Origin of the sequence: Rhizobium indicum (genome assembly GCF_005862305.2) — a bacterium.
GTDB classification, from domain to species: Bacteria; Pseudomonadota; Alphaproteobacteria; order Rhizobiales; family Rhizobiaceae; genus Rhizobium; species Rhizobium indicum.
The window spans coordinates 344,838-399,479 of record NZ_CP054023.1; the positions used below are offsets into that span (position 1 = coordinate 344,838).

Annotated in this window: 57 protein-coding genes and 2 pseudogenes (2 of these 59 running past the window's edge); 35 read left to right on the forward strand and 24 right to left on the reverse strand. The window is 61.8% G+C overall.

The annotated features are described in order from the left end of the window. Positions 1-327 carry the 5' portion of a bifunctional sugar phosphate isomerase/epimerase/4-hydroxyphenylpyruvate dioxygenase family protein gene (locus FFM53_RS31285; protein WP_138389776.1) on the reverse strand. The gene continues 1,569 nt to the left of window position 1, outside the view, so only the first 327 of its 1,896 coding nucleotides appear in the window; the start codon lies at positions 325-327; the stop codon falls past the left edge of the window. Between the two features lie 247 nt (positions 328-574). Here FFM53_RS31285 and FFM53_RS31290 point away from each other — a divergent pair, with 247 nt between their 5' ends. From FFM53_RS31290 to FFM53_RS31320, 7 genes are all read left to right on the forward strand, one after another. Continuing rightward, entirely contained in the window at positions 575-1,405 is an 831-nt protein-coding gene (locus tag FFM53_RS31290) for a transporter substrate-binding domain-containing protein (RefSeq protein ID WP_138389775.1), read from the forward strand. Positions 1,406-1,636: 231 nt separating this feature from the next. Next, positions 1,637-2,080, forward strand: coding sequence for a type II 3-dehydroquinate dehydratase (locus FFM53_RS31295; protein ID WP_138331593.1), 444 nt, complete (start codon positions 1,637-1,639; stop codon positions 2,078-2,080). 31 nt (positions 2,081-2,111) lie between these two features. Then, positions 2,112-2,780 (forward strand): amino acid ABC transporter permease, encoded by a 669-nt coding sequence (locus FFM53_RS31300; protein ID WP_017991876.1) that lies wholly within the window; start codon positions 2,112-2,114, stop codon positions 2,778-2,780. A 10-nt stretch (positions 2,781-2,790) separates the two neighbouring features. Beyond that, a complete protein-coding gene (locus FFM53_RS31305; RefSeq protein ID WP_011654831.1) occupies positions 2,791-3,432 on the forward strand; it encodes an amino acid ABC transporter permease in 642 nt (213 codons plus the stop codon). A gap of 53 nt (positions 3,433-3,485) precedes the next feature. After that, entirely contained in the window at positions 3,486-4,250 is a 765-nt protein-coding gene (locus FFM53_RS31310) for an amino acid ABC transporter ATP-binding protein (RefSeq protein WP_138389774.1), read from the forward strand. A 43-nt stretch (positions 4,251-4,293) separates the two neighbouring features. Beyond that, a complete protein-coding gene (locus FFM53_RS31315) occupies positions 4,294-5,361 on the forward strand; it encodes a Gfo/Idh/MocA family protein (RefSeq protein ID WP_138389773.1) in 1,068 nt (355 codons plus the stop codon). Between the two features lie 4 nt (positions 5,362-5,365). Beyond that, on the forward strand, positions 5,366-6,196 hold the full coding sequence (locus FFM53_RS31320; RefSeq protein WP_138389772.1) for a shikimate dehydrogenase family protein: 831 nt from the start codon (positions 5,366-5,368) through the stop codon (positions 6,194-6,196). Between the two features lie 120 nt (positions 6,197-6,316). On the opposite strand, the gene FFM53_RS31325 is transcribed toward FFM53_RS31320, so the two are convergent. The 6 genes from FFM53_RS31325 to pcaD form a co-directional block, all read right to left on the reverse strand. After that, positions 6,317-7,084 carry an SDR family oxidoreductase gene (locus FFM53_RS31325; protein ID WP_062940602.1) on the reverse strand — a complete coding sequence of 256 codons (768 nt, stop codon included), beginning with the start codon at positions 7,082-7,084 and terminating at the stop codon, positions 6,317-6,319. Between the two features lie 67 nt (positions 7,085-7,151). Next, positions 7,152-8,198 carry a 3-carboxy-cis,cis-muconate cycloisomerase gene (locus FFM53_RS31330; protein WP_138389771.1) on the reverse strand — a complete coding sequence of 349 codons (1,047 nt, stop codon included), beginning with the start codon at positions 8,196-8,198 and terminating at the stop codon, positions 7,152-7,154. Positions 8,199-8,371: 173 nt separating this feature from the next. Further along, positions 8,372-8,983 (reverse strand): protocatechuate 3,4-dioxygenase subunit alpha, encoded by a 612-nt coding sequence (gene pcaG, locus FFM53_RS31335; protein WP_138389770.1) that lies wholly within the window; start codon positions 8,981-8,983, stop codon positions 8,372-8,374. Between the two features lie 2 nt (positions 8,984-8,985). Next, complete coding sequence (gene pcaH, locus FFM53_RS31340) at positions 8,986-9,735, reverse strand: protocatechuate 3,4-dioxygenase subunit beta (protein ID WP_027687734.1); 750 nt, start codon at positions 9,733-9,735, stop codon at positions 8,986-8,988. Positions 9,736-9,744: 9 nt separating this feature from the next. Continuing rightward, positions 9,745-10,149 (reverse strand): 4-carboxymuconolactone decarboxylase, encoded by a 405-nt coding sequence (pcaC, locus tag FFM53_RS31345; protein WP_017991866.1) that lies wholly within the window; start codon positions 10,147-10,149, stop codon positions 9,745-9,747. Then, on the reverse strand, positions 10,146-10,955 hold the full coding sequence (gene pcaD / locus FFM53_RS31350) for a 3-oxoadipate enol-lactonase (RefSeq protein ID WP_138389769.1): 810 nt from the start codon (positions 10,953-10,955) through the stop codon (positions 10,146-10,148). The genes pcaC and pcaD overlap by 4 nt, the downstream gene beginning before the upstream one ends. Positions 10,956-11,050: 95 nt before the next feature. On the opposite strand from pcaD, the gene pcaQ reads away from it, so the two are divergent. The 3 genes from pcaQ to FFM53_RS31365 are packed head-to-tail and all read left to right on the forward strand — an operon-like array spanning position 11,051 to position 13,218. Then, the gene (gene pcaQ, locus FFM53_RS31355; RefSeq protein ID WP_138389768.1) at positions 11,051-11,971 is read left to right on the forward strand and encodes a pca operon transcription factor PcaQ; all 921 of its coding nucleotides are present in this window, start codon (positions 11,051-11,053) and stop codon (positions 11,969-11,971) included. A gap of 57 nt (positions 11,972-12,028) precedes the next feature. Next, positions 12,029-12,550, forward strand: coding sequence for an MbcA/ParS/Xre antitoxin family protein (locus FFM53_RS31360; protein WP_138389767.1), 522 nt, complete (start codon positions 12,029-12,031; stop codon positions 12,548-12,550). Then, on the forward strand, positions 12,547-13,218 hold the full coding sequence (locus tag FFM53_RS31365) for an RES family NAD+ phosphorylase (RefSeq protein ID WP_138389766.1): 672 nt from the start codon (positions 12,547-12,549) through the stop codon (positions 13,216-13,218). Before FFM53_RS31360 ends, FFM53_RS31365 begins: the two co-directional genes overlap by 4 nt. Positions 13,219-13,259: 41 nt before the next feature. Here the strand turns inward: FFM53_RS31365 and FFM53_RS31370 are convergent, their stop codons facing one another. Continuing rightward, on the reverse strand, positions 13,260-13,901 hold the full coding sequence (locus FFM53_RS31370; protein ID WP_138389765.1) for an alpha/beta hydrolase family protein: 642 nt from the start codon (positions 13,899-13,901) through the stop codon (positions 13,260-13,262). Positions 13,902-13,971: 70 nt separating this feature from the next. On the opposite strand from FFM53_RS31370, the gene FFM53_RS31375 reads away from it, so the two are divergent. The 6 genes and pseudogenes from FFM53_RS31375 to FFM53_RS31400 all read left to right on the forward strand — a co-directional run bounded on the left by FFM53_RS31375 (position 13,972) and on the right by FFM53_RS31400 (position 17,709). After that, positions 13,972-14,154, forward strand: a complete 183-nt coding sequence (locus FFM53_RS31375) for a hypothetical protein (RefSeq protein ID WP_138389764.1) — start codon at positions 13,972-13,974, stop codon at positions 14,152-14,154. 749 nt (positions 14,155-14,903) lie between these two features. After that, positions 14,904-15,218 carry an EamA family transporter gene (locus FFM53_RS31380; protein ID WP_033183755.1) on the forward strand — a complete coding sequence of 105 codons (315 nt, stop codon included), beginning with the start codon at positions 14,904-14,906 and terminating at the stop codon, positions 15,216-15,218. Between the two features lie 148 nt (positions 15,219-15,366). Next, complete coding sequence (locus FFM53_RS31385; protein ID WP_138389763.1) at positions 15,367-16,116, forward strand: sulfite exporter TauE/SafE family protein; 750 nt, start codon at positions 15,367-15,369, stop codon at positions 16,114-16,116. A gap of 355 nt (positions 16,117-16,471) precedes the next feature. Further along, positions 16,472-16,732, forward strand: coding sequence for a DUF982 domain-containing protein (locus tag FFM53_RS31390; RefSeq protein ID WP_017968256.1), 261 nt, complete (start codon positions 16,472-16,474; stop codon positions 16,730-16,732). 48 nt (positions 16,733-16,780) lie between these two features. Then, positions 16,781-16,876, forward strand: a pseudogene (locus FFM53_RS37110) (nucleotidyl transferase AbiEii/AbiGii toxin family protein); the annotation flags it as partial. A 131-nt stretch (positions 16,877-17,007) separates the two neighbouring features. Then, a complete protein-coding gene (locus tag FFM53_RS31400; RefSeq protein WP_138389762.1) occupies positions 17,008-17,709 on the forward strand; it encodes a DUF899 family protein in 702 nt (233 codons plus the stop codon). An 18-nt stretch (positions 17,710-17,727) separates the two neighbouring features. Here FFM53_RS31400 and FFM53_RS31405 read toward each other — a convergent pair whose 3' ends face one another. From FFM53_RS31405 to hutI, 6 genes are all read right to left on the reverse strand, one after another. After that, positions 17,728-18,357, reverse strand: coding sequence for a J domain-containing protein (locus FFM53_RS31405; protein WP_138389761.1), 630 nt, complete (start codon positions 18,355-18,357; stop codon positions 17,728-17,730). A gap of 174 nt (positions 18,358-18,531) precedes the next feature. Next, on the reverse strand, positions 18,532-19,107 hold the full coding sequence (locus FFM53_RS31410) for a HutD/Ves family protein (RefSeq protein WP_138389760.1): 576 nt from the start codon (positions 19,105-19,107) through the stop codon (positions 18,532-18,534). Between the two features lie 5 nt (positions 19,108-19,112). Beyond that, the gene (gene hutU / locus FFM53_RS31415) at positions 19,113-20,786 is read right to left on the reverse strand and encodes a urocanate hydratase (RefSeq protein ID WP_017992264.1); all 1,674 of its coding nucleotides are present in this window, start codon (positions 20,784-20,786) and stop codon (positions 19,113-19,115) included. A gap of 24 nt (positions 20,787-20,810) precedes the next feature. Continuing rightward, positions 20,811-21,614, reverse strand: coding sequence for an N-formylglutamate deformylase (hutG, locus tag FFM53_RS31420; RefSeq protein WP_138389759.1), 804 nt, complete (start codon positions 21,612-21,614; stop codon positions 20,811-20,813). Positions 21,615-21,816: 202 nt separating this feature from the next. Beyond that, entirely contained in the window at positions 21,817-23,352 is a 1,536-nt protein-coding gene (hutH, locus tag FFM53_RS31425; protein WP_138389758.1) for a histidine ammonia-lyase, read from the reverse strand. Beyond that, positions 23,349-24,611: an imidazolonepropionase gene (gene hutI, locus FFM53_RS31430; RefSeq protein WP_138389757.1), complete on the reverse strand. Its 1,263-nt coding sequence runs from the start codon at positions 24,609-24,611 to the stop codon at positions 23,349-23,351. The genes hutH and hutI overlap by 4 nt, the downstream gene beginning before the upstream one ends. Positions 24,612-24,733: 122 nt before the next feature. Between hutI and FFM53_RS31435 the strand changes: the two genes are divergently transcribed. Then, positions 24,734-26,077 carry a formimidoylglutamate deiminase gene (locus FFM53_RS31435; RefSeq protein WP_138389756.1) on the forward strand — a complete coding sequence of 448 codons (1,344 nt, stop codon included), beginning with the start codon at positions 24,734-24,736 and terminating at the stop codon, positions 26,075-26,077. Between the two features lie 162 nt (positions 26,078-26,239). Further along, positions 26,240-26,959 (forward strand): histidine utilization transcriptional repressor HutC, encoded by a 720-nt coding sequence (hutC, locus tag FFM53_RS31440; protein ID WP_138389755.1) that lies wholly within the window; start codon positions 26,240-26,242, stop codon positions 26,957-26,959. Between the two features lie 38 nt (positions 26,960-26,997). Here hutC (FFM53_RS31440) and hutC (FFM53_RS31445) read toward each other — a convergent pair whose 3' ends face one another. Next, positions 26,998-27,753, reverse strand: a complete 756-nt coding sequence (hutC, locus tag FFM53_RS31445; protein ID WP_011654961.1) for a histidine utilization transcriptional repressor HutC — start codon at positions 27,751-27,753, stop codon at positions 26,998-27,000. A gap of 196 nt (positions 27,754-27,949) precedes the next feature. Here hutC (FFM53_RS31445) and FFM53_RS31450 point away from each other — a divergent pair, with 196 nt between their 5' ends. The 5 genes from FFM53_RS31450 to FFM53_RS31470 all read left to right on the forward strand — a co-directional run bounded on the left by FFM53_RS31450 (position 27,950) and on the right by FFM53_RS31470 (position 32,739). Continuing rightward, on the forward strand, positions 27,950-28,792 hold the full coding sequence (locus FFM53_RS31450) for a transporter substrate-binding domain-containing protein (protein WP_003548669.1): 843 nt from the start codon (positions 27,950-27,952) through the stop codon (positions 28,790-28,792). 219 nt (positions 28,793-29,011) lie between these two features. Next, positions 29,012-29,737, forward strand: a complete 726-nt coding sequence (locus tag FFM53_RS31455) for an ABC transporter permease (RefSeq protein ID WP_138389754.1) — start codon at positions 29,012-29,014, stop codon at positions 29,735-29,737. A gap of 10 nt (positions 29,738-29,747) precedes the next feature. After that, positions 29,748-30,452, forward strand: coding sequence for an ABC transporter permease (locus tag FFM53_RS31460; protein ID WP_138389753.1), 705 nt, complete (start codon positions 29,748-29,750; stop codon positions 30,450-30,452). Between the two features lie 26 nt (positions 30,453-30,478). Beyond that, entirely contained in the window at positions 30,479-31,255 is a 777-nt protein-coding gene (locus tag FFM53_RS31465) for an ABC transporter ATP-binding protein (protein WP_003548676.1), read from the forward strand. Beyond that, positions 31,252-32,739 carry an HAL/PAL/TAL family ammonia-lyase gene (locus FFM53_RS31470; RefSeq protein WP_138389752.1) on the forward strand — a complete coding sequence of 496 codons (1,488 nt, stop codon included), beginning with the start codon at positions 31,252-31,254 and terminating at the stop codon, positions 32,737-32,739. The genes FFM53_RS31465 and FFM53_RS31470 overlap by 4 nt, the downstream gene beginning before the upstream one ends. A gap of 6 nt (positions 32,740-32,745) precedes the next feature. Here FFM53_RS31470 and FFM53_RS31475 read toward each other — a convergent pair whose 3' ends face one another. Next, positions 32,746-33,288 carry a hypothetical protein gene (locus FFM53_RS31475; RefSeq protein ID WP_138389751.1) on the reverse strand — a complete coding sequence of 181 codons (543 nt, stop codon included), beginning with the start codon at positions 33,286-33,288 and terminating at the stop codon, positions 32,746-32,748. 192 nt (positions 33,289-33,480) lie between these two features. Here FFM53_RS31475 and FFM53_RS31480 point away from each other — a divergent pair, with 192 nt between their 5' ends. Continuing rightward, positions 33,481-34,218, forward strand: coding sequence for a phosphatase PAP2 family protein (locus FFM53_RS31480; RefSeq protein WP_138389881.1), 738 nt, complete (start codon positions 33,481-33,483; stop codon positions 34,216-34,218). Positions 34,219-34,229: 11 nt separating this feature from the next. Here FFM53_RS31480 and FFM53_RS31485 read toward each other — a convergent pair whose 3' ends face one another. The 6 genes and pseudogenes from FFM53_RS31485 to FFM53_RS31510 form a co-directional block, all read right to left on the reverse strand. Beyond that, positions 34,230-35,750, reverse strand: coding sequence for a mechanosensitive ion channel family protein (locus FFM53_RS31485; protein ID WP_138389750.1), 1,521 nt, complete (start codon positions 35,748-35,750; stop codon positions 34,230-34,232). Positions 35,751-36,130: 380 nt separating this feature from the next. After that, a complete protein-coding gene (locus tag FFM53_RS31490) occupies positions 36,131-38,692 on the reverse strand; it encodes a GcvT family protein (RefSeq protein ID WP_138389749.1) in 2,562 nt (853 codons plus the stop codon). Positions 38,693-38,795: 103 nt separating this feature from the next. Continuing rightward, positions 38,796-38,936: pseudogene (locus tag FFM53_RS36645) on the reverse strand (bifunctional methylenetetrahydrofolate dehydrogenase/methenyltetrahydrofolate cyclohydrolase); the annotation flags it as partial. Positions 38,937-38,970: 34 nt separating this feature from the next. Then, positions 38,971-39,210 carry a hypothetical protein gene (locus FFM53_RS31500; RefSeq protein WP_072641856.1) on the reverse strand — a complete coding sequence of 80 codons (240 nt, stop codon included), beginning with the start codon at positions 39,208-39,210 and terminating at the stop codon, positions 38,971-38,973. A 9-nt stretch (positions 39,211-39,219) separates the two neighbouring features. After that, a complete protein-coding gene (locus FFM53_RS31505; protein ID WP_025397793.1) occupies positions 39,220-39,480 on the reverse strand; it encodes a hypothetical protein in 261 nt (86 codons plus the stop codon). A gap of 3 nt (positions 39,481-39,483) precedes the next feature. After that, on the reverse strand, positions 39,484-39,804 hold the full coding sequence (locus tag FFM53_RS31510) for a helix-turn-helix domain-containing protein (RefSeq protein WP_105009339.1): 321 nt from the start codon (positions 39,802-39,804) through the stop codon (positions 39,484-39,486). A 246-nt stretch (positions 39,805-40,050) separates the two neighbouring features. Here FFM53_RS31510 and FFM53_RS31515 point away from each other — a divergent pair, with 246 nt between their 5' ends. Next, the gene (locus tag FFM53_RS31515; RefSeq protein ID WP_138389747.1) at positions 40,051-41,112 is read left to right on the forward strand and encodes a class I SAM-dependent methyltransferase; all 1,062 of its coding nucleotides are present in this window, start codon (positions 40,051-40,053) and stop codon (positions 41,110-41,112) included. Positions 41,113-41,137: 25 nt separating this feature from the next. Here FFM53_RS31515 and FFM53_RS31520 read toward each other — a convergent pair whose 3' ends face one another. Next, a complete protein-coding gene (locus tag FFM53_RS31520) occupies positions 41,138-42,163 on the reverse strand; it encodes an AraC family transcriptional regulator (protein ID WP_173883703.1) in 1,026 nt (341 codons plus the stop codon). A 60-nt stretch (positions 42,164-42,223) separates the two neighbouring features. Between FFM53_RS31520 and melA (FFM53_RS31525) the strand changes: the two genes are divergently transcribed. The 9 genes from melA (FFM53_RS31525) (at position 42,224) to FFM53_RS31565 (ending at position 52,596) form a co-directional block, all read left to right on the forward strand. Continuing rightward, positions 42,224-43,690, forward strand: coding sequence for an alpha-glucosidase/alpha-galactosidase (gene melA / locus FFM53_RS31525; protein WP_138389746.1), 1,467 nt, complete (start codon positions 42,224-42,226; stop codon positions 43,688-43,690). Between the two features lie 124 nt (positions 43,691-43,814). Continuing rightward, positions 43,815-45,902: an ABC transporter substrate-binding protein gene (locus FFM53_RS31530; protein ID WP_138389745.1), complete on the forward strand. Its 2,088-nt coding sequence runs from the start codon at positions 43,815-43,817 to the stop codon at positions 45,900-45,902. Positions 45,903-46,079: 177 nt separating this feature from the next. Continuing rightward, a complete protein-coding gene (locus tag FFM53_RS31535) occupies positions 46,080-47,087 on the forward strand; it encodes an ABC transporter permease (protein ID WP_026188757.1) in 1,008 nt (335 codons plus the stop codon). Between the two features lies 1 nt (position 47,088). Next, positions 47,089-48,225: an ABC transporter permease gene (locus FFM53_RS31540; protein WP_138389744.1), complete on the forward strand. Its 1,137-nt coding sequence runs from the start codon at positions 47,089-47,091 to the stop codon at positions 48,223-48,225. A gap of 10 nt (positions 48,226-48,235) precedes the next feature. Next, positions 48,236-49,903, forward strand: coding sequence for an ABC transporter ATP-binding protein (locus FFM53_RS31545; protein WP_064655319.1), 1,668 nt, complete (start codon positions 48,236-48,238; stop codon positions 49,901-49,903). Between the two features lie 22 nt (positions 49,904-49,925). After that, the gene (gene melA, locus FFM53_RS31550; RefSeq protein ID WP_138389743.1) at positions 49,926-51,296 is read left to right on the forward strand and encodes an alpha-glucosidase/alpha-galactosidase; all 1,371 of its coding nucleotides are present in this window, start codon (positions 49,926-49,928) and stop codon (positions 51,294-51,296) included. Between the two features lie 357 nt (positions 51,297-51,653). Then, positions 51,654-51,893: a DUF982 domain-containing protein gene (locus FFM53_RS31555; protein WP_138389742.1), complete on the forward strand. Its 240-nt coding sequence runs from the start codon at positions 51,654-51,656 to the stop codon at positions 51,891-51,893. A gap of 64 nt (positions 51,894-51,957) precedes the next feature. Next, positions 51,958-52,164 (forward strand): hypothetical protein, encoded by a 207-nt coding sequence (locus FFM53_RS31560; protein WP_138389741.1) that lies wholly within the window; start codon positions 51,958-51,960, stop codon positions 52,162-52,164. A gap of 210 nt (positions 52,165-52,374) precedes the next feature. Next, positions 52,375-52,596 (forward strand): hypothetical protein, encoded by a 222-nt coding sequence (locus tag FFM53_RS31565; protein WP_129419412.1) that lies wholly within the window; start codon positions 52,375-52,377, stop codon positions 52,594-52,596. Between the two features lie 756 nt (positions 52,597-53,352). Here the strand turns inward: FFM53_RS31565 and FFM53_RS31570 are convergent. Then, positions 53,353-53,787, reverse strand: coding sequence for a hypothetical protein (locus tag FFM53_RS31570; RefSeq protein ID WP_138389740.1), 435 nt, complete (start codon positions 53,785-53,787; stop codon positions 53,353-53,355). Positions 53,788-53,991: 204 nt separating this feature from the next. Between FFM53_RS31570 and FFM53_RS31575 the strand changes: the two genes are divergently transcribed. Continuing rightward, positions 53,992-54,642: the 5' portion of a GGDEF domain-containing protein gene (locus FFM53_RS31575; protein ID WP_138389739.1), read on the forward strand. Its footprint extends 246 nt past the window's final position; only the first 651 of its 897 coding nucleotides appear in the window; the start codon lies at positions 53,992-53,994; its stop codon lies off the right edge, out of view.

Genomic DNA, 54,642 nt, shown 5'->3' on the forward strand with positions numbered 1-54,642 from the left:
GCCGCCGATAGCGGCCGGCGAGACGTTGGAGCAGACAAGCACCAGATCCGTTCCGAGCTGCTGCATCACGTCGAACTTCCGTTCCGCGCGGTCAAACGTACGGCTTCGCAAGGGCTCCGGCATGCCCTCGAAATCACGAAATGGCTGAAACAGGGTGATCTCCAGGCCATGGTCGCGGACGAGTTTTCCGACATCGGCCGGGCTTCCGTCGAAGGCGAGGAAGTCATTTTCGAAGATCTCGACGCCGTCGAAGCCCGCCCGGGCGATCGCCTCGAGCTTCTCCGGAAGTTCGCCGCTGATCGTTACAGTCGCAATCGAGGTCCTCATGTCAAACCCTTCCGATATCCGTGCGAGATTAAACGAGCGCCGAACACCACGATGCGTCACGGAAAATCGCTCGCTACTATTATGGCAAATGTCGTGAGGAATTCAAATAGCGTGTCTTATTATAAATTCTCATATGATTTTGAAAAACTCTGTTGATTTGACCGCTCGTCTCTGGCAATCATTGCTCACACAGTCAAAAGGTGAGGTGGCTGTCCGGTCGAGTGACCGCCAAAGGAGGAGGAATCACATGTTCAAATCTATGCTGACGCGCCGAAACGCGATGCTCGGAGCCGCGGCCCTGGTGGCTGCCGTCACCCTAGCGCAACCGGCCGCCGCCATCACGCCTGATGAAATCAAGGCTCGCGGCAAGATCATCGTCGGAATTCAGGGTGACAACCCGCCTTGGGGCTTCGTGACCAGCGGCGGCAAACAGGACGGCCTCGATGCCGACATCGCGACGCTGTTTGCCAAGGAACTGGGTGTTGCCGTCGAGTTCGTGCCGCTTGAAGTCAACAACCGCATTCCCGCACTGACGGCCGGCCGCGTCGACGTTCTGTTCGCGACGATGGCGATGCTGCCGGATCGCGCAAAGGCCGTGCAGTTCAGCAAGCCCTATGTTGCTAATGCCATCGTTCTGATTGGTCCGAAATCGGCTGAGATCAAGAAGAATGACGACATGGCCAAGTTCACGGTCGGCGTCGCCAAGGGTGCAGCCCAGGACACGCAGGTCACCAAGAACGCGCCGCCGAGCACGACCATCCGGCGCTATGATGGAGACGCCGCGAGCGTCCAGGCCCTGGTGTCCGGCCAGGTCGAGACGCTTGGTGGCAACATTTTCTACATGGACCGGGTGGAGAAGGCCCGTCCGGGCGAATTCGAAAACAAGCTTGAATTCCAGAAGCTCTACAACGGTGCTTGCACGCGTCTCGGCGAAAAGGAAATCAATGCGGCGCTCAACACCTTCATCGACAAGATCAAGGCAAACGGCGAACTCAAGGCAGTCTACGACAAGTGGATGAAGGTTCCGGTCCCGGAATTCCCGGAAACGCTGGAAGGCATTCCGTTCGCGGCGAACTGAGCGAACCGCAAAGGCGGACGAGGCCCGGCCTTCCGGCTGATGACAGGGTCTGCCAACCGCTCGCCGTCATGCTCGGGCTCGTGTCCCGAGCATCTACGGCGGCAGATCCCCGGCACAGGCCGAGGATGACGTCCAGAAAGAGGCAGTCTCTCACCAAGCAAGGCCGGGCATGCCAATGCCCGGCAACGCAACCGCCATGCTTAAGGCTCTGCCCCGTTTGAGGTGCGCGACATGACCAAAACCATCTTTGTGCTCAACGGACCGAACCTGAACCTGCTGGGCCAGCGCGAACCGGCGATCTATGGAACCACGACGCTGGCCGACATCAGGAAACGGTGCGTGACCAAGGCAAAGTCCTTGGGATTCGACGTCGAGTTCCGGCAGACCAATTTCGAGGGCGAACTGGTCGAGAGCGTGCACCAGGCCCGGACCGACGCCTGTGGCATCATCATCAATCCCGCCGGCTATACCTTCACATCGATCGCTCTTCTCGATGCGTTGAAAATGTTCGACCCGCCGAAGATCGAGCTGCATATTTCGAATGTTCATGCGCGCGAAAGCATCTACCACAATTCGCTGATCTCGCGCGTTGCCACGGCCATCATGATCGGCTTTGGAGCGGATGGCTACGAGCTGGCTATCCAGGCGATGGCTGGAATGGTCAAGCAGGACTGAACTTTCAGGAAGACGGACCAGAAGGATCGCCATGAATTATAAGTTGGATTTCACCCCGGTCATAGATGGCCTGCCGAGCCTTCTGCTCGGCTGCCTCGGGACATTCTTGCTTGCCATTTGTGGGATGCTGCTGGCGATCATCATCGGAATTGGCGGCGTCGCCTTGCGCGACTCCGCCCTGAAGCCGGCGCGATGGCTGGTCATCGCCTTCGTCGAGTTGATCCGTAACACGCCGTTTCTGGTGCAGATCTTTTTCATCTACTTCGCGCTTCCGCTGACAGGCATCAGGCTGGATCCGACACCGACGGCGATTATCGCGCTCGGCATTAACGGTGGTGCCTACGCAATTGAGATCATTCGCGGCGGCGTCCAGTCGATCCCGAAGGGACAGATGGAAGCGGGTCTGGCGCTTGGTCTGCACAAGGCTCAGGTCTTCCGGCTGATCATCCTCAAGCCGGCATTACGGGCGATCTATCCGTCCTTGACCAGCCAGTTCGTCCTGTTGACGCTGACCACCAGCATCGCATCGGCGATTTCCGCCTACGAGCTAACGTCCGTTTCGCAGCGCATCGAGTCGGAGAGCTTCCGCAGCTTCGAGGTCTACTTCACCGTCACGGTTTTCTACTTCGTGATCTCCTGGCTGATGATGCGCATCTTCGCGCTGTTTTCGGCGCGTTACTTCAAATATCCGGTCAAGTAGGAGGAATTCCATGGGTCACGAAGAATTCGTCTTCCTCCTGATCGGCCTGAAATGGACAGTGCTCCTGTCCGCCGTCGGTTTTGTCTGCGGCGGCATCGCGGGGCTCGGCGTCGCCCTTGCCCGTGCCTCGGGCATACCGCTGCTGGAACGCGTCACGGCCGGCTATATCGCCGTCTTCCAGGGAACCCCGCTGCTGATGCAGCTGTTCGTCGTCTATTACGGCTTGGCGCTGGTGGGGCTGATGCTCGATTCCTGGGTGGCCGTCGCCATCGGCCTGACGCTGCATGCGAGCGCCTATCTCGGCGAGATCTGGCGCGGATCGATCGAAGCGGTTCCGCGCGGCCAGACGGAAGCGGCAAAGGCTCTCAGCCTCAGATACATCTCGCGCATGAAGGATGTCATCCTGCCGCAGGCGCTGCGCATTTCGCTGCCCGCCACGATCGGTTTCCTCGTCCAGTTGATCAAGGGCACCTCGCTTGCGTCGATCGTCGGCTTCACCGAGCTGACGCGGGCCGGCAACATCATCTCCAACCAGATTTTCCAACCGCTGACGGTCTTCGGCATCGTCGGCATTCTCTATTTCCTGATGTGCTGCCCACTGACGATTCTTGGCGCTCGCCTCGAACGAAAGTTCGCCGCCTCCGCGCGCTGATCCGCATCCCTCGTCTTCGATGCGGTCCAGCCCGCCAATATGGAGTTCTACCGATGACCATTCCCAGTCCTGCTCAAGGCGCGGAAACCATGATCACCATGGAGCGGGTGGAGAAGTGGTATGGCGCTTTTCAAGCCCTGCACGACATCAACATATCGGTTCGCAGCGGCGAGAGGATCGTCTTGTGCGGGCCTTCCGGCAGCGGCAAGTCGACGCTCATTCGCTGCATCAACCATCTCGAGACCTATGAAAAAGGTGAAATCCGCGTCGGCGGGATTCTTCTCGGCAATCAGGCCAAGACCATCGATGCGATCCGTCGCGAGGTCGGCATGGTCTTCCAGCAGTTCAACCTGTTTCCGCATCTGACCGTGCTGCAGAACTGCATGCTGGCGCCGATGAAGGCAGCCGGCGTTGGCAGGGCGGAGGCCGAGGAACGGGCACGCGGGCTGCTCGAGCGGGTCAAGATCCTGGAGCAGGCCGACAAATATCCGGTGCAGCTTTCTGGTGGCCAGCAGCAGCGCGTGGCCATTGCCCGCGCGCTTTGCATGCGGCCGAAAGTCATGCTGTTCGATGAGCCGACCTCGGCGCTTGATCCGGAGATGGTCAAGGAGGTGCTGGATACGATGATCGCGCTTGCTGATGAGGGCATGACGATGATCTGCGTCACGCACGAGATGGGCTTTGCCCGCCAGGTCGCCGATCGCGTGATCTTCATGGCCAGCGGCGCGATCGTCGAGGAAGCCCCGCCCGCCGAGTTCTTCACGAACCCACAGCATGAGCGAACCAGGAAATTCCTCGGAGAAATCCTGCGGAAGTAGGGGTCTCAAGGTCGATGCGTCTGGCAAATTATGGGAGCCGGCAATGAAGCCGCTGGAGATTGCAGTCATGGGAGCCGGCCTGATCGGCAGGCGCCACGTCGAGCGTGTCATGTCCGAGCCCGGAACCGTTCTCTCGGCGGTGATCGATCCTTCCGCCGCCGGTCGCGACTTTGCCGAGACTGTCGGCGCCCGATGGTATCGGAGCTTTTCGGACATTCGCGTCGAGGATAGGCCTGACGGCGTCATCGTGGCGACGCCGAACCAGCTTCACGTCGAGAACGGAATGGAGATCGTCGCCGCCGGCATCCCCGTTCTGATCGAGAAACCGATCGCCGACGATGTCGATGCCGCCGCGGCGCTGGTCGCCGCCGGCGAGAAGGCGGGCATACCGCTGCTGGTCGGCCATCACAGGCGCCACAATCCGATGATCCAGGCGGTAAAGCAGATCGTCGACGGCGGAAGGCTTGGCCGGATCATCGCGGTGCACGGCACGTTCTGGGTCGCCAAGCCCGACAACTATTTCGATATCCCCTGGCGGCGCGAAGCGGGCGCCGGCCCGGTCTTCGTCAACCTGATCCACGATGTCGATCTCTTCCGATATCTCTTCGGCGAGGTCGAAGCCGTCCATGCGCTGGAATCGCACGCCGTGCGGAACCATGCCGTCGAGGATACGGCCGTCGTCACGCTGCGTTTTGCAAGCGGGGTGCTTGCCACCCTCAACGGCAGTGATGCCGTGGCCGCGCCCTGGAGCTGGGAGACGACCACCGGTGAGAACCCCGCTTTTCCCCATTACGATCAATTCTGCTACCAGATCGGCGGCACCAGGGGTTCGCTCGGAATTCCCGATTTGACGCTTTGGACGAGCCCTTCGAGGCCCGATTGGCTGGAGCGGCTCGACCAGGAGCGGGTGCCCTACGCGGCAGCCGATCCCCTTCGCGTTCAGCTCGGACATTTTTGCGACGTCATTCGTGGCGATGCCACGCCTCTGGTGAGTGGCCGGGAGGGCCTCGCCACGCTCAGGGTCGTCGAGGCGATCAAGAGATCGGCGCGCTCGGGACGGATGATCCACCTCGCTGACGCCCGCGCCTCTTCCGATCCCCAGAAAGTCTGACCACATGATCACCGGGACGACCAAACTCATCGCTCACCTCGGCTATCCGACGGAGTCCTTCAAGGCCCCGCTGATCTACAATCCGTATTTCGAGAAGAACGGAATTGATGCCGTCGTCGTGCCGATGGGCTGCAGGCCGGAGGACTATTCGGTATTTCTGAAGCTTCTGTTCCGGCTATCCAATATCCACGGCGCTCTGATCACGATGCCGCACAAGATTTCGACGATGGCGCTGCTCGACGAAACGTCGACCAACGCGAAAGTCGCAGGCTCGTGCAATGCAGTGCGCCTCGGTTCGGACGGCAGGCTGATCGGTGACATGTTCGATGGCGAGGGCTTCGTTCGCGGCGTGTTGCGCAAGGGTAAAAAGGTTGAAGGCGCCCATGCGCTCATTGCGGGTGCCGGCGGCGTCGGCTCGGCGATCGCGGCGTCGTTGGCACAGGCGGGCGTGGACCATCTCGCCATCTTCGACGCCAACGAGACGACCGCGACCGCGCTGCTGGACAGGCTGAAGAAATATTATCCACAGCTTGAAGTGACGGTCGGTTCCGCCGATCCGGCAGGTTTCGACATTGTCGTCAATGCGACACCTCTCGGAATGCGACGGGGTGACCCGCTGCCAATCGATATCGACCGCATTTCTCCATCGACCTTCGTCGGCGAAGTCGTGCTGACCAAGGAGATAACCCCTTTTCTCGAGGCCGTGCGGGCGCGCGGCTGTGCATTTCAGGTTGGGACGGACATGTTGTTCGAACAGATCCCCGCCTATCTCGAATTCTTCGAATTTCCGACGACGACGGCCGACAATCTGCGGGCAATCGCCAAACTCGGATGATGCGAATTTAGAGCAATTCCAGCAAAAGTGTGCAGCGGTTTTGCTTTCGGAATTGCGTAAAAACAAAGAGATAGAACATGATGCCGAAAAGTGTGCGCGGTTTTCGGACGACATCCTGTTCTAGAGCGAGACGGTGATGCCGCCGTCTACGGTCAGCATATGGCCGTTGACGAAGGAGGAGGCATCCGAGGCGAGGAAGACGGCGGCGCCGACGAGCTCCTTGACCTCGCCCCAGCGGCCGGCCGGCGTGCGGGTTTCCAGCCAGCCAGAAAACTTCGGATCGTCGACAAGCGCCTGGTTGAGCGGCGTGCGGAAATAGCCGGGCGCGATCGCATTGACCTGCAGGCCGTATTTCGCCCAGTCGGTCGCCATGCCGCGCGTGAGGTTCTTCACCGCGCCCTTGGTCGCGGTATAGGGCGCGATGCCGGGGCGGGCGAGTTCGGCCTGGACGGAGGCGATGTTGATGATCTTGCCGCGGCCGCGCGATATCATCGCCTGGGCGACTGGCTGGCTGACATAGAACAGGCTGGAGACATTGGTCTTGAAGATCTCGTCCCATTTGTCGACCGGGAAGTTCTCCAGCGGTGTGCGGAACTGCATGCCGGCATTGTTGACGAGGATGTCGATCGGGCCGATCTCCGCCTCGATATAGGCGATGGCGGTGCGGCTGGCCTCGGCATCGGTGACGTCGAAGGCGGCGCTGACGGCATGGCGATGGCTGCGACGGATATCCTCGGCGGCGGCCTCAGCCTTCTGCGCGTTGCGGCCGTTGATGATGATCGAAGCGCCATGCTCGGCAAGCCCGACCGCCAACGCGCGGCCGATGCCTTGGCTGGAGCCGGTAACGAGGGCGCGGCGCCCGGAGAGGTCGAAGAGGGGAAAGGTCACGAGGCTGCTCCTGATTTCATTGCACTCTGCATAGCCGGTTTCCGGCATTACATGCAAAGGTGCTGGATCAGCCCGTTCCAAGCCTCTTGATATTTCCTGCAAGCTCTCCGGCTAGCCGCAGGCTGGCGGCGGTTGCCATCGTCATTTGCGGCAGAAGCAGCCATTCGAGCGTCCAGGCAGCGCCCGAGCGTTCCTGTTCGTGGACGAGGGACTGGTGAACGCCCGATAAAGCCGTGGCGTTGAAGCGGGCGAGCGAGACGAGGACTTCGGCGGAAACGGGGTTCTGCTTGTGCGCCATCGCCGACGACGTGCCGCCGCCTGAGATTTCGATCTCGCCGCCAGCCTGGGCAAGCAGCGCGATATCCTGCCCCATCTTGCCGAGGCTGCCCGATATCGACGCGAACAGGCCGGCGATATCGGCGATCGGCAGACGCCCGCTCTGCCATTGCGGCGCATCGGTGAGACCGAGTTCCTGGGCGAGCGAGGCCCGGATGGCTGCGGCCTGCGACCCGAGCTTGTCAAGCGTGCCGGCCGCACCACCGAACTGGACGGGAAAACCCTGTTCGGTCAGGCGGTCGCGATAGGTCGCCAGCGGCTCCCGCCACGCACGGAGGCGATCGGCGACGGTGATCGGGATCGCCGCCTGCATGCGGGTATGACCCATCAGCTGGTTCCGGCCGAACTGGCCGTCGAGCGCATCGAGCCCCACGGCGATGGTGGAAAGCCGGCCGGCAAACAGGAAGACGACGGCCTTCAGGCGGATCATCAGGCTGGTATCGATGACATCCTGGCTGGTCGCGCCGAGATGCAGGCTTTTTGCCGCTTCCTCGCCGACATCGGTGCGCAGCTGCTTGATGAGGTCGGGAACGACGACACCGTCCCTTGCCGTTGCTGATCGAAGACTGGACACATCGGGCGAGAAGGCGGCGCAGGTGTCAGCGATGCGCCTTGCGGCTTCGGCGGGAATGAGGCCGTGAGCGGCTTCAGCCTTGGCGAGCGCGGCCTCGAAGGAGAGCATGGCCCGTATATCCGCCTCGGCGGAGAAATAGGGCGCGATTTCATCGTCGCCGAGCAGGCTGGAAAGGAAGGGGTGGTCGAAGGGCGATGCAGTCATGATCGTCTCGGTTCGTGGTTGTGGCCCCTCATCCGGCTGCCGCCACCTTCTCCCCGCTGAAGGGGCTCGAGGCGGCGTCCGCGCTTCATGGGCGGGTGATCTCGTACGGCACATCCCCTGGCGGACGCTACCCGCACATCACCGCCCCAGCAAGCCGATGGCGACGCCGGCCTTCAGATATCCAGAAACACCGTTTCCTTCGGACCCTGCAGATGGATGTCGAAGTGACAGGTCGCGCCGTCGCGGGTGGCGACCATTGTTGCGACGCGCTCGCGATGTTCGATGCGGGAAAGCAGCGGGTCGGCGGCGTTGGCCTCCGTCTCTTCCGGAAAATACATGCGCGTGTGCAGGCCGATATTGATGCCGCGGGCGACGATCCAGAAGGTGATGTGCGGGGCTTGTCTGCGGCCGTCCTTGAAGGGGACACGGCCGGGCTTGACCGTCTCGAAGCTGTAGACGCCGTCCTCAGCGCGGGTCGGGCAGCGGCCCCAGCCGGCGAAATTCGGGTCGGCGGCGCCGCGCATTTCCGACGGGCTGTTATAGAGCCCGGCGCTGTCGGCCTGCCAGATCTCGATGACCGCATCGCGCACCAATGCCCCGGCGCCATCGAAGATCCGGCCGGTAACGGTGATGCGTTCGCCGAGCGTCTTGTCGTTGACCATCCCGATGCCGAGATCGGTGTCGTAGACGCCCGTTATGTCGCAGAAATTCGGCGTCAGGCCGATATGCACATAGGGACCCGCCGTCTGCGACGGGGTTTCCTTGAGATAGCCGAGCTGCTGCATGGTCAGTTGCCCTCCGGTCTGTTTTCGAACATCGTCGAGCGGCGGCCGCGCAGCACGATATCGAATTTATAGGCGCGTGAATCCATCGGAATGGTGTTGCCCCAGTCAAGCGGCGCGATCAGCTGCTCGATCGCCGCCTTGTCGGGGATGGTGCCGACGATCGGACATTTCCAGATCATCGGGTCGCCTTCGAAATACATCTGGGTGATCAGGCGCTGGGCAAAGCCATGGCCGAAGATCGAGAAATGGATATGGGCGGGACGCCAGTCGTTGATGCCGTTCGGCCAGGGATAGGCGCCGGGACGGATGGTGCGGAAATGGTAGCGGCCGTCCTCGTCGGTGATGGCGCGGCCGCAGCCGCCGAAATTCGGGTCGATCGCCGCCAGATAGGTTTCCTTCTTGTGGCGATAGCGGCCGCCGGCATTGGCCTGCCAGAACTCGACCAAGGCGCCTGCAACCGGCCTGGCGCGCTCGTCGAGCACGCGGCCATGGACGATGATGCGTTCGCCGATGGCACTCTCGCCGGGCTGCGCGTAGTTCAGGATCAGGTCGTTGTCGAGTTCGCCGATCATCGAATGACCGAAGACCGGACCGGTGGTCTCGGAAATCGTGCCATCGAGCGAGAGCAGCGCGCGCTGCGGCGCGCGCAGCACGGAGGTCTTGTAGCCGGGGGTCAGCGCTGGCGCATGCCAGGCGCGGTCGCGGGCGAAGAAGCCGCCGGTCTCGGGCTTGCGGTTCGGTCGTTCGGACATGTTCCTCCCTCAGGCCGCCTTTTCGGCGTCCATCTGTTCAAAAGCCTGCTTTGCGATCTTGATCGCGTGATTGGCGGCGGGAACGCCGGCATAGATCGCCACATGCAGCAGCGCCTCGCAGATATCCTCGCGGGTCGCCCCCGTATTGGCGGTGGCGCGCACATGCATGGCGACCTCGTCGTCCTGGCCGAGGGCGGCAAGCAGAGCGATCGTGACGATCGAGCGTTCGCGCTTCGTCAGTGCCGGGCGTGACCAGACATGGCCCCAGGCGGCTTCGGTGATCAGTTCCTGGAAGGGGCGGTCGAACTCCGTCGATGTGGTGGCGGCGCGGTCGACATGGGCGTCGCCGAGCACGGCGCGGCGGGTCGCCATGCCCTGGCGATAGCGCTCGGAAGGGGACGCGGTCTCATTCATGGGCTGACTTCTCCAGGCGGAATGGATGTGAGGAAGGCGCGGATGATCGTCGTCAGCGCCTCCGGCTGCTCGACACAGGGAATGTGCGCGCAATTAGGGATGACCTCGTAGCGGGCGCCTGATATCAGCTTCGCGGTCGAAAGCACGAGATCGGGCGGCGTCGAGCCATCCTGGTCGCCGACGATGCAGATCGTTGGCACGGCGATCGTCTTTGCGACCTCGGTGAAATCGGCATCACGGATCGCGGCGCAGGCGGCGACATAACCCTCGACGGGTTGGCGCGTCAGCATGTTGCAATAGCCGGCATAGGCGGTGCTCTCGGGTCGGCGGAAGGCGGGTGTGAACCAGCGTTCCATGATGGCGTCGACAATGCTGCCGATGCCGTTTTTCTCGACGGCGGCGATGCGGGCGTTCCAGCTTTCCGCCGTGCCGATCTTATGGGCGGTGTCGCAGAGGATGAGCGCGCGGACCAGGTCCGGCCGGCGGTGATAGAGCGACTGGGCGATGAGGCCGCCGACGGAGAGGCCGCAGATGACGGCATCCTTGACAGACAGCAGATCGAGAAGGCCGGCGAGATCCGTCGCATGGTCCTCGATCGATGAGGGAAGCTGGCCGACATCGGAAAGGCCGTGGCCACGCTTGTCGTAAAGTACGATGGCAAATTCACCGGCAAGCCGCACTACGACATCACGCCAGATGCGGAAATCCGTTCCGAGCGAATTGGTAAAGACGATCACCGGCCTGTCGGCAGGCGCGCCGATGATCTGATAATGGATCGTCACGTCGTTTATGCGGGCGAATTGCACGTCACTCTCCTCCTGAATGGCGAAATTGACTGGTTGATCCGGTTAAGTAAAATGATATTTATTGGCGTTTCGATAACTCGGGAGTTATGCGAGCGATGATCGACAGCCGGGTCAAGTTCCGCCATCTGCAAACCTTTGTCGAGGTGGCGCGGCAGAAGAGCGTCATGAAGGCCGCCGAATTGCTGCATGTCAGCCAGCCGGCGGTCACCAAGACGATCCGCGAACTGGAACAGGTGCTGGGCGTCGATGTCTTCGAGCGTGATGGCCGCGGCATCAAGATCACCCGCTACGGCGAGGTCTTCCTGCGGCATGCAGGTGCGGCGCTGACGGCGCTACGCCAGGGTCTCGATTCCGTCTCGCAGGAGCAGTTCGCAGATGCGCCGCCGATCCGGATCGGCGCGCTGCCGACGGTGTCATCGCGCATCATGCCGCGGGCGATGGAACTCTTCCTCAAGGAAAAGACCTGGAGCCGGGTGAAGATCGTCACCGGCGAGAACGCCGTGCTCCTTGAACAGCTCCGCGTCGGTGATCTCGACCTCGTCGTCGGACGTCTGGCCGGCGCCGAGAATATGGCAGGGTTTTCCTTCGAGCATCTTTATTCCGAGCAGGTGGTGTTTGCCGTGCGCGCCGGCCATCCGCTGCTCGACGGCCGGCAAGCACTGTTTGCCGGCTTCGGCAACTATACGGTGCTGATGCCGACGCGGGGTTCGATTATTCGGCCGGTGGTCGAAAATTTCCTCATCGCCAACGGCGTCTCCAGCCTGCCGAACCAGATCGAGACGGTTTCGGATTCCTTCGGCCGCGCATTCCTGCGGGCAAGCGATGCGATCTGGATCATTTCCAACGGCGTCGTGGCCAACGATGTCGCCGACGGGCGGCTGGCGCTTCTGCCGGTCGATACCGGCGAGACCAAGGGGCCGGTCGGGTTGACGATGCGCGCCGATGCCGTGCCGTCACTGCCGCAATCGATCCTGATGCAGACGATCCGCGAGGCGGCAGGCGAGGCGGCCCTTTAAATTTGCTTGATGAATGCCCAGATTTGGACTAAGTCTAATTCAAGACAGGAGGCTTTCATGCAGCATGCGCGACGGGAGCAACGGGAAGACCAAGGGCCACAGCGGCTGGAAATGGAGCGGTTTGCTCCGGCAAACCGCAAGAGGCTGAGCGCCCCGGCCCTGCGAACCTTTCTGGCGATCGCCGATCTCTGGGGGCTGAGCGAGGAGCAGCGTCTGCTCATGCTCGGCTATCCCTCTCGGTCGACCTATCACAATTGGGCCAAACAGGCGCGCGAGCACGGCGCTTTCACGCTCGATGTCGATACGCTGACCCGCATCTCCGCCGTGCTCGGTATCCATCAGGCGCTCGGCGTGCTGTTTTCCGATGAACGCGCCGGCGTCGCCTGGCTGCGCACGCCGCATCAGGCGCCGGTTTTCGGCGGCCATCCGCCGCTTGATATCATGACGAACGGGACCCAGGACGGGTTGATGACCGTCCGCCGGTTTCTCGACGGCGCCCGCGGCGGTCTCTATATGCAGCCAAATGCGCTCGACGAGGCCTTCACACCTTACGAAGATGCGGACATCGTCTTCCGGTGAGCGATCGTTTTGCTGAAGCGCCGCGTCCGTCATATCGGCTGATCCCGTCGCAATTTCCACCGATCGGGCTTTTTGAGACGGTGACGCGGGCGGCAGATCTCGAAGCCGTGATGGAGCTCGTCGGCTGGACCAACGACCGGCTCGTCGCCGACCGCATCCAACGGCTTCCCGAGGACCAATGGGTTTATGGCGTTGCCAATGCCAGCATTGTCATGGCGGCATTCCTGCATGTTGCGCCGGGAGGAATGCGCTTCAACGGCCCCGATCTCGGCGCCTGGTATGCCGCCGACAATCTCAGGACAGCCGCAGCCGAGGTTGGCCATCATCTCCGGCGCGAGGCTGTCGCGCGCGGAGTGGCGACGGTGGCCCGCACCTATAGAAGCTACGCAGCCACTCTGTTGGGGGACTATCTCGACATTCGTGGAGAGCAGACGCTACGGCCCAATGTCTATGACGGCACCAGCTATGCGGCGTCGCAGGTTCTGGGAGAAGAGGTGCGCTCGAGCGGCGGCGCCGGTATCCTCTATGACAGTGTCCGGCTGAGAGGTGGAGTGGCGATCGTCGCCCATCGGCCGCGCAATATTCGGGGCGTGGTGCAGGCCGACCACTTCGAAATCACCGTTTCCGCCACCGACCGACGCATCGATGTCAGGAAGCTCGCTGCCTGACGGCGGCGCCGGCAGGCTGACGGCACCGGGGATGGTGATGCTTAAACCGGCAAACCTTCGGCCCATGCCTTTGCCGCCTTCGCCATCGTGGCGAGGTGGTCGGCACTGGAGAAGCCGGAGATCGTCTTGCGCGGCTTGAGATCGTGGTCGCCGTCCTCGAGCCAGAGGATCTCGATCCTGTCGGACAGATCGTAGTCCGGCACCTCGTCCCGCGTGCCGAATTCGTCGCGTGTTCCCTGGCAGATCAACGCGGGAGTCGTCAGCCCCGTGAGATGGCCGGTGCGCAGCTTCTCCGGCTGGCCGGGTGGATGGAAGGGATAGCCGAGGCAGAGCAGGCCGGCAATCTTTCCCCGACGATGAAGGTCGTCGGCGACCATGCTGGCGACCCGGCCGCCCATCGACTTGCCGCCGATGATCAGCGGACCGCTGGCGCCGAGTTCGGCAATGGCCGCCTCGTATTCGGGATTGAGCGTTTCGGCGCGTGGCGGCGGCTTGCGACCTTCTAAGGTGCGGCGGGCGGCCATATAGGCGAATTCGAAACGGGCGACGCGGAAGCCGACACCAGCGAGGGCATTTGCCGCTGCTGTCATCGATGCCGAATCCATCGGCGCGCCGGCGCCATGCGCAAGAAGGATGGTGAAGCGCGCATCGGGAGCGCCTTGAAGCAGAAACCTGTCAAGCATCGGTAATCCTCCATCCCATCGTCGGAACCATGTCGACGGCCGTGACTTCTTCCTGGAAGGGAGACCGACAATGTCGACGAATGATCAAAACGTAAAGCCCGGGCAGCGGCGCCCCAAAGATGTCGGCGCCGTTCCTGAAAAGCCGGAGCCCGCCGATGCAGAATCGATGGCGCCGCCGGTGGTGCAGCCGGCGGGGGTCAGAGACAAAAGCGAACGACCTGTGGTCAATCCGATCACCGGGGTCGCCTCCTGATCGACTAGAGCATGATGCCGAAAAGTGTGAGCGGTTTTCGGACGACATCATGCTCCACTTCTTTGATTTAGATCAGGATCAGATTTTAGGCCGACCCGGCCTAAAATCTGAATCCTGTTCTAGGGTCAATTATCGTGTAGAACCGCTGAACCGCCTCTTGAAACCCCGGTGGAAAGGGTCCATATACCCGTCCTGCCTGAAAAATGGATGCGCGCGGTATCGACGTCGTCGAACTGTTCGTTGTCCGACAGGATAAGGGCGCTCCCCGCAAGGGTCGAGCGCCCTTTTTGTTTTCCAGCCCTTGCGCATATCGCCGTTTTCGTCTTGTCGTTGGCGGAAGGGATTTCAGCGGCGGAGAAGCGAGGTCGCGAGAGACTGCATCATGTCGCAGGAACTCTTTCATGCGAATGTTGTTCATAGTCATTCCACATAGCGGGACCGCTCGTCAGCTCGGGGATTTTATCAGGCCGCTTTCTTTCGACGTTTCATGTCGGCTTCGACGCTCTTCTTGAGGGCATCCATGATGTTGATGACGTTCGAAAAGCTTTGCGGCGTCGTCCTTTTTGCCCCTGGCCGCCTTGGACGATTGGACGGCTTGAGAGCCTTCTTATTGGTAGCTAACGTCGAGCTGGGTGTAAAATAAACTGATCACCATGTAGCCGTGCGTCGCGATCGAGGACAGGGGATAGTCTCTGATGGATTGACGGGCCGCCCGGCGTTAGACAAAACGCGTCAGCAGGAGTTTATCGATGCGTGTTGCCGCCATCCTCTTCATAGCCGTCTGCCTATTCCTGGCGGGAGCGACCGCTTCCCGCGCATATGTGAGCAACTCGAACCTTTGGCTGCTCGCCACCGCGCTTGTCCTCTACACATTAGGCAATCTTTCGATGATCGCTCTCATGCGGACAAGCGGGCTTTCCCTTGCTATTTCGTTATCGTCGGTCGCGCAGCTCATCGCCATCAACGCGATCGCCGTTTTGGTTTTCGACGAGAGGCTCGGCTGGCATCAGGCGGTTGGCGTACTCCTCGGGATAGCATCGGTTACGCTCATGGTGATCGGATGAATGGCTCTCAATTGCGTTTCCCTGACTACGGCGAATGGCAGTCGTGGGGCGGACTCTTCTGGATGCGCAACGGCGTGCGGCGAGTTGACTGCGGTATTGGACGAGAGGCTCGGCCGGACTCAGCATTGGGGGCTAAGGCGACCTGAACATGTACGATATCATGCTTCTTTTCCTTGCTGGCTTGTTAGCAGGCAGCATGAATGCGTTGGCGGGCGGCGGATCGTTCGTCTCCCTGCCTGCGCTGATATCGGTCGGAGTGCCATCGGTAGCCGCAAACGCGACAAGCACCCTAGCCTTGTTTCCCGGCGGTATGGCGAGCTCGTGGGTCTATCGTGACGGGGTTAGGAGTGTGTGCGGCGTCAATGTCGTGCCCATTGCCATCGTGACGGTGATGGGTGGTGTCGCCGGAAGCATTCTATTGCTGCTAACCCCATCCAGGATTTTCGATGGTCTCCTGCCATGGCTTTTGCTGGTGGCGACATTGATGCTGACTGCAGGTCCGAGGCTCAGCGCCCGGTTCCAGACGCAGGCACGTCCAAGTGTTCTGGCGTTCGCAACGGTTCAATTCTTTCTGGGTCTTTATGGCGGCTATTTTGGCGGCGCGGTGGGTCTCATGATGCTCGCGGCATGGAGCGCGCTCGGGGGCGGGGACATCAAGAGCCTGAACCCGACAAGAATGGTGATGGTAACTGCCGCCAACGCGGTCGCCGTCGTCGTCTTCGTACTTGCCGGGGCAATTGTATGGCAGGAGTGCATTCCCATGACGATTGGAGCCGTTATCGGCGGGTGGATCGGAGCGCATATCGGACGAAGGCTGCCATCATCGGTCGTTCGGGTGCTAACCCTCGCGGTCGCCTTTTTAACGACCGCGGTGTTCTTTTTACGAGCTTACCTTTGAGCGGAGGTCCATCCCTCAGGCTCTCAGTCAATAACTTTCTTGTTTTATAGGTATTGAGCTTCCTGCGATTGTGCGCCGCCTCCATTGGAGCCAGCCGGTCGAAGGCAGAGCTGATCGATCTTTCGGCGGCGGCCTTATCGGCTTCAGCATGGCGGGTAATGAGGCCGGCGACCGTTTCCCTGCCAACAGGTGCCCATGCTGACGCTGGCGATGATGAGGCGACTAAAGCGCCCTTTAAAAAATGTTCTTCTTTCCACTATGCGGCCTTCGAAACCAGCTTCGGGTATGCCAGCGGAGATCGCGGAACGGTTCTTGCACGGTTACTAATATGTTTACTGTGGGGAGACCTAACGTCATGAAGTGGCGCACATCCGAAGAGTTTGCCCCTCTGATGCTCGTTGTGAGTGGGTCGGAAAAATACAAGCTTGTCGCAACCCTTTTCCAGGCTGCCGAGATGCTGACAGTTGGCTGGCCGATCGACGACGGAGAAGAATATCTTATAGCGATTAGGGCGTGCCGGAATGCAATTCATGGGGAAATTCCGGCTCAGGACGCGCGGGCAGCGCTTATCCGTGCCGCCGACGAAGCTGGCATTCCGGTGATCACCGTTCATTGAGTTTCGCAGCCGACGGTGAAATGAGTTCACGGGGCGGCGTCCTCCAGGAAGGGCGTGATGCTGATCATGAGTTGGTTCGATGATCCGCATTTTGGAACGCGCGATCTTGATCTGCTTGGCTTTGGCGATCCGGGCGCCGAGCCGGCCAAAGCGCGGGGCGAATATTTTCCGTCGGCACTGTCGATTTTCGCATCAGCCGATCGTCCTTGTAATGATGTGCTGCGACCCGGTCGTGGCTTCAGCACGTTCTCAGGCAATTGAAGGAGGATATCGTCATGGATAATCAGCATCTGGTACCCGCCGCCGTGCTTGCGGCCAAGAACGGCGTCCGGTTTCCCAATGAGAGTGAGGAATATCGCATTGCCCGCGACGCGCTGCTGGCCGAAGAGATCGAATTGCGCCGGCACATCGAGCGCGTGGCGGTACAGCGCCGGGCGTTACCGCCAGGCGGCGAGGTGACGAAAGACTACCGCTTCGAAGGCAGCGATGGGCCGATATCCCTGACCGAACTCTTTGCCGACAAGGAGACGCTGATCGTCTACAGCTACATGTTCGGCCCGGAACGCGAGCGCCCTTGCCCGATGTGCACCTCGCTGCTGTCGGCCTGGGACGGCGAGGTGCCAGACATCCAGCAGCGCGCAGCCTTGGCGGTGGTCGCACTTTCGCCGATCGGCAGGCTGCTCGCCTTCAAGAAGGAACGCGGCTGGCACCACCTGCCGCTCTATTCCGACACGACGGGCGATTACAGCCGCGACTATCACGCGATCGGCAGGGGCGGCGGCGATGACGCGGCCTTCAACGTCTTCACGCGCCGCGACGGCACCATCCGCCATTTCTGGAGCCAGGAGATGGGCGACGTGACGTCCGATCCCGGCGAGGATCCTCGCGGCGCCCCCGACCTGATGCCGCTCTGGACCGTGATCGACACGACGCCAGAAGGCCGGCCGGCGGACTGGTATCCGAAGCTGTCTTATTAAGATCAGCGGCGTCCGGCGTCAGCCGGTGGAGCGGTTTCTGGAGGGTTCGGCCCATTCGATGCTGGTGACCGCGGCATCCGGCAACGGCGGCGGATCGATGTCGTAGACATAGCCGCTGAGCATGTCGGCGGCGCGTTCCGTCGCCTTGATCTTCGCCTCGGTTTCCGCGACCGCCTTGGAGATCGCTTCGATGCGGGCGCGGAACATGTGGGCGAGCACATCGCGGCCGGACTGTTTTTCGAGCCGTTCCAGATGCAGGCCGATTCGCGAGGCGTGGCGCTCGAGCTCGCTCTTGCTGAAACGCGCCTTTCGCAGTTCCTCGGAAAGACTGTCCTGCATGACGGCGACGGGATCGAAACTTCCGGGTGCGCGCTCGTCGAGGACCGCGTCGGTGACGAGCTTCTCGATCATCACGAGCGCCTGCAATTCGGCCGCATCGGCGAATTCGACGTCGTAGCCGGTATCGTCGTAGACCTTGCGCCGGACCGGATCGAGAAGCAGCCCATAGGCTTTCTGCAGAGTGGCAAAGGCTTCCGAATCACCACCCGAATCGGGGTGGGCAACCTTCGCCAGGCGCCGATAGGCGGCCTTCAACTGCGCCTCGTCCGCATCGCGTTCAACGCCGAGAATATCGTATGGATCCGTCACGCCTGCTCCCTTGCTCCCCGCCACGTTGCGGGCAGTCTAGGTCTTCTTCTTCATCAGAAGGGCGAAGTTTAGACCGAAACGAGGAATGACGTCCATGGCCCGAGATGGCGATGGTTTATGCAGATGCTTCGTCAAACCTCGATTGCTTAATGTTTTCAAGTTGTTGTTCGAAGATCAGCCCGTGGTGATCGAGGCGAGATAACATCTGGCTTCGCCATCGATTTCCAGCACGGTGGCAGTCGCGTCCTCGATCAGCAGCGCATCGCCGGCCGCAAGCGCGCCGGTCTCGTCCTCCCGCCGGAATGACACCGCACCGCGATGGCAAAGCAACAGGCATGCCGAGGGCGAAAGCCGCACGGTCTTGCTGCCATCGAGGTCGATGCGGATCAGCGTATGGGCGAGCCCGTCACGGCGCGTCATGACGTTGAGATCGGTGATCGCTCCGTCCTCGAGCCTGGCCGCGACGGGGACATCCGCCGGGAAGGCCAGCGGATCGCTTGTCGTTGTCAGCAGCACGGGCGAGCTGCCTGCGACATCGAGCACCATGCCGTTGCCATCGAGGATCGCCAGCGTGCGGTCGATGCCGGGAAAGATCGAAAACGGGCCGTCCTCGGCGACCGTCGCCATGCTGATGCGCCAGTCGAAGTCGTTGATCGAAGCGCCGGGTGGAAAGACGGCGATTTCCACCGTCTCTCCCTTGCCGTTTTTCCAGGGCATGCGTTTGTGATCGCCGGCGCGCAGGATCCTCACCGGGCTCAGTTCCCGAGAATGCCGGGCAGGCGCAGGCCCTTTTCCTTGGCGCAGTCGATGGCGATTTCGTAGCCGGCATCGGCGTGGCGCATGACGCCGGTCGCCGGGTCGTTCCAGAGCACGCGCTCGAGGCGTCTTGCGGCATCGTCCGTGCCATCGGCGCAGATGACCATGCCGGAATGCTGCGAGAAGCCCATGCCGACGCCGCCGCCGTGATGCAGCGACACCCAGGTGGCGCCCGACGCCGTGTTGAGCAGGGCGTTGAGCAGCGGCCAGTCGGAGACGGCGTCGGAGCCGTCCTTCATCGCCTCCGTCTCGCGGTTCGGCGAGGCGACGGAGCCGGAGTCCAGATGATCGCGGCCGATGACGATCGGGGCGGAGAGTTCGCCTGTTCTCACCATCTCGTTGAAGGCGAGGCCGAGCTTGTGACGGTCGCCCAGGCCCACCCAGCAGATGCGCGCCGGCAGGCCCTGGAAGGCGATGCGCTCCCTGGCCATGTCGAGCCAATGATGCAGGTGCTTGTTGTCAGGCAGCAATTCCTTCACCTTGGCATCGGTCTTGTAGATATCCTCCGGATCGCCGGAAAGGGCTGCCCAGCGGAAGGGGCCGATGCCGCGGCAAAACAGCGGGCGGATATAGGCCGGCACGAAGCCCGGGAAGGCGAAGGCGTTTTCGAGGCCTTCGTCCTTGGCGACCTGGCGGATATTGTTGCCGTAATCGAGGGTCGGCACGCCGGCGTTCCAGAAGGCGATCATCGCTTCGACATGCTCGCGCATCGAGGCGCGCGCCGCTTTTTCCACGGCCTTCGGATCGCTTTCGCGCTTTGCCTTCCACTCACCCATCGTCCAGCCCTTCGGCAGGTAGCCGTTGATCGGGTCGTGGGCCGAGGTCTGGTCGGTGACGATATCGGGGCGGATGCCGCGGCGAACCATCTCCGGCAGGATTTCGGCGGCGTTACCGAGCAGGCCGACGGACTTCGCCTCGCCGGCCTTGGTCCAGCGGTCGATCATCTCAAGCGCTTCATCCAGCGTCTCCGCCTTGGCGTCGACATAGCGGGTGCGGAGCCGGAAATCGATCGAATCGGGATTGCATTCGACGGCAAGGCAGCAGGCGCCGGCCATGACGGCGGCGAGCGGCTGGGCGCCGCCCATGCCGCCGAGGCCGCCGGTCAGGATCCATTTGCCCTTGAGATTGCCGCCGTAGTGCTGGCGGCCGGCCTCGACGAAGGTCTCGTAAGTGCCCTGCACGATGCCCTGGGTGCCGATATAGATCCACGAACCGGCCGTCATCTGGCCGTACATGGCAAGGCCCTTCTTATCCAGTTCGTTGAAATGATCCCAGGTCGCCCAATGCGGCACGAGGTTGGAATTGGCGATCAGCACGCGCGGCGCATCCTTGTGGGTGCGGAACACGCCGACCGGCTTGCCGGATTGCACGACCAGCGTTTCTTCTTCCGTCAGCGTCTTCAGCGTCGCGACGATGCGGTCGAAATCCTCCCAGGTGCGGGCGGCGCGGCCGATGCCGCCATAGACGACGAGCTCGTTCGGATTTTCGGCGACGTCAGGATCGAGATTGTTCATCAGCATGCGCAGCGGCGCTTCGGTCATCCAGCTCTTGGCATTGAGATCGTTGCCGCGGGGTGCGCGGATTTCGCGGATATTATGGCGTGGATTGTTCATGGCGGTTCCCCTGTCGAGAGATCGTTATCGTTTCAGGCCTGGCGCAATCTGTTCGATGCGCACCAGAATGTTTTTGAGATGAACGCGAAGTCTGTCTGCCTTGGCGGCGTCGTAGGCAAAGGGCGCAGTCTCGGTCTGGAGATGGGTCGATTGTGCGAGCTCCATCTGGATCGCGTGCACACCAGTGTCGGGCCGACCATAGTGGCGTGTCGTCCAGCCGCCCTTGAAGCGGCCATTGAGCACGCCGTCGTAACCTTCGGCGGCTGCGACGACTGTGAGCGTCGCCTGCTCGATCGCGCTGTCGCAGGTCTTTCCCATATCGGTGCCGATATTGAAATCCGGCAGCTTGCCTTCGAAGAGAAAGGGAATGTGCGACCGGATCGAGTGGCAGTCGTAGAGGATTGCGACGCCGTGGATTGCCTTGACGCGTTCGATCTCGGCGGCAAGCGCAGTATGATAGGGGGCATGAAAATCCCGCAGCCGCGCCGCGATGTCGGCCTCATCGGGTGCAGCGCCTTCCTTCCAGATCGCCTTGCCGTCGAAATCCGTCTGGGGAATGAGGCCGGTGGTGTTCTGGCCGGGGTAGAGGCTCACGCCTTGGGGATCGCGGTTGGCGTCGATCACGTAGCGGTGGAAGGTGGCGCGCACCACTGTGACATTGTCGAGCAGGCCATCATAGAGGCGGTGGATGTGCCAGTCGGTGTCGGCGAGGATGCGGCCGTTGTCGTTGAGGCGGTCGGCGATCTCAGGCGGCACGTCGGTGCCGGTATGGGGGAAGCCGAGGATGACGGGGGAGGTGCCCTGGCGGATTTCGTATGGTGTGGTCATAGGCAAAGCGCTCCGGTGTCTGGGGCGCTACCCCCCTCTGTCCTGCCGGACATCTCCCCCACAAGGGGGGAGATTGACTCGTGGATGGGGCTTTGCCAAACAATTGATGTCGGAGCGAGCGGGGCCAACCAGCCGATCTCCCCCCTTGTGGGGGAGATGCCCGGCAGGGCAGAGGGGGGTACCAAGTCCAGAACCATCACGATCAACCCTCCAGAACCGGCAGAATACCATTCGAAACCGAGGCGTTCAGGGCGCCCGTTGCCACCAGTTCGGCGGCGGCGGCGAGGTCGTTTGCCATGTAGCGATCGACGTCGAGGCTCGAAACCTTGGTGCGGATCGCGGTGATCGCCTTGCTCAGTTCCGGGCTCGTCGACAGCGGTGCGCGCAGTTCGACGCCTTGGGCGGCGGTCAGCGCCTCGATGCCGATGATGCCGAACAGGTTCTCGGTCATGCCGAGGAGCCGGCGGGCGCCGTGGCAGGCCATGGAGACATGGTCTTCCTGGTTGGCCGATGTCGGCGTCGAATCGACCGAGGCCGGGTGCGACATCTGTTTGTTCTCGGACATCAGCGCCGCAGAGGTGACCTCGGCGATCATCAGGCCGGAATTCAAGCCTGGCTTCTTGGCGAGGAAGGCCGGCAGGCCGTAGGAGAGGGTCGGATCGACCAGCAGCGCGATGCGGCGTTGCGAAATCGCGCCGATCTCGCAGACGGCCAACGCGATCTGGTCAGCAGCGAAGGCGACGGGTTCGGCGTGGAAATTGCCGCCGGAAACGACGGAATTGTCCGAGAGCACCAGCGGATTGTCGGTGACCGCGTTGGCCTCGATTTCAAGGGTGCGGGCGACCGAGCGCAGCAGATCGAGACAGGCGCCGTCGACCTGCGGCTGGCAGCGGATGCAATAGGGATCCTGCACACGCTCGTCGCCCTCGATGTGGCTCTGGCGAATGATGGAGTTTTCGAGCAGCGCGCGAAGGGCTGATGCCGTGTCGATCTGGCCCTTGTGGCCACGCAATGTGTGAATATCCGGATGGAACGGCGCCGAAGAGCCCATGGCGGCGTCGGTGGACATCGCGCCGGTGATCAGGGCGGCCTGCGCGGCACGATGGGCGCGGAAGAGGCCGGCGAGCGCCAGCGCCGTCGAGGTCTGGGTGCCGTTGATCAGCGCTAGGCCCTCCTTGGCGGCGAGCACCACCGGTCTGAGGCCAGCTTTTTCGAGGGCTTTGGCGCCTGAGAGGCGTTGGCCGGCGAAGAAGGCTTCGGCCCCGCCCATCATCACCGCCGCCATATGGGCAAGGGGCGCAAGATCGCCGGAGGCGCCGACCGAGCCCTTTTCCGGGATCAGCGGAATGACGCCCTTTTCCAGCATGCCTTCGATCAGCCGCACCAGCTCCAGCCGCACGCCGGAGGCGCCGCGCCCGAGCGAGACCAGCTTCAGCGCCATGATCAGCCGCACGATATTCTCAGGCAGCGGCGCGCCGACGCCGCAGCAATGCGACAGGATGAGATTGCGCTGCAAGGTGGTCACATCGGCGCTGTCGATCTTGATCGAGGCGAGTTTGCCGAAGCCGGTATTGATGCCGTAGACCGGCGCATTGCCGGCGGCGATCTCGGCGATGCGGGCAGCGGCCTTGGCGATCCCCGCATCGAAGGTGGGATCGAGCCTTGCCGGCACACCGGTCCAGTAGATGGTTTCGAGATCCTTGAGCGAGACGGAGCCCGGGTGGAGCGTGATGGTCATCGGCCGTTCCTTTCGCCCTTGAAGACGCGTGCGTGAAGCGGGTTGAAGCCGATGCGGTAAACGAGCTCGGCGAGGTTTTCGATATTCCAGACGGCGAGATCGGCGGATTTGCCGGGTTCGAGCGTTCCCGTCTTGTCGAGCAGGCCGAGCGCGCGGGCGCCATCGCGGGTGGCGCCGGCGATGCATTCCTCGACGGTGAGGCCGAAAAGCGTCGCCGACATGTTCATGGTGAGCAACATCGAGGTGAGCGGCGAGGTGCCGGGATTGCAATCGGTGGCGATTGCGATCGGCACGCCTGCCCGCCGCAGCGCCTCTACCGGCGGCTTCTGCTTTTCATGGATGGCGTAGAAGGCGCCGGGCAGGAGCACGGCGACGGTGCCGGCTGCGGCCATCGCCGCAACGCCATCATCGTCGAGATATTCGAGGTGATCGGCTGAAAGCGCGCCATAGGATGCGGCGAGCCTGGCGCCGCCGAGATTGGAGAGCTGCTCAGCATGCAGCTTGACCGGCAGGCCGAGCGCTTTGGCCTTGTCGAAGACGCGGGCGATCTCGGCGGTCGAAAAAGCGATGCCCTCGCAGAAGCCGTCGACGGCATCGGCAAGACCGAGGCCGTGCATGTCGTCGAGACCGGGCAGGACGACATCATCGAGATAATCGCCGTTGCGACCCTTATATTCCACAGGCGTCGCATGGGCGCCGAGATAGCTGGTGGCGACGCGCACCGGTCTGATATGGCCGAGCAGGCGGGCGCTCTGCAGCATCTTCACTTCACCGGTCCGGTTCAGCCCGTAGCCGGATTTGATCTCGATCGTGGTGACGCCTTCGGCAAGCAGCGTGTCGAGCCGCGGCAGGGCCTGGGCGACAAGCTCCTCGACCGACAGCGCATTGGTCGCCTTCACCGAGGAAACGATGCCGCCGCCGGCGCGGGCGACCTCCTCATAGGTCGCGCCTGCAAGGCGCATTTCGAACTCGCGGGCGCGGTTGCCGCCGTGAACGATATGGGTGTGGCAGTCGACGAGACCGGGCGTTACCCAGCGGCCTTCGAGATCGACGATGTCGGAATGTTCGATGGCCGATGCCGGCAGCTCGCTTTCGGCGCCGGCAAAGGCGATGCGGCCGTTTTCGATCAGCACGGCGCCTTTTTCGACGATGCCGAGCCCTTCTTTAGCAGGCGCCAGCGTGGCCAGCCGCGCATTGCGCCACAGCGCCGGGCGGGTGTCGGCAGATGGGGCTTCCTCTGAAAAATTGTTCCCGGTCATCAGCTTTGCGCCTTTCCTTATGCCAAAACATGTATATACATAATCGACAGGTGACAAGAGAAATTTTGTGCGCTTTTCTGGAAAAGAAAGATCGGCGGCACGGCAAGAGGAGAGGGAAGGCCATGACCACACTTCACGCAGACACGGCGCTGACGCCGCAGGGCTGGCAGAAGGACGTGCGGCTGACGCTCGAGGCCGGGCGCATCGCGCGGGTCGAAATCGGCACTGCTCCCGAGCCCGGCGACGAACGCCACGCTCTCCTCGTTCCCGCCATGGCGAACCTGCACAGCCATGCCTTCCAGCGGGCGATGGCCGGCCTTGCCGAAGTGCGCGGCCCGGCCAATGACAGCTTCTGGAGCTGGCGCACTGTCATGTACAAGTTTGCCCTGGCGATGACGCCGGAGCATGTCGAAGCGGTCGCGGCCAAGCTTTATACAGAGATGCTGGAGGCCGGTTTTTCCCGCGTCGGCGAGTTCCACTATCTCCACCACGACAGGGATGGCGGCACTTACGCCAATATCGCCGAGCTTGCCGAACGCATCGGTGCGGCAAGCGAAGAGGCCGGTATCGGCCTGACGCTGCTGCCGGTCTTCTATGCCCATTCCGGCTTCGGCGGAGCTGCCCCGATCGACGGCCAGCGGCGTTTCATCAATTCGCTCGAAAGCTTCGAAAGGCTGATGGAGGGATGCCGAGCGGTAACCGGCCGGCTCGCCGGCGCCGAGCTTGGGCTTGCACCGCACAGCCTGCGCGCCGCAACGCCGGACGAGCTCACAAGGCTGGTGCCGATGGCGGGCGACGGCCCCATCCATATCCATGTCGCCGAGCAGGTGAAGGAGGTCGAGGACTGCATCGCCTGGTCCGGCGCGCGGCCGGTGCAATGGCTGCTCGATCATGCGCCGGTCAATGAGCGCTGGTGCCTGATCCATGCGACGCACATGACCGAGGACGAAACGCGGCGGATGGCGAAAAGCGGCGCTATCGCCGGCCTCTGCCCGATCACCGAAGCCAATCTCGGCGACGGCGCCTTTGCTGCGCCGCTCTTTCTCGAAGAGGGCGGGCGCTACGGCATCGGTTCTGATTCCAACGTGCTGATCTCCGTGCCGGAGGAATTGCGTCAGCTCGAATATTCTCAGCGCCTGGCGCTTCGCGCCCGCAACGTCGTCGCAGCACCCGGCGGTTCGACGGCGCTTTCGCTGTTCACACATGCACTTGCCGGCGGCGCCGCGCTGAAAGCGCCCGCAGGTCTCGTTGAGGGGCATCATGCCGATATCGTATCGCTCGATGCCACGGCCGTTCCTTATCTCACAGGCGACCAGATCCTCGACCATTGGCTGTTTGCCGGCGGCGTCGCCGTCGATTGCGTCTGGGCGCATGGCGGCAAGCAAGTGGAGGGCGGTCGCCATCTCAAGCGTGACGCCATCGACCGGCGATTCCTCGCTGCGATGGGGGAATTGCTTGCTGCCTGAAAAGGAGCTTTTCCTGGCGGGCTATTGGAATTACAGCGCCACGCGTCTTTTCAGGCGCGCAAAGGACGCTGTAACACTTTGAATCGACGCATCGTGTTTCCGAGAATCGATTTCGATTTTCGGGCCGATGCGCTAGAGCGGGAGATCAACCGGAGCGTGGCGATGGACCAAAGCAGGGATCCGACCTTGCATCAGCGCATCCTGAGCGACATCGAGGGCCATATCGTCTCGGGCGTATGGCCGCCGGGGTACCGCATTCCCTTCGAGGTCGATCTCGCCACGCAGTATGACTGCTCGCGCATGACGGTGAACAAGGTGCTGACCCAGCTCGCCAAGGCCGGCCTCATCGAGCGCCGCAAGAAGTCCGGCAGTTTCGTCACCCAGCCGCAGGCGCAATCGGCCATTCTCGAAATCCACGACATCAAGGCCGAGGTGCAGTCGCTGAACCTGCCCTATTCCTATGCGGTTTCGAAGAAGGTGAGCCGCAAAGCCAAGGCGGACGACAGCCGAAGGCTGGAACTGCCGGTCGCCTCCTCGGTTGTCGAAATCGTCTGCGTCCACAATGCCGGCATGCGGCCCTTCTGCCTGGAGGAGCGGCTGATCAGTCTTGCGACCGTACCGGAAGCCGCCGATGCCGATTTCCTGACGATGGCGCCGGGTCCGTGGCTGCTCAACCAGGTGCCGTGGAGCACGGCCGAACACCGGATCCATGCCGTCTCAGCTAGTGCCGAGCTGGCCGCGGCTCTCGATATACCACGCAATACCGCCTGCCTCGTGGTCGAACGCCGCACCTGGAGCAATGCCGGCCCAGTGACGCATGTGCGCTTCACCTATCCGGGCGATCGTCACGCGCTGGTGGCGCGTTTCACGCCGGCATCCTAATAAGTGCCCATGTTCCATATACAACATGGGCAGTGTTTTCATTCCTCGAACATCTTGCCGCTGCGCGCTTCGAGCCGGTAGCGGTGGCCGGGATAGACGAGGCGGGCGGTTGAGACCACCTGCTTTGCCGACCATGTGCGCCGGCGGATCGTCAGGCACGGCTCGGTCTTCATGATGGTCAGCAGCTTGCATTCCCAGGCCTGCGGCATTGCCGCCTCGACGACGTGCTCGGAGCCGCTGAGCGGGGCTGCGGCCGTCAGATAGGCGTTCGGTGTCAGCGTCGAAAAATCCTGAGCGAGATATTCTGGGGCGGCTTCCGGATGGACGAAGCGGTCCTCGATCTGCACCGGAACGCCGTTTTCGCTGTGGACGATCAGCGAGTGGAAAACCGCAGCGCCGATCGGCAATTCGAGCGCGTCGGCAACCTCGGGAGAGGCGGTTTCCTGGGCGAGAACGACGACGGCGGCCTCATGGACATGGCCGCGTTCGGCGATTTCCTCGGCGATGTTGCGCACTTCGAACAGCGCCGAATAGCCCTTGCGCTCGGCAACGAAGGAGCCGACGCCCTGGATGCGGATGAGTTCGCCCTCATTGGCAAGTTCGCGCAGTGCTCGGTTGGCGGTCATCTTGCTGACGCCGAGTTCGACGACCAGCTCGTTTTCCGAGGGCACGCGATATTTCGGCGGCCACTCGCCGCTCTGGATACGGTCGAGGATCACCTGCTTGACGCCGGCATAGAGCGGGGTGCTGTCATTTTCTGCCAGTTCGCGCTTCATCTCGCCGGGACGTTTCATTGCCTATTCCTTTTGCACGAATGGAATTCGCCACATAATTCGACTTTCCCTCTTGCATATCACAAAATATCTCATATGGTACCATATACAACCTCCCAATCGGTCCTTTGAGAAAAATAGGACAAGAAAGGGCAAGCCGGCGAAGATCGGCCGTGGTGCCGCAAGGTCTGTTTCAACTCCAGAGGAGAATTCACAAATGAAATTCAGCGCAATCCTGCTTTGCGGTGTGGCGGCTTTTTCCGCCTTCGCCGCGCCTGCCTTTTCCAAGGACTGGACGAAGGCGACTATTACGCTCGAAGGCGCCTATGCGCCCTGGAACCTCACCAATGCCGACGGCACGCTCGGCGGCTTCGAGCCGGAACTCGCCAAGGTGCTGTGCGAGCGCGCCAAGATCGAGTGCACGCTGGTTGCCTCCGATTGGGACGGCATGATCCCGGCGCTCAACGCCGGCAAGTTCGACGTTATCATGGATGCGCTATCGATTACCGAAGAGCGCAAGAAGATCATCGACTTCACCATTCCCTATGCCGCCACGCCCGCCGCCTTCGCCGCCGCTAAGGACAGCCCGCTGGCGAACGCCGCCGGCACCGGCGCCACGATCAAGATGACGCCCGGCCAGACCGGCGTGAAGGAGATCGACGCGCTGAAGGAAGTCTTCAAGGGCAAGACGATCGGCATCCAGGCGGCCACCGTCTACGCCAAGTTCGTCTATGACAATTTCGGCGACATCGCCGAGATCCGCGAATACAAGACCGGCGCCGATCGCGACCTCGACCTGCAGAACGGCCGTATCGACCTCGGCTTCGATGACGCCGTCTATTTCGCCAACGCGTTCAAGGCCGCCAACGACACGCTCGCCTTCACCGGCCCGGAGATCGCCGGCTCGATCTGGGGCGAGGGTGAAGGTCTCGGCCTGCGCAAGGCCGATACCGACCTGCGCGACAAGTTCAACGAGGCGATCAAGTCGACGCTTGCCGACGGCACGGTCAAGACCCTGTCGATGAAGTGGTTCAAGATGGACGTCAGCCCGCAGCAGTAAGCGTTTCGGCCTTTCGGGCCGCAGACACGGGTCTCCGGCTTTATCGCCGGGGACTGCATGCTCGAACAGGATGATTTTAGGCCGGGCCGGCCTAAAATCTGAATCCTGTTCTAAATAAAAGAGTTAGAGCATGATGTCGTCCGAAAACCGCTCACACTTTTCGGCATCATGCTCTGGTGTCAATCCACAAAACACTGCCGCGGACGGGGAACGGACGATATGGCAAGTTTGGAACTGCTTGGCTTCGGCTCGACGGGATGGGGCGCGCTGCTCATTGCCGCCACCTTGATGACGCTGGCCGTCACGGCAACGGCGCTGGCGATCGGCGCGGTGCTCGGCGCGATCGTCGCGGCGGCGAAACTCTCCGGCAATCTTATCCTCGTCACGCTTGGCAACGTCTATACGACGGTGTTTCGTGGCGTGCCCGAACTGTTGATCATCTATCTCATCTATTTCGGCGGCTCCTCGGCCGTCACCGCGATCGGCAAGGCAATGGGTTACGAGGGTTTCCTCGGCTTGCCCTCCTTTATCGCAGGCGCGCTTGCCGTCGGCATCATCTCCGGCTCCTACCAGGCGGAGGTGTTCCGTGGCGCCTTCCTTGCCATCTCCAAGGGCGAGCTCGAAGCCGCCTCGGCGATCGGCATGCATCGTGGCATGCGTCTTCGCCGCATCATCATGCCGCAGGTGTTTCGCCTCGCCATTCCCGGCCTCGGTAACGTGTGGCAGCTCAGTCTCAAGGATTCGGCGCTGATCTCCGTCACCGGGCTTGCCGAGCTGATGCGCACCAGCCAGGTTGCGGCAGGCTCGACCCGGCAATATTTCCTGTTCTTCATCGCCGGCGGTTGCCTCTATCTGCTCCTGACCAGCCTTTCGGACCGCATCTTCAACGGGGCGGAGCGCCGCGCCAACCGCAGCATGCCGGCATCCGCCATGGGCCAGGCGTAAGGAGGCGACAATGGATTTCATCTTCATCGCCTCGACCTTGGTCACCCTGCTCAAGGCCGTACCGACGACGCTCATCCTGTTTTCGCTGTCGATCCTCACCGGTGGCCTGCTGGCGCTCGTCATCGTCTGGATGCGGACCAGCGGCAACCCGGTGCTTTCAAGCTTCGCCAAAGGCTATATCTTCATCTTCCGCGGCTCACCGCTGCTGATCCAGATGTTTCTGGTCTTCTACGGCCTCGGCCAGTTCGGCTTCATCCGCTATTCCTTCCTCTGGCCATTCCTGCGTGAGCCGATGGTCTGCGCCGTGCTGTCACTGGCGCTCTGCACGGCCGGCTACACGGCGGAGATCTTTCGCGGCGGCATTCGCGCCGTCTCGCCGAAGGAGATCGAAGCGGCGCGCTCGATCGGCATGTCCGGCTTCCTGCTGGTCCGTCGCATCCTGGCGCCGATCGCCTTCCGCCATGCGCTACCGGCCTATTCCACCGAGATCGTGCTGATGATGAAGTCGACGGCGCTCGCAAGCCTCGTCACCGTCTGGGAAGTGACCGGCGTCGCCCAGCGGTTGATCTCGCAGACCTACCGCACGATGGAAGTCTTTCTCTGCGCGGCGATCATCTATCTCGTCCTCAACTTCATCATCCTGCAGGGCATGGCCCTGCTCGAATATTCGCTGTCCCGACACCGCCGCGCGGCCCCGCAGGCGCTGAAGGCGTAGCAGTTCTTGACCCGATTGGAGCACCCATGCCAGGCGTAACCCGACTATCGGTCCGCAATATCCGCAAGAGCTTCGGTACGCACGAGGTCTTGCGCGGCATTTCCCTCGATGCGGAAGACGGTGATGTGATTTCGCTGCTCGGCGCCTCCGGCTCCGGCAAGTCGACCTTTCTGCGCTGTATCAACATGCTCGAAACCGCCAGCGACGGCGAGATCTGGGTCGACGGCGAGGAGGTCCGCATGGTGCACAAGGGCGGGCGGAGCAAGCCGGCCAGCCAGAAGCAGGTGGACCATATCCGCTCCGAGCTCGGCATGGTGTTCCAGTCCTTCAATCTCTGGTCCCACATGACGATCCTGCAGAACGTCATCGAGGGCCCGATCCATGTGCTGAAGCGGCCGCGCGCCGACTGCATCGCCGAGGCCGAAGCGCTGCTTGAAAAGGTCGGCATCGCCGATAAACGCCACGCCTATCCCGCCCATCTCTCCGGCGGCCAGCAGCAGCGCGCGGCAATCGCCCGGGCGCTGGCGATGAAGCCGAAGGTGATGCTGTTCGACGAGCCGACCTCGGCGCTCGATCCGGAGCTTGTCGGCGAGGTGCTGCGCGTCATGCGCGCGCTTGCCGAGGAAGGCATGACCATGCTCGTCGTCACCCATGAGATGAGCTTTGCCCGCAACGTCTCGAACCGCGTCGTCTTCATGCGCGAGGGCCTGATCGAAAGCAGCGGCAAGCCGGACGAGATGTTCACCGGCGGCGCGACCCCCGCCTTCCGCCAGTTCATCGGCCATTTCGGAAGCGGTCAATGACGATCACGATCGATAAAGTGCTGACCTGGCGCGACGTCGCGCGCGTCGGGGCAGGGGAAGCGCTCGCGCTGTCGCCGGTCGCCTGGGTACGTGTCGAGCAGGCAAGCCGCATCGTCGCCAGCATCGTCGAGACGGGGGTACGCGCCTATGGCGTCAATACCGGCGTCGGGGCGCTGGCCGATACGGTGGTCGATCGCGCCTCGCAGAGCCTGTTGTCGCGCAGCATCGTGCTCAGCCATGCCTGCTGCGTCGGACCATTGCTGGCCGCCCGCGAGGTGCGCGCCATCATCGCCGCCGGGATTGCCAATTTCGCCCATGGCCATTCCGGCGTGCGGCGCGAGATCGTCGAGCATCTTGCGGCCATACTGAAACATGATTGCATTCCCGACGTGCCGTCCAAGGGCTCTGCCGGTTATCTCGTCCACAATGCCCATATTGCGCTTGTTCTGATCGGCGAAGGCAGCGCTCACCTGGACGGTCGGCGCATGAGCGGTCGCGAGGCGCTTGCCGCGATAGGGCTCGAACCGCTGGTGCTCGGCGCCAAGGAGGGCTTGAGCTTGGTCAACGGCACGGCCTGCGCCACGGGCCTGACCAGTGTCGCGCTTTCGCGCGCCGAGCGGCTGCTCGATTGGGCCGATGCGATCGCAGCACTGACGCTGGAAGCGGCGGGCTGCCAGATCGCCGCCTTCGACGCGACCGTGCTGGCGCTGCGCCCATCGGCGGGAATCGAGAAAGTGGGCGCGACGCTGCGTGCGCGGCTTCAGGGCAGCGGCCTTGTCGCCGCCGCCTTCGGCCGGCGCACGCAGGATGCGCTCAGCCTTCGTTCGGTGCCGCATGCGCATGGCGCCGCCCGCGATGTCTTCGACAATTCCGCCCGCGTCGTCAATCAGGAGCTTGCTTCGGTGACGGACAATCCGGCTGTCTCAGGCACGCCGGAACAACCGATCGTCTCCTCCGAGGCCCATGCGGTTGCCCCGGCGCTCGGGCAGGCGGCAGATAGCCTGGCGATTGCGCTCGCGCAGATCGGCGCGATCAGCGAACGGCGCATGGACCGGCTGGTCAATCCGCTGGTGAGCGGCCTGCCGCCCTTCCTCGCCAGCGATGCCGGCAGCCATTCCGGGTTCATGATCGCCCAATATACCGCTGCCGCACTCAGCAACGAGAACCGCCGCCTTGCCGCACCCGCGGCCATGGACGGCGGGCTGACCTCGGGCCTGCAGGAGGATTTTCTCGCGCACCCGACGGCCGCGGCCGGCAAGCTGCTCACCGTCATCGACAACGCCGAATATATCCTGGCGATCGAATTGATGGCGGCGGCACAGGCGCATGATTTCCTGGCGGCGACGGCGGCGCGGGCGGCAGGCACGGACCTTGTCTATAAAGCCGTGCGGAAACATGTTTCCCATTACGGCGACGAGCGGCCGCTCAACGGCGATATCGAGGCTGTCCGCAGCCTGATCCGCGAGACTGCGCCGCCGCTATAATCGGCCTCAGAACGGCTGGGTCTCGGAATTCTGCTTTGGTTTTTCGCCGGCCTCGAGACGTTTGAGGCACTGGACGAAGGTCGGGTAGAGCTGCTCCACCCGCGAGAGCGGCAGCGTCCAGTCGCCTTCGTCACCGGCAAAGGTGATCTGCACGTCAGGCATTCCGGCAAAGGAATTCTTGATGATCTTCTTCAGTCCGGCGCTCCCCTTGCTGGCCGGACCCCAGAGGCGAAGCGTGTTCTTGTCGAAGAAATCGGCCGCGATGACCTTCGTCGCCGCACGGTCGGTCAGCGTCACCTCGGTCTTGGTGCCGGCCGGAATGTCCCATGTGGTCTTTGCGACCAGCCAGAACGTCTCGGTCGCGCTCTGGCGGAATTCCATGGTCTTGCCGATCTCGCTGTCCCACCGCAGGCGGCAATAGGGATGCGGGCTCTCGTTGGCAAAGCCGACCGACCATTGTCTCGCGCCGCCTATCCATTCGGTCTCGCCGAAGGCTGAGACCGGCTGCATGAGGGCCGCCATCAGAATCATCACTGTCGGAATTTTCATCGCCGAAACCATCTCCACCGCAATCGTCTCCAGCGATAGCAAAAGAAGGTTGAGCTTTTGCTACTAAGCGTGTCCGGATCAGGCGACGGTCGTCCTCGGGAATGTCCTTGAATGCCGCAAGGTCTTGAAACCTCGCTTCGCATTGCCAATCTGGCGGAGACCGACATGAATAAAGGGAGCTCGACGGCAGGCATGACTGAGGTTCAACGACGAGGTTTTCTGACAAGGCTTACCGCCTATGAACCGCTGACGCTGATTACGCTCGCATCGATCGCCGGCGGGCTGTTCGTGCTCCAGCGGCTGACCAGCGAAGTCCTGGAAGGCGAGACCTTTCGCTTCGACGAGGTGATCCTGCTGGCGTTGAGACGCGCGGATGATCTTGCCGTGCCGATCGGCCCCGACTGGCTGACGCATGCCGTCGACGATATCACCGCCCTCGGCGGCGTCACCGTTCTCTCGCTGCTGACGGTTCTCATCACCGCCCATCTTCTGCTCGACCGGCGCTGGCCGATCGCGATCTTCGTCTTTTCCTCGGTGCTGACCGGCTGGCTGGCGAGCGCGACGCTGAAGATTCTCGTCGCCCGGCCGCGTCCCGACATCGTGCCGCATCTGGTCGAAGTGAGCGATCTCAGCTTTCCAAGCGGACATGCGATGGTCTCGGCGGTGACCTACCTGACGCTAGGGGCGCTCGTGGCGCGAACGCAGCGTTATCCCTCGACGCGGATCTTCGTCATGGGTGCCAGCGTCTTCCTTGCCGTCGTCGTCGGTTTGAGCCGGATCTATCTCGGCGTTCATTACCCCACGGACGTCTTCGCCGGATGGTGCGCCGGCGCGCTCTGGGCGCTCGGCTGCTGGCTGATCTCGAAGCGGTTCATTCCGAGCCGCGCGCCAGATGAGGCCGTCGAGGCGGGAAACGGCGACAGCAGATAGCAGCGCGGAGCCTATTGCGGCACCTGGAACAGGTGGCGGATACGCGTCACCAGCGAGCTCACCGAGCGGCCGTGCAACGTGGCGCCTTCGGCCGCGAAGGAATGCTGGCCGGTCTCGATACGGTGTAAGAGGGTGGCGGCAAGCTCTTCGGCGATGCCGGGCCGGTCGTGCAGCAGCGGCGTCAGGCTTGTCTGGGCGATCTCGTAGACGACGACGAAGGTCAGGGCCCGCAGGCTGGCGGCCTCGCCGACGCCGATCAGCAGCCCGCTTTCGCCGAAATAATCGCCCGGCGCCAGCCGGCCGAGTTCGATTTCCTTATGGCCTTCCTGACGCGTGGCGACCAGGGCGCCGGTGCGCACGATCATCAGCGACGCAACCGTATCGCCCTGGTCGATGAGAACGGAATCCTTCTTGTAGGTCCGCCGCGTCATCGAGGATGCGAGCGTTTCCTTTTCGTCCTCGGTCAGCGAGGAAAACAGCGGGACGGCGTCGAGCAGCCTGAGCGGCGTCGGCCGGTGCGGCTTTGCCATCCCCTCCGGCTGCAACTGCTCGGGCGGTGGGCCGGCGGCGTCGAGCGGCCGTGCCAAGGTGAGGCCGGCGGCCTTGATATGGCGGTAGATGAGATCGAAAATCTCGTTCTTCGCCGGCCCCGTCTGGCCGATATCCCTGACGCGGAAGGAGAGCTCCAGCTCCACTGCATCTGATGTCAGCGATTTGATCTGCACGCCGGGTTTCGGCTCAGTCAGGATCGAGCCGCTGCTCAAAAGCACGGCGCGCATGACCTCGATGATCGCCGACGGCCCGATCGTCGGCACGACCCGGACCGTTAGTGAGGCGCCGTGACTGCGGTCGGGGCTGCTGAGATTGGTCAGCCCGACCTTGGCCAGAAAGCTGTTGGGCAGGACGACGAGGTCGTTCGAGCCGTTCAGCAGATGGGTGGAGCGCCAATTGGTTTCGACGACACGGCCTTCGACGCCGTCATTCAGCACGATCCAGTCGCCGATCGTATAGGGACGGCCGAGGTTGAGCGCGATGCCGGAAAAGACGTCGCTCAGAGTGCTCTGCATAGCAAGGCCGAGGATGATGGCAAAGACGCCTGATGTGGCGATCAGCGTGCCGACGGGAAAGCTGAAGACATAGGCGACCACCGAGAGGATCGCGCCGAGATAGATCAGGCCGATGACCAGATCCTGAACGAGACGACCTTCGCGCGGTTGGCGCTCGAAGATCAGGAAGACGCGGACGAAGGCGATCAGCGCCCAGGCGGCATTGATCCACCAGACCACCTTGGCAAGGGCGATGAAGACGCGTTCGAAGGTCGAAGCCGTCGTCGGCCCGACTTCGTAGGGCACGATGTCGTGATAAAGCAGCAGGACGGTGAGCGCCGCGAAGAAAAACACCTGGCCGGCGAGCTTCCAGCTCGGGAAGGGCCGAAGCGCTATGCGCGTGATGATCGCACCGACCACGGCCAACGTCCCGGCCTGGACGACAGGATCGGCAAGCACTCCGGACCATGTGGGATTATCAAGCATTGACTGTCCACTCGCCAGAGCATGATGCTGAAAAGTGTGAGCGGTTTTCGGACGACATCATGCCTCACTCTTGAATTCTAATGATGGCTTCGCCGCATCCTGACTTCCAATCCGACTGCGAGGCAACCGTAAAATAGCGCCAGCACCCAGAGCGTCGGAAGCGGACAGTTGACGGATCTGGGTCACCAGCGACCATCCGAGCCGCCGTTCAGCGTGGCGCTGACGATCAACCTCATGTCTGTGGTGTCCCATCCTTGCGGCGTCACAAGTGCTGGAGCGCTTACAGCGCCGCGCGTCTTTTAAGACACGCGGCGCTGTAACACTTTCAATCCTCGCACGTGCTTTCCGAAAATCGATTCCGATTTGCGGGGCCGATGCGCTTAGGTGCGCGGCTTCAGATTTTCTGGGTCATAGATCGGCTTGTACCCGACGCCGACAACCTCCACCGGATAAGTCTCGGCAAAATACTCGACATTCAGCCTGCGTCCGACCTGGCAATGCGACCAGGGTAGATAGGCCAAAGCAATGTTCTTTCCGACCGTCGGGCCGTAGGCGACCGAGGTCGTGTACGACCGACGGCCAAGCTCGTCGACCAGAACCTCTCCCGTGGCGGGATCGACAACCGGCATGCTGCCGACGGGATAACGCTTCACGCCTGACTTGTCGGTATTCTCGGTCATAACAAGGGTGCAGAGCATGGCCGGCTGGTGCTCGCGCGCCTTGTATTCCAGATGTTTTGCCTTGCCGCGGAAATCGGCTTCCTTGACCTTCGGACGGGCGAGATCGGCTTCGATCAGGTTGTACTGGGTCAAGAGGTCGGCGTTCTGCAGGCGCAGGCTCTTTTCCATGCGGCGCGAGTTTGCATAGGTTTCGACGCCGAAGGCCATCACACCGGTCGAGCGCAGCGCATCCCAGACGGCGAGGCCGTCTTCGTACTTCATGTGCAGTTCCCAGCCCTGCTCGCCGACATAGGAGATGCGGAAGGCGGTGATTGGCTTACCGGCGATTTCGATCGGCTTGATCGCCGCAAAGGCGAAGTTTTCCTGATCGAGCCCGGCCGGATCGGCCACGGCCTTCTTCAGCGTGTCGCGCGCGTTCGGCCCCCAGATGCCGATCGTCACGAATTTTTCCGAGACGTCGGTGATGATCACGTCAAGGCCGCGGTCTTCGGCGACGCGCTTCATATAGTGCAGGTCGCGCGGGCCGGCATCGGCGCCGTTGACGAGACGGCACCGGTCGGCCATGCGGAAGACGGTGAAGTCAGCGCGCACCATGCCTTCGTCGTCGAGGAAGTGGGTGTAAACGCCCTTGCCGATGTTCGCATCGCCACCGACCTTGGCGGCGCACAGCCATTCCATCAGTTCGACATGGTCAGGTCCCTCGATATCGACCATGTGGAAGTGGCTGAGGTTGACGATGCCGCAATCCTCGCTCATCGCCAGATGCTCGGCATTCGAAACGCGCCAGAAATGGCGGCTGTCCCATTCATTCTCGCGGACCGGGACGCGGTCGGCGTATTTCTCCAGAAGGTGCTCGTTGGCGGCGTAGCCATGCGCACGCTCCCAGCCGCCAAGTTCCATGAAGTAGCCGCCAAGCTCCTTTTCGCGCTCGTAGAAGGGCGAGCGCTTGGCGTTGCGGCCGGATGCATAGGGTTCGCGGGTGTGAACAGCCGGGAAATAGATCTTCTGGGCGGCTTCGTAGCAGCGGCCCTCGATGAACTCTTCCGTCAGTTGATGCGGATAGAAGCGAGCGTAGTCGATGCTGTTGTGATCGATTTCAGTGCGGCCATCGGTCATCCAGTCGGCGATCAGCTTGCCATAGCCCGGGCCGTCCTTGACCCAGATGGCAACGCAATACCAGAGACCGCGCACCTTCTGGCTCTCGCCGCAGGATGCGCCGCCGCCGGCCGAAACCTGCAGCAGGCCGTTGAAGGAGTGACCCTCGTTATAGCCGAGTTCGCCGAGGATCGGCGTCAGTTCCATGGCGCGCTCGAGCGGCTCGATGATCTGTTCCATCTCGAGGTCACGCTGCGAGGGCGAAAGGCGCGCTTCGTGTTTTTCGAGAATATCGCGCGGATGGCACATGCGCGGATTGGTGGCTTCGTAATAGCCCCACTCGATCTGGCCGCCCTCCGTCGTTGCCGGGTCGCCGGTATCGCGCATATAGGCGGAGTTGCCCTGGTCGCGCAGCAGCGGGAAGCCGATTTCCTTGCCGGTGCCTTCGAATTCATTGTACGGGCCGAAGAAGGTGAGCGGGTGATCGACCGGCATGACCGGCAGGTCTTCGCCGACCATCTCCGCGATCAGGCGCCCCCAGAGGCCGGCACAGACGATGACGTGGTCGGCCATAACAGTGCCGCGATGGGTGACGACGCCCTTGATGCGGCCGCCTTCGACGATCAGCGACTTCGCCGGCGTATTGCCGAACACCTTAAGCTTGCCGGCCTTTTCGGCGGCATCGACCAGCTTGCCGGCAACGGTCTGCGAGCGCGGAATGACGAGGCCGGCATCCGGATCGTAAAGGCCGCCCATCACCTGATCTTCCTCGATCAGCGGGAACTTCTCCTTGATCTCGGAAGGGCTGACATAATGAGCGCGGGTGCCGAAAGCGCGTGCCGAGGAAAGCTTGCGCTTGATTTCCTCCATCCAGGTATCGTCGCCGGTGCGCGCCACTTCGAGGCCGCCAATGCGGGCGTAATGGCCCATCTTCTCGTAGAAATCGATCGAATATTGCGTGGTCCAGACCGACAGATAGTCGTGGCTCGTGGTGTAACAGAAGTCCGAGGCATGGGCTGTCGAGCCGATATCTGTCGGGATGCCCGACTTATCGATGCCGACGATATCGTCCCATCCCCGCTCGACGAGATGATGCGCGATGGAGGCGCCGACGATACCGCCGAGCCCGATGATGACGACCTTTGCCTTTTCCGGAAATGCTGCCACGTGCTGTTCCTTCTATTTATCGCACGAATTAAAATGACCTAACCGCGCTTGACGTACGCTTCGCGCGTGAGATGCAGGAGCCATGTCAGCGTCCTAAGGAGTGTCACGTCTGCCGAAGCAGCGGAACCCCTCGACCGCTCCGCATGGAAGCTGCGATGAGGGTATTATGCATAAGGCGCGTGATCGTCATTGGTCCTACGCCGCCTAGTAACGGCGTAATTGCGCCAGTCCGGATCGAGGCGGCGAGGCAACCGCAAAACAGCGCCGGCCTGCCCGGATCACGGCGCCGCAATCGCTGCAAGTCGGTCGATGTCGACCAGCACGATGTCTTCGGAAACAGGCTCGCGATTGTGCAGCCGGAACCAGTCCGCAGCTTCGCGCACGCGGTCACCATGCGGCGGCGGATAGGCGCCAAGTCCGAGAACCCATTCCCGCACGGTCTCGCGCTCCATCCGCCCGGCCCGGTATCGATCGCAGACGGTTTTCGCTGATGCGACGAGATCGTTGATGCTTTTCACAAGATACCCTCAATGCACGGATGGTTCTTCATCTTCGAGAAACGATCGAATGCCGTCGCGCGCGACGACGGCCAGGAATTCGTCGAAGGCATCCCGGTCGGTCGCAAATGGCTCGTCCCAGCGGATCAGGTCTTCCGCCTGCGTGACCACCTCCATCGTCCAGTCTTCATTGCTGCCGGATGTGCGGAAGATATCGACGAGCACGGTGATCCCGTCATCGGTGAATTCTCCCGCCAGTTCGGAGTGTTCGAGCTTCTCTTTCTTTGCCATCATTCAGCCACCTGCACCGGGCGGTGCGTCGTTTTTGAGATATTCTTCATATTGAACCGTCTCGGTTTCATTCGTGTCGATCGACGCATCGGCGCGTTTCGCAAGGCGAACACCCGCACCCCCGCCATTTTCGGGGATGAAAATGACGCCGCCGCCTTCCAGGGCGTGCTTCATATCCTGCAGGGTCCGTTCGTAGGGAGAGCGCTTGCCGGCCTCGAAATTAGCGATCGTCGCTTTGGCGACTTTCGATGCCGATGACAGATCGTCCTGAGACCATGCCAAAAGGGCACGAGCAGCGCGGCATTGAGCGGAAGATAGACACAAAACAATAACCTTGCATCAAAAGTGTGATTCTGCCTCGGGGAGATTATATTAAAAACGTAATCTCGATACAAGCGATGATGAGAGCAGGTGCATGACGGCACAGCATGTTGTGAGCCCTGGAATGGGCCTATTCCATTCTTTCGGCCTTTAATACTCCACGCTCATCTATCGAACGACCAGGTTGATTGACTGAATATTATTAAAGTCTAATTTAGATTACCTTTATCACGCACCCGGGAGGTAACAATGCGTGAGCCAGATATGCAAAAACTCGATGCGCTTGTCGGTCGTCTTGTTGGCGACGTCGGCGCCGCCATGTCAGGGGCCTTGGTCGTGCTTGGCGACCAGGTCGGAATCTATAAGGCGATGGCCGACGGAACGCCGATGAGCGTCCAGGACCTTGCCGCGAAAACGGGGATAAAGGAGCGTTATCTCAGGGAATGGCTGAGCGCCCAGGCGGCTGCCGATTATGTCGCTTACGATGAAAAGACCGATCGTTTCAGCCTGACGCCGGAACAGGCGATGGTGTTTGCCGAGGAAAACAGCCCGGCCTTTTTCGTCGGCGCCTTCGAGGTCGTGCAATCCATGTGGATGGACGAGTCTAAGGTCGCCGATGCTTTCCGTACCGGCAAGGGTCTCGGCTGGCATGAGCACAGCACCTGCCTTTTCCGAGGCACCGAACGGTTCTTTCGCCCGGGCTACAACAGCCATCTCGTGGCCGAATGGATTCCGGCTCTTGCCGGGGTCGAGGCAAAGCTCAAGGCCGGCGCCAGTGTCGCCGATGTCGGCTGCGGTCATGGGGCATCGACCATCCTGATGGCGCAGGCCTATCCCGCCTCCCGCTTCACCGGCTTCGACTATCACGGCCCGTCGATCGAAAGAGCAAAGGCCGCCGCGAAGGATGCGGGTGTTTCGGACCGCGTGACCTTCCAGCAGGGCTCTGCGGCGGAATTTCCGGGGCGCGGCTATGATATGGTCGCCATGTTCGACTGCCTTCACGACATGGGCGATCCGGTCGGCGCCGGCCGGCATGTCAAGGAAACGCTTGGGCCGAACGGCACCTGGCTCATCGTCGAGCCCTTTGCCCATGACCATCTCAAGGACAATCTCAATCCGGTCGGCCGCGTCTATTACGGAGCATCGACGATGATCTGCACGCCGGCGTCACTCTCCCAGGAGGTGGGGCTTGGGCTCGGCGCACAGGCGGGAGAAATGAAGCTTCGAAAGGTCGCGCTCGACGCCGGATTCACGCATTTCCGCCGCGCCACGGAAACGCCGTTCAACATGGTGTTCGAGGTGCGGGCCTGAAGGTTCTGGGTTGCCAGGCGGCCGGCTATCTCAGTTTTCCGATGCTGGCATACATGCCCGTCGTGCGGAATTCGGTGGGATTGGTGCCGTAGACGCGGCGGAAGACCTTGGAGAAATAGTTGGGGTCCTCGAAGCCGCACATGATGGCGACTTCCTTGACCGGCAGGAAGTCGGCCTTGGTCAGAAGCTTGACGGCGCGCTGCAGGCGTTGCTGCAGCACGAATTCGGCCGGCGGCATGCCCTCGCTCTCGGCAAAGCTGCGCGAGAAATGCGCGCGGCTGAGGCCGACGATGCTGGCAAGCTCGCTGACCGGTAGCGCCTTTTCGAGATTGGCGTTGATATGGTCGATCACCGGCTGCATGAAGCTGAGCTCGGCGGCAAAGGCCGGCGAGCCGAAGACATCGTCGTAAAGCGCCATCGCCGCTTCATAGGCAATCGCCGAGGCAGCACCCGGCGACGTCGCGCCCTTGACGAGGCGCAGGCTGCAATCGGCGAGATGGTCGATGGTCGAGGGCTGCAGCTTCAGCACCGGGCCGGCGGTGGAAAGCACCATCTGGTGGATGCGCAGGGTTTCCTCGCCATTCATCGAGATCCAGAAATATTCCCAGCGATCGCCCTTCTCCAGCCAGTAGCGATGATTGTGCGGCACCAGAACGAGCAGCGTGTCGCCGCCCTGAAGGCGATAGTTGCGGTGCTGGTAGCGCAGCTGGCCGCTGCCGCTGATCGTGTGCTGCAGCACGGTGAAGGGCGTCTGGCCGCGCCGGCGGCCGTCCCAGTCATAGCTCTCGTTCTCGCGCACTTCGTAGCCGGCGCTGGTCGGCATGGCGTGCAATCGCTGGCGGCCGCGGGGCAGCGAAACCGTCCTCATCGACTGTCCGTTGGCGATCAAATCCTGCAGCACAAATTTACCCCTGAAAGCATAATCCTTCTCTGGTCGCCCTGCCGATTTCGGGCATAATCCCGGCCGACAAGAGGAAGAGACCACGGCCGATAGAGCGGCCGGGAGGAAAAAGGCAGATTTTACGGCGTTTTCAGCCACATGCGTCAGCATGCGGCCTGATCCTCCATAACCTTCTTTTCCTTAGCATTCGGTTGGGTCGAGGTGAAGATCATGAGTTTCAAAATCGCTATCATCGGTGCGGGCAGCGTCGGTTTCACCAAGAAGCTGTTTACCGATATATTGTGCGTTCCCGAGTTTCGCGACGTCGAATTCGCGCTGACGGATCTCAGCGAGCATAATCTGGAAATGATCAAGGCGATCCTCGACCGCGTCGTCGAGGCGAACGGGCTGCCGACGAAGGTGACGGCGACGACCAACCGGCGCCAGGCGCTGGAAGGCGCGCGCTACATCATCAGCTGCGTCCGGGTCGGTGGGCTCGAGGCCTATGCCGATGATATCAGAATCCCGCTGAAGTACGGCATCGACCAGTGCGTCGGCGATACGATCTGTGCCGGCGGCATTCTCTATGGCCAGCGCAACATCCCGGTCATCCTCGACTTCTGCAAGGATATCCGCGAGGTCGCCGAGCCCGGCGCGAAATTCCTGAACTATGCCAACCCGATGGCGATGAACACCTGGGCGGCGATCGAATATGGCAAGGTCGACACCGTCGGTCTCTGCCACGGCGTCCAGCATGGCGCCGAACAGATTGCCGAGGTGCTCGGCGCGAAGTCGCTGAGCGAGCTCGACTATATCTGCTCCGGCATCAACCACCAGACCTGGTTCATCGACCTGCGCCTCAACGGCCGCAGGATCGGCAAGGACGAACTGGTCGCCGCTTTCGAGGCGCATCCGGTCTATTCGCAGCAGGAAAAATTGCGCATCGACGTGCTGAAGCGTTTCGGCGTCTATTCCACCGAAAGCAACGGCCATCTCTCGGAATACCTGCCCTGGTATCGCAAGCGGCCTGACGAGATCACCCGCTGGATCGACATGTCCGACTGGATCCACGGCGAGACCGGCGGCTACCTCCGCCATTCCACCGAAACGCGCAACTGGTTCGAGACGGAATATCCGCAATTCCTGGAATCCGCCGCAAAGCCGATCGATCCCGCCAAGCGCTCGAACGAACATGCAAGCCATATCCTCGAGGCGCTGGAGACGAACCGGGTCTATCGCGGCCATTTCAACGTCAAGAACAATGGCGTCATCACCAACCTGCCGTCCGATGCGATCATCGAATCGCCCGGCTTCGTCGATCGCTTCGGCATCAACATGGTCTCCGGCGTCACCCTGCCGGAAGCCTGTGCGGCCACCTGCATCGCGTCGATCAACGTCCAACGCATGTCGGTGCATGCGGCAATATCGGGTGATATCGACCTCTTGAAGCTTGCCGTGCTGCACGATCCGCTGGTCGGCGCCGTCTCGACGCCGGAAGAGGTCTGGCAGATGGTCGATGAAATGGTCGTTGCCGAGGCGCGCTGGCTGCCGCAATATGCGCATGCCGTGCCGGCCGCCAAGGAGCGGCTGTCGAAATCGAAGGTGCAGACCCGCGACTGGGCGGGGGCCGCACGCCGCAACGTTCGCTCGATCGAGGAGCTGCGCGCGGAAAAGGCGGCGCTGAAACAGGCCGTCTGATTTTCTTGAAGGATGGGTCGTCATGGGTTTCCGGGAGGGAAATCCATGACGTCGGGCCCGCTTTCATGTCGTTCGAGGAAAAAGGAGCCGCGCAACCCGCGCTCCGGAACAAGAGGGAGAAACGATGATGAATTTCCGTAACGCAGGCATTCTGGCCGGACTGGCGCTCAGCGTCTCAGCCGCGGCGATGAATGCCTATGCCTCCGAGCCAACCATCCCACCTGCACCGGCGGACTTCCCCGCCGAAGGCAAGATCAACTATGTGGCGCGCGACTCCATCCTGGAGTTCAAGGCGCTGCCCGAATATCACGAGCCCGACTGGGTCACGAAGAATTTCGTCGCCACCGGCAAGCTGCCGCCGGTCAAGGATCGCCTGCCGAAGGAGCCGCTGGTCTTTAAGACAGGCAATATGCCCGACGGCATCGGCGTCTACGGCGATACAATGCGCCACGTCATCGGCGGCCGGCCGGAAGGCTGGAACTACGGCGCCGGCCAGACGCAGGGCTGGGGCGGCATCGATATCGGCCTTTCCGAATGCCTGACGCGCACTGCGCCGCTGTTCCAGGTGCAGGCCTCAGACACCGAGCCGTTGCCGAACCTCGCCAAGAGCTGGGATTGGTCGCAAGACGGCCATAAGCTGACCATGCACCTGATCGAAGGCGCCAAATGGTCGGACGGCGCGCCGTTCAATGCCGACGACATCATGTTCTACTGGGACGATGAAGTCGTCGACCCGAACGTCTCGCCGCTCGGCGGCGGCGCCTCGCCGGAAGCCTTCGGCGCCGGGACGACGCTGAAGAAGGTCGACGATTACACCGTCGAATGGACCTTCAAGGAGGCCTTCCCGAAGCAATATCTCTACACGATGTCCTACCCGAATTTCTGCCCGGGTCCGTCGCACATCCTGAAGGCGAAGCATCCGAAATATTCGAAGAACACCTACGACCAGTTCAAGAACGCCTTCCCGCCCGAGTTCATGAACATGCCGGTCATGGGCGCCTGGGTACCGGTCGAATATCGCCCGGACGACATCATCGTCATGCGCCGCAACCCCTATTACTGGAAGGTCGACGAGAAGGGCGATCAGCTCCCCTATCTGAATGAGCTGCACTACAAGCTCTCGACCTGGGCCGACCGTGACGTTCAGGCCGTGGCAGGATCCGCCGATTTCTCGAACCTCGAACAGCCGGAAAACTTCGTCGCCTCGCTGAAGCGTGCCGCGGAAGAAACGGCGCCCGCCCGCCTTGCCTTCGGCCCGCGCCTGATCGGCTACAATCTCCGCATGAACTTCTCCGCCAACGGCTGGGGCAGCCCGGACGAGCGCGGTGAGGCGATCCGCGAGCTGAACCGCAACGAGGACTTCCGCAAGGCCGTCACCATGGCGCTCGACCGCAAGGCAATCGGCGACTCGCTGGTCAAGGGACCGTTCACCGCGATCTATCCCGGTGGGCTCTCCTCCGGCACCAGCTTCTACGACCGCAACTCGACCGTCTACTACCCCTTTGATCTTGAGGGCGCCAAGGCGGAACTCGCCAAAGCCGGTCTTAAGGACACCGACGGCAACGGCATCGTGAACTTCCCGGCCGGGACGCTCGGCGGCAAGGATGTCGAAATCGTCATGCTGATTAACAATCAGTACACGACCGACAAGAGCCTTGCCGAAGGTGTCGTCGGCCAGATGGAGAAACTTGGGCTGAAGATCGTCATCAATTCGCTCGACGGCGCAAAGCGTGACGACGCCCATTATGCCGGCCGCTTCGACTGGCTGATCCAGCGCAACACGACGGAACTGTCGTCGGTGGTGCAGAATACCGAACAGCTTGCCCCTGTCGGCCCGCGCACCAGCTGGCACCATCGCGCCGGCAAGGATGATCAGCTCGATCTGATGCCCTTCGAAAAGGAGCTTGTCGACGTCGTCAACAAGTTCAGGACGAGCCAGAACAACGACGAGCGCGTCGATCTGATGAAGCAGTATCAGAAGATCTCGACGGAGCACGTCAACACCGTCGGCCTGACGGAATATCCGGGCGCCCTGATCGTCAACAAGCGGTTCTCCAACGTGCCCCAGGGTACGCCGATCATGATGTTCAACTGGGCTGAAGATTCGGTGATCCGCGAACGCCTGTGGGTGGCGGCCGACAAGCAGGGCAAATACGAACTGTTCCCCGAACAGCTGCCCGGCAAGCCCGGCGAAAAGGGTCCCATAAACTGATGCATGCCGCCCGGAAACAAAGAGTTAAAGCGCGTCGCATGTGATGCGACGCGCTGGAGAGCTCCCTCCCAGCTGAAGTGAGCTTCCGGCCGCGCGTGCAGCGCGCGGCCGGGCAAAACCAACAAGCCGGCCGCGCTGACAAGGAGCGACTGGCGGCAAGGAGAAGCGAACCGTTCGATGTTACGATTCCTGCTCGTGCGCATAGCCTCTGCGATCCCCATTCTCTTCATCCTGAGCGTGGTGACTTTCGCGATCATCCAGGCCCCGCCCGGCGACTACGCCGATTACATCCGCTCCCAGCTGATCAACCAGGGCGGCGCCTCCTATGCCCAGGCCGAAGCGCAGGCGCAGCTCTACCGGGTTGAACATGGCCTCGATAAGCCGCTGGTCGTCCAGTACGTCAACTGGATCGGCGGGATCGTGACGCGCGGCGATTTCGGTTACAGCATGTTTTACAACAAGCCGGTCGCCGATGTCGTCGGTGAACGCCTGCCGCGGACATTGCTTCTGGCGCTTGTCTGCCATCTCTTTGCCTCGGTGCTCGGCATCGGCTTCGGCATCTGGGCGGCGACGCGCCAATACAGCTGGATCGACAGCCTGCTTTCGGGGATTTCCTTCCTCGGCATGACGGTGCCGCGCTTCCTGATGGCGCTGATCATCGTCTATCTCCTGGTTTTCCAGCTTAACGTCTCCGAAATCGGCAGCTTCTTCTCGCCGCAATATGGCGGGGCGCCTTGGTCCTGGGCGAAATTCGTCGATCTCGTCCACCATGTCTGGCCGGTCGTGGCGATCGCCACCTTCGGTGGGCTCGCCTACAATATGCGCGTCATGCGCGGCAATCTGCTCGATACGCTGAATGCCCAATATGTCGAGACGGCCAAGGCCAAGGGGCTTTCCGGCGCAGCCGTGGTGATGCGCCATGCGGTGCCAAATGCGCTGCACCCGCTGGTGATGTACCAGGGCGTCGTGTTGCCCTACATGCTGACCGGCGAGATCGAAACCGCGATCATTTTCGCGCTGCCGACCGTCGGCCCGGCGATCGTCGGCTCGATGGCGGTCGGCGACGTCTATGTCACCGCTACCTTCATGATGGTGCTGTCGGCGACGCTGATCGTCGGCAACATCATCGCCGACATGCTGCTCGCTTTGCTCGATCCCCGCGTCCGCCAATATGGAGGAGCCTGAGATGTTGGCTTTCGACTCTTCTGCCACGCCGCCGACAACCGACATCGAGACCAAAAAACAATCGCGTGGGCATGAGAGCTATATCGCCCTTGTCTGGCGCCGGCTGAGGCGCTCGTGGACCGGCATGGCAGGGCTGGTGCTCGTCGTGCTGCTGCTTGTCATGGCGATCTTTGCCGATTTCTTTGCGCCGATGGACCCGAAGGCGACCGATGTCGGCTTCGCGCCGCCGCAGGTGATGAGCTTCCACGACAAGGACGGCAATTTCGTCTTCCAGCCGCGCGTCTACGCGCTGTCGGACTCCGAAGAGCTCGACCCGGTCACCTTCCAGCCGATTGTCGGCATCGACTATGACAACCCGCGGCTGCTCGGCTTCTTCGTCAAGGGCGCTGAATACCGGCTCCTCGGCTTGATCCCGGCCAACCGGCACTTTTTCGGCTCGACCGACGGCCAGCCGGTGCATTTCCTCGGCACCGACAAGTTCGGCCGCGACGTGCTGTCGCGTGCCATCATCGGCTCGCGCATTTCGCTGACCATTGCGCTGACGGTGGTCTTCATCGTCACCATCATCGGCACGACCGTCGGCATGGTATCCGGCTATTTCGGCGGCACATTCGATGTCTGGCTGCAGCGTTTTGTCGAACTGGTGCTCGCCTTCCCGCAACTGCCGCTCTATCTGGCGCTGACCTCGCTGATCCCGGTGACGGCGCCGACCAACGTCTTCCTTGCCTTCGTCATCGCCGTGATGTCGGCGCTCGGCTGGGCGCAGATGTCGCGCGAGGTGCGCGGCAAGACCTTGGCACTCGCCCGCATCGATTATGTCAGGGCAGCGATGGCCGTCGGGGCCACCGACACGCGCATCATCATGCAGCACATCTTTCCGAACGTGATGAGCCATGTCATCGTCGCGGTGACGCTGCATATACCGAGCGTCGTACTGCTCGAATCCTTCCTCGGTTTCTTGGGCTTTGCCGTCAAGCCGCCGCTGATCTCCTGGGGGCTGATGCTGCAGGATACGGCGACCTATTCGGTGATCGGCTCCTATCCCTGGATTCTCTCCCCCGTCGGCTTCGTGCTCATCACCGTCTTCGCATTCAATGCGCTCGGTGACGGATTGCGCGACGCGGTCGATCCTTATTGAGGTGATTGATATGGCTCTTGCACTGGTCAATTCCTTCGCCCCGCCCGTCCGCCACGACCATGATGGCCGTTCGGACACGCCGATTATCGACGCCCGCAATGTGGCGGTGAATTTCAAGGTCGAAGACGGCATGGTCGAAGCCGTCAAGGACGTCTCCTTCCAGCTCTATCGCGGCGAGACGATCGCGATCGTCGGTGAATCCGGTTCGGGCAAATCGGTAACGGCGCGCACGGTGATGGGGCTGTTGTCGAAGCGCGCCGTCGTCTCCGAGAAATCGACGGTCGCCTATGACGGCAGCAACATCTTGAAATTTTCCGAGCGGGCGCGCCGCAAGCTGCGCGGCGACCGCATCTCGATGATCTTCCAGGAGCCGATGAGCTCGCTGAACCCGATCTACACGATCGGCAGCCAGATCGTCGAAGCGATCCGCGTGCATCGCCGGATCAGCAAGAGGGATGCGCAAAAGCGCGCGCTCGAACTGCTGGAACATGTGCAGATCCCCGATCCCGCCGCGCGGCTGATGCAATATCCGCATCAGCTTTCCGGCGGCCAGCGCCAGCGCGTGATGATCGCCATGGCGCTTGCCAACGACCCCGACGTGCTGATCGCCGACGAGCCGACGACGGCGCTCGACGTCACCGTGCAGGCGCAGATCCTGAACCTGATCCGCAACCTGCAGAAAGAACTGGGGATGGCCGTCATCCTCATCACCCACGACCTGACCGTCGTGCGGCAGTTCTCTGATTACGTCTATGTGATGCAGTACGGCGAAGTGCGCGAGCACAACACCACCGAAGCTCTCTTTGCCAATCCGCAGGACGCCTATACCAAGCATCTGCTCGCCTCCGAGCCGCGTGGCCAGGCCAATCCGCTGCCCGAAGGGTCGGATGTCATCCTCGATGCCAAGGGCGTGCGCGTCTCCTTCATGATGCGTCACGGTACCTTTCTCAAGCCGGCGATGCGTGAGCTTGTCGCCGTCGATAGCCTCGACCTGACGCTGCGCCGTCACGAGACGCTGGGGCTGGTCGGTGAATCCGGCTCCGGCAAGACGACGTTCGGCCAGGCGATCCTGCGGCTGAACACGCCCGACAGCGGTGAGATCCATTTCGACCATCAGCCGATCCACGGCCTTTCCAGGGCCGAGATGCGGCCCTTGCGCGCCCGCATGCAGGTGGTGTTCCAGGATCCTTTCTCATCGCTCAACCCGCGGATGACGATCGGCCAGATCATCGAGGAAGGTCTCGTCGTCAACAGGCTGGGCGCAACCAAGGCCGAACGGCAGGACCGGGTGCGCGAAGCGCTGATTGCCGCCGGCATGCCCGGCCATATCCTGTCGCGCTTCCCGCACGAATTTTCCGGCGGCCAGCGCCAGCGCATCGCCATTGCCCGCGCCATCGCGCTCGAGCCGGAATTCATCCTGCTCGACGAGCCGACATCGGCGCTCGACCTTTCCGTCCAGGCGCAGATCATCGAACTCCTGCGCAAGCTGCAGGACGAGCGGGGCTTAAGTTACCTGTTCATCTCCCACGATCTCAAGGTCGTCAGGGCTCTCTGCCATCGCGTCATCGTCATGCAGCATGGCAAGATCGTCGAAGAGGGCCCCGTCAACGAAGTTCTCACCCATCCCAAGACCGCCTACACCGAACGGCTCGTCAAGGCCGCTTTCGAGGTAGCATGATTGCAGAATGCCGGAGGTTATAATGGCAGCAAATCCCAAAATCACTTTCATCGGAGCAGGCTCCACCGTCTTCATGAAGAACATCGTCGGCGACGTGTTGCAGCGTCCCGCGCTGTCGGGTGCGACGATCGCCCTGATGGACCTCAATCCGCAGCGGCTGGAAGAAAGCGCCATCGTCGTCAACAAGCTGATCTCGACGCTTGGCGTGAAGGCGAAGGCCGAGACCTATTCCGACCAGCGCAAGGCGCTTGCGGACGCCGATTTCGTCGTCGTCGCCTTCCAGATCGGCGGCTATGAGCCCTGCACGGTCACCGATTTCGAGGTGCCGAAGAAATACGGGCTGCGTCAGACGATCGCCGATACGCTCGGCGTCGGCGGTATCATGCGCGGGCTTCGCACCGTGCCGCATCTCTGGAAGGTCTGCGAGGATATGCTCGCCGTCTGCCCCGAGGCGATCATGCTGCAATATGTCAACCCGATGGCGATCAACACCTGGGCAATCGCCGAGAAATATCCGACCATCCGCCAGGTCGGCCTCTGCCACTCGGTGCAGGGCACGGCGATGGAACTGGCCCACGATCTCGACATTCCCTACGAGGAAATCCGCTACCGGGCGGCCGGCATCAACCACATGGCCTTCTATCTCAAGTTCGAGCATCGCCAGCCGGACGGTTCCTACCGCAATCTCTACCCCGACCTTTTGCGCGCCTATCGCGAGGGCAGGGCGCCGAAGCCCGGCTGGAACCCGCGCTGCCCGAACAAGGTGCGCTACGAGATGCTGACGCGGCTCGGCTATTTCGTCACCGAAAGCTCGGAGCATTTCGCCGAATATACGCCCTATTTCATCAAGGAGGGCCGCGACGACCTGATCGAGAAATTCGGCATTCCGCTCGATGAATATCCGAAGCGTTGCATCGAGCAGATCGAGCGCTGGAAAGGCCAGGCCGAGGCCTATCGCTCAGCCGACAAGATCGAGGTCGCGCCGTCGAAGGAATATGCCTCCTCGATCATCAACTCGGTCTGGACCGGCGAACCCTCGGTGATCTACGGCAATGTCCGCAATAATGGCTGCATCACCTCGCTGCCGACCAATTGCGCCGCCGAAGTGCCTTGCCTCGTCGATGCCTCCGGCATCCAGCCGACCTTCATCGGCGACCTGCCGCCGCAGCTGACCGCGCTGATCCGCACCAATATCAACGTCCAGGAACTGACGGTGCAGGCGCTGATGACGGAAAATCGCGAGCACATCTACCACGCCGCGATGATGGACCCGCATACGGCCGCCGAACTCGACCTCGACCAGATCTGGTCGCTGGTCGACGATCTGCTCACCACTCACGGCGACTGGCTGCCCGAATGGGCACGCACGGCCCGCAAGGTACAGGCCGCCTGACCCCCTCTCCCGGGTAAGGCGTCAAGGAGCCCCGCGGTCGCAACAACCGCGGGGCTCTTTGCGTGGGGATGGGACGTTTTGCGATTTGGGGACGTGACTCGCCTGGCCGGATCGACATCCTGTCACCACTTTCTTGAATGCACCTTCAGAGCCGAATCGAAGGCGCTTAACCGAAGATAAGGCGAAGCTTTCGAAGCACGGCGGTAGGACGCAGCGCGACAGCGACGGCTATCGCGAGCGGTTGTTGGGTTAAAACGAAAGAGCCTCATGCTGCTGCCGAAATTCCGGCCGGATCGTCCGCTTGGAACAGATCTTCCTAATATACGTTTGTGGGAAGCCTGCCCCACGGAGGACGCCATGATCAGCATCTGGGATGCGAACGTCGAATTGAAGATAGATGATCGTTTTCACGTCATCAGGAGCGCTCGAGAGGCGGTCGCATTTTTGAAGAAATCCTGGCCCGACAACAGAAGCCCGAGCTACGCGACAGCGCGGAAGGTATGCCTGGACGCGGCGAATGGCGTTGTTCCCGGTGCGGAAGCGCGAGCTGCGTTTGAGGCTGCGGCGAAGGAGGCCGGCATCCTGCGACAAACTTAGGGATTACCTTGTTCGTTGCCTGCCATCGAACAGGAGGTGCTGGCGCAGTGCCATGAGGAGCGACATGACAGAGATTGATGCACTCCGCCAGGAAATCTATCGGCTTGCCGCGGCGGCCGAAGCTGACTCAGAAACAACGTCGAATTTGAAGGCGCTGGCCGTGCAGCTCTGGGCAAACTTCGACGAATTCACGGTCGAGGACCTGGAAGATATACTGAGGGACGAATGGAGAACTCGCGGACTGCCGTTCAACGACAACGCGGATATGTAGGCGCTTCTGGAATTGGAGACGTCTGTGCTACCTCAGAGGCCGCTTTGCTGCGTTCGCAATCGGGCCCCTAGCTGACCTTTGTTCGATCTATGACGCATGCTACTCGTGAGCAGTGGCGCCGATATTTTCCGCGCGTCGGGTTCCCAAAATTATGGTACTTGAAAGTACCTAAAAAGCCCCTATAGTCGGATCCCTTGGGGAAAATCGGCCATGGACTTCGCACTCCTTTTCAACCTGTTCCGGAAGCCCAAGCAGGCTAGCGTCACTGACGTCACACTCTGGCACAAGCACGAGTCACTCCTCCCGGTGCCACTCGTCGACGCCGCCGGCCGAAACCCATCGGGACAAATCTGGCGCCGGCTGAACGGTGTGCAATGGGAATATAAGCAGGACCCGGAAACGATTGAGGAATTCGATGCTCGACAATATTGAGGCTTAAAGCCCTACTGTCGCACGGAACCGACGCCTCTGCATTTGTCACGTCGGCTGCGGCCCAGCATCATCGTCATGCCTTCCTCCGCGGACAGCGACGATGATATCGGATCGAGCGCCGAGGTTGGTTCGTCGTAAACAGCCAGGCCGTGTTTCTAAAGCGGTCGAAACACTCTCGATGGGCTAGTAACCGCCTATCTCACCGCGAACTGGGCCTATCCCCTGCGGCTGTGCATAGGTTGTGTTGTCCGATCCGCTAGTTGCGCATCCTGCGAGTGTCATGAAGACGATTGCTGCTGCGGCCAAAATGTTTTTCAGAGGCACGGCGTTCTCCGATCATGGCAGGCTGCCCAGGCCTCAAGGGCCATGCCGAGGATTTTCCGTTAAATCACCTACAATGGCAAGCGCGTGGTTAGCTGGCGGTAAGTAGCGATACGGCCTCTTCAAGCCTCTCCCTGACGGGATAGTCGCTCGGCGAGGCATCTTTCCCCAGCACGCTGACATAGATGTGGGTGCTGCTGGTGAACGCCCTGACGCAAGTCCCTAGGGGGCGTGGTCGGCCAGCGCAGAAAACCTGGACCCGGCAGCTGACCAGCAGGAGCCGCTTCAGAAATCTGCCCCCTCAAAATGTCAGCGATAGTCGATGCCGCAGGAGCAACGACCCGACCGGTCTGGCTTCGGTCGTCGCACGTGCCACCCGCGTCGGGGATCGATGCATCCCCGACCAGCACGTCAGATGGTGGCCTCTAGCCTCAATCAGCCAAAGAACGCACGAAGCTGAGCGAAAAACCCACTTGATTTGGAGCCTGACATCTTACGCAAACGGCGGGCGACGACTGCCGCACTGACGCGTTCACCGAAATGGCAGAAGCACACAAGATCATGCAATTGTTCGTCGCTGAGTTCGAAGAACCGTTTGGCTTCTCCATAGCTATCGTTTTCCATTCCTGCCGCCCGCAGAATGGGATCAGCGAATGCAACGGAGATCGGGGTGCCGTCATCCCTGAGAGCAAGCCGATCTGCCATCGGCTGATATTCGGTTTCGTGTAGCGTCTTCAGAAACGGTCTCGGGCTGCGTTCCAGACTTTCGGCCCAGCGTTCAAGCCGTTCGCGCCGCGTTATTTCCAGGCGCTTGCAGGTCGGGCTGACCTTGGCGATGGTTTTCAACTGATCGAGTGCGTACTGTTCCATTTCGGCCTCCTATCTCCGGAAAAATAGATGGTCCGCCTCCCCAAAACAGCGTCGCTCAGGTCGCAGCCGATGTCCAATCACGATTGGGCACGGCGTCTCGTTGACGTTTCCGTAATCACTGGAGGCGCCTTTGCTTGCTGACAGGCTCTTTTCTCATAAGGTTTCTGCACCATCTCATGCCAAGGCAACCAGACAGGGTTCGGTATGGACGAGATATTCGAACAGCTTCTGCACCTTTCTGCACGCACCGAGACGCTGATTGCCGTTTACGATGGTGATGACCGGCTGCAATACGCCAACGGCGCCTTTCGTTCGGTCTATTTCATCGAGCCCGATGAAACGCCACTCTGGCCGGATCTCATGCGGCGCAATTTTGAGCTGCGGCGAGGCACGGTCATTCAGACGAGCAATTTCGACGAGTGGCTGCGGTCGACGCAGTCGCGCCGTGGCAAGATCGGCTATCGAGCTTTCGAGACGGACCTCTACGATGGCCGGTGGTTCTGGATGACCGAGGCGGTCAAGAAGAACGGTTGGATGTTGTGCATTGCGAGCAACATCACCAGTTTGCGAGCGCATGGCAGGACTGTCCGGCAAGATCGCGATCAGGCGATCAAGGCTTCTTACACCGACGAGCTCACAGGTGTCGCCAACCGCCGCTTTGTGATGGCACGCGTCGACGACATGCTGGCAGCCGCCCAGCACGGAAACAATGGATGCCTTGCCGTATTCGACATCGACAATTTCAAACACATCAACGATCGGCTTGGTCACCATGCCGGGGACGTCGTCCTGCGCGATTTTGCGCATCGCATTCATCAGAATGTTCGCCGCAACGATTGTTTTGGGCGGGTCGGC

What these genes read in the sequence shown, in the direction of transcription:
- FFM53_RS31520 (WP_173883703.1), bottom strand. Translation starts at nt 42,163, where the DNA reads ATGCTGACGCATGTGGCTGAAAACGCCGTAAAATCTGCCTTTTTCCTC.
- FFM53_RS31485 (WP_138389750.1), bottom strand. Translation starts at nt 35,750, where the DNA reads ATGCTTGATAATCCCACATGGTCCGGAGTGCTTGCCGATCCTGTCGTC.
- FFM53_RS31570 (WP_138389740.1), bottom strand. Translation starts at nt 53,787, where the DNA reads ATGGAACAGTACGCACTCGATCAGTTGAAAACCATCGCCAAGGTCAGC.
- FFM53_RS31380 (WP_033183755.1), top strand. Translation starts at nt 14,904, where the DNA reads ATGCGTGTTGCCGCCATCCTCTTCATAGCCGTCTGCCTATTCCTGGCG.
- FFM53_RS31480 (WP_138389881.1), top strand. Translation starts at nt 33,481, where the DNA reads ATGACTGAGGTTCAACGACGAGGTTTTCTGACAAGGCTTACCGCCTAT.
- FFM53_RS31310 (WP_138389774.1), top strand. Translation starts at nt 3,486, where the DNA reads ATGACCATTCCCAGTCCTGCTCAAGGCGCGGAAACCATGATCACCATG.
- FFM53_RS31540 (WP_138389744.1), top strand. Translation starts at nt 47,089, where the DNA reads ATGTTGGCTTTCGACTCTTCTGCCACGCCGCCGACAACCGACATCGAG.
- FFM53_RS31375 (WP_138389764.1), top strand. Translation starts at nt 13,972, where the DNA reads ATGTCGACGAATGATCAAAACGTAAAGCCCGGGCAGCGGCGCCCCAAA.
- FFM53_RS31465 (WP_003548676.1), top strand. Translation starts at nt 30,479, where the DNA reads ATGCCAGGCGTAACCCGACTATCGGTCCGCAATATCCGCAAGAGCTTC.
- FFM53_RS31555 (WP_138389742.1), top strand. Translation starts at nt 51,654, where the DNA reads ATGATCAGCATCTGGGATGCGAACGTCGAATTGAAGATAGATGATCGT.
- hutG (WP_138389759.1), bottom strand. Translation starts at nt 21,614, where the DNA reads ATGACCACACCATACGAAATCCGCCAGGGCACCTCCCCCGTCATCCTC.
- FFM53_RS31320 (WP_138389772.1), top strand. Translation starts at nt 5,366, where the DNA reads ATGATCACCGGGACGACCAAACTCATCGCTCACCTCGGCTATCCGACG.
- FFM53_RS31295 (WP_138331593.1), top strand. Translation starts at nt 1,637, where the DNA reads ATGACCAAAACCATCTTTGTGCTCAACGGACCGAACCTGAACCTGCTG.
- FFM53_RS31505 (WP_025397793.1), bottom strand. Translation starts at nt 39,480, where the DNA reads ATGGCAAAGAAAGAGAAGCTCGAACACTCCGAACTGGCGGGAGAATTC.
- FFM53_RS31290 (WP_138389775.1), top strand. Translation starts at nt 575, where the DNA reads ATGTTCAAATCTATGCTGACGCGCCGAAACGCGATGCTCGGAGCCGCG.
- pcaC (WP_017991866.1), bottom strand. Translation starts at nt 10,149, where the DNA reads ATGAATGAGACCGCGTCCCCTTCCGAGCGCTATCGCCAGGGCATGGCG.
- FFM53_RS31360 (WP_138389767.1), top strand. Translation starts at nt 12,029, where the DNA reads ATGCAGCATGCGCGACGGGAGCAACGGGAAGACCAAGGGCCACAGCGG.
- FFM53_RS31315 (WP_138389773.1), top strand. Translation starts at nt 4,294, where the DNA reads ATGAAGCCGCTGGAGATTGCAGTCATGGGAGCCGGCCTGATCGGCAGG.
- FFM53_RS31545 (WP_064655319.1), top strand. Translation starts at nt 48,236, where the DNA reads ATGGCTCTTGCACTGGTCAATTCCTTCGCCCCGCCCGTCCGCCACGAC.
- FFM53_RS31475 (WP_138389751.1), bottom strand. Translation starts at nt 33,288, where the DNA reads ATGAAAATTCCGACAGTGATGATTCTGATGGCGGCCCTCATGCAGCCG.
- melA (WP_138389743.1), top strand. Translation starts at nt 49,926, where the DNA reads ATGGCAGCAAATCCCAAAATCACTTTCATCGGAGCAGGCTCCACCGTC.
- FFM53_RS31450 (WP_003548669.1), top strand. Translation starts at nt 27,950, where the DNA reads ATGAAATTCAGCGCAATCCTGCTTTGCGGTGTGGCGGCTTTTTCCGCC.
- hutC (WP_138389755.1), top strand. Translation starts at nt 26,240, where the DNA reads ATGGACCAAAGCAGGGATCCGACCTTGCATCAGCGCATCCTGAGCGAC.
- FFM53_RS31400 (WP_138389762.1), top strand. Translation starts at nt 17,008, where the DNA reads ATGGATAATCAGCATCTGGTACCCGCCGCCGTGCTTGCGGCCAAGAAC.
- FFM53_RS31385 (WP_138389763.1), top strand. Translation starts at nt 15,367, where the DNA reads ATGTACGATATCATGCTTCTTTTCCTTGCTGGCTTGTTAGCAGGCAGC.
- pcaG (WP_138389770.1), bottom strand. Translation starts at nt 8,983, where the DNA reads ATGCAGCAGCTCGGCTATCTCAAGGAAACCCCGTCGCAGACGGCGGGT.
- FFM53_RS31305 (WP_011654831.1), top strand. Translation starts at nt 2,791, where the DNA reads ATGGGTCACGAAGAATTCGTCTTCCTCCTGATCGGCCTGAAATGGACA.
- FFM53_RS31435 (WP_138389756.1), top strand. Translation starts at nt 24,734, where the DNA reads ATGACCACACTTCACGCAGACACGGCGCTGACGCCGCAGGGCTGGCAG.
- FFM53_RS31390 (WP_017968256.1), top strand. Translation starts at nt 16,472, where the DNA reads ATGAAGTGGCGCACATCCGAAGAGTTTGCCCCTCTGATGCTCGTTGTG.
- hutH (WP_138389758.1), bottom strand. Translation starts at nt 23,352, where the DNA reads ATGACCATCACGCTCCACCCGGGCTCCGTCTCGCTCAAGGATCTCGAA.
- FFM53_RS31470 (WP_138389752.1), top strand. Translation starts at nt 31,252, where the DNA reads ATGACGATCACGATCGATAAAGTGCTGACCTGGCGCGACGTCGCGCGC.
- FFM53_RS31515 (WP_138389747.1), top strand. Translation starts at nt 40,051, where the DNA reads ATGCGTGAGCCAGATATGCAAAAACTCGATGCGCTTGTCGGTCGTCTT.
- FFM53_RS31530 (WP_138389745.1), top strand. Translation starts at nt 43,815, where the DNA reads ATGATGAATTTCCGTAACGCAGGCATTCTGGCCGGACTGGCGCTCAGC.
- FFM53_RS31535 (WP_026188757.1), top strand. Translation starts at nt 46,080, where the DNA reads ATGTTACGATTCCTGCTCGTGCGCATAGCCTCTGCGATCCCCATTCTC.
- FFM53_RS31460 (WP_138389753.1), top strand. Translation starts at nt 29,748, where the DNA reads ATGGATTTCATCTTCATCGCCTCGACCTTGGTCACCCTGCTCAAGGCC.
- melA (WP_138389746.1), top strand. Translation starts at nt 42,224, where the DNA reads ATGAGTTTCAAAATCGCTATCATCGGTGCGGGCAGCGTCGGTTTCACC.
- hutI (WP_138389757.1), bottom strand. Translation starts at nt 24,611, where the DNA reads ATGACCGGGAACAATTTTTCAGAGGAAGCCCCATCTGCCGACACCCGC.
- FFM53_RS31455 (WP_138389754.1), top strand. Translation starts at nt 29,012, where the DNA reads ATGGCAAGTTTGGAACTGCTTGGCTTCGGCTCGACGGGATGGGGCGCG.
- hutC (WP_011654961.1), bottom strand. Translation starts at nt 27,753, where the DNA reads ATGAAACGTCCCGGCGAGATGAAGCGCGAACTGGCAGAAAATGACAGC.
- FFM53_RS31300 (WP_017991876.1), top strand. Translation starts at nt 2,112, where the DNA reads ATGAATTATAAGTTGGATTTCACCCCGGTCATAGATGGCCTGCCGAGC.
- pcaQ (WP_138389768.1), top strand. Translation starts at nt 11,051, where the DNA reads ATGATCGACAGCCGGGTCAAGTTCCGCCATCTGCAAACCTTTGTCGAG.
- FFM53_RS31560 (WP_138389741.1), top strand. Translation starts at nt 51,958, where the DNA reads ATGACAGAGATTGATGCACTCCGCCAGGAAATCTATCGGCTTGCCGCG.
- FFM53_RS31565 (WP_129419412.1), top strand. Translation starts at nt 52,375, where the DNA reads ATGGACTTCGCACTCCTTTTCAACCTGTTCCGGAAGCCCAAGCAGGCT.
- hutU (WP_017992264.1), bottom strand. Translation starts at nt 20,786, where the DNA reads ATGAACAATCCACGCCATAATATCCGCGAAATCCGCGCACCCCGCGGC.
- FFM53_RS31370 (WP_138389765.1), bottom strand. Translation starts at nt 13,901, where the DNA reads ATGCTTGACAGGTTTCTGCTTCAAGGCGCTCCCGATGCGCGCTTCACC.
- pcaH (WP_027687734.1), bottom strand. Translation starts at nt 9,735, where the DNA reads ATGTCCGAACGACCGAACCGCAAGCCCGAGACCGGCGGCTTCTTCGCC.
- FFM53_RS31330 (WP_138389771.1), bottom strand. Translation starts at nt 8,198, where the DNA reads ATGACTGCATCGCCCTTCGACCACCCCTTCCTTTCCAGCCTGCTCGGC.